The sequence below is a fragment of the Enterobacter sp. MGH 4 genome (assembly GCF_000534735.1).
Classification (GTDB): Bacteria; Pseudomonadota; Gammaproteobacteria; order Enterobacterales; family Enterobacteriaceae; genus Enterobacter; species Enterobacter intestinihominis.
This window is the reverse complement of record NZ_KI973289.1, coordinates 1,841,921-1,899,591: the sequence shown is the minus strand read 5'-3', so window position 1 is coordinate 1,899,591 and position 57,671 is coordinate 1,841,921. Positions and strand designations below refer to the sequence as shown.

Here is a 57,671-nt window from a genome sequence, read left to right as displayed (position 1 = left end):
AGCACCTGGGAAAACCAGACCCACCACCCGGCCCACAGGTTGTGAGAGAAAAAATGCGCGCCGCGCATGACCTGCCCGAAGCCCATCACCAGCCCCATAACAACGCCTGACGCGACAAAGGACCATGCCAGGCGCGGACGTTCACGCCAGAAGGCAAAAAACAGCCCCATCACCATAAACCCGCTGGAGGCGTGGCCGCCGGGAAAGCAGCGTCCCGGTCCGCTGTCTGCCGGAACGGCGCTGAACAGGGGATACGAAACGGACCTGCCGCCATATTCCACCAGATCCCACGGACAGCTGTGGTGGCTTATGCTTTTCAGCACCCCTACTACCAGCGCACCCAGCCCCATCAGAAGCGCGGCCGTTACCAGTCGGGCATTGCGTTTGTAAGCGCCGTAAATCAGCGATGCGGCAGCGATAACAATGGTCACATATTTCGCCAGCCGATGGTTCAGCAGATCCAGCAGCGGGTTTTGCTGTAGCGGAAAATGATGCGTCGCTGCGTCATACCAGAAACCGGTTATCCATCGGTCAAGCGATTCATCGCGCGAAAGCCAGGTAAAAAGCACCGCAAGGGCAATAAGCACGAAAAGTTGATAACCATAAAAGCGGGCAGGCAAACGGTAAAGACGTTTTGTCTTATTTGTCGGTAACTTAGATAATTCTGAAGGGCTGACGGCGTGTGTCATAGTTTCGGTCAATAACGTGAAATAGCACTATCATAGGGAGGGCAACTTAAGGAAACCTTAAACAACAACGATAAGTGCGTTATTTCTGTTTTTTCACGTTAATTTGCTATCTCAGACAGCGGCAATTCATTACACTCATCGCGATTTTTTCATACTAAAGAGATTGCATGATAAACCGTTCTTCTTCCGGTAATCGTCTGGGTCGTCAGGCGTTACTTTTTCCTCTGTGTCTGGTGCTTTACGAATTCTCTACCTACATCGGCAACGACATGATCCAGCCCGGCATGCTGGCTGTGGTTGAGCAGTACAACGCAGGTATTGAGTGGGTGCCGACATCCATGACCGCCTATCTGGCGGGCGGCATGTTTTTACAGTGGCTGTTAGGGCCGCTGTCGGATCGTATTGGCCGCCGTCCGGTGATGCTGACGGGCGTAGTGTGGTTTATCGTCACCTGTCTCGCCACGCTGCTGGCGCAGAGTATTGAGCAGTTCACGCTGCTGCGTTTCCTTCAGGGCGTGAGCCTGTGCTTTATTGGCGCCGTGGGCTATGCCGCTATTCAGGAGTCGTTTGAGGAGGCGGTGTGTATCAAAATTACCGCGCTGATGGCAAACGTGGCGCTGATTGCACCGCTTCTTGGGCCGCTGGTGGGAGCCGCATGGGTTCACGTCGCGCCGTGGGAGGGGATGTTCGTCCTCTTTGCCGCGCTTGCGGCTATCTCTTTCTTTGGCCTGCACCGTGCGATGCCGGAAACCGCCACCCGCCTGGGCGAAAAGCTCTCGCTTAAAGAGCTGGGGCGGGATTATAAGGCGGTGCTGAAAAATGGCCGTTTTGTCGCGGGCGCATTGGCGACGGGCTTTGTCAGCCTGCCGCTGCTGGCGTGGATTGCCCAGTCGCCGGTCATTATCATCAGCGGCGAACAGCTTAGCAGCTATGAGTATGGCCTGTTACAGGTGCCGATTTTTGGCGCGCTGATTATCGGTAACCTGGTGCTGGCGCGTCTGACGTCACGCCGTACCGTGCGTTCGCTGATTATTTTGGGCGGCTGGCCCATAGCGGCAGGGCTGATTATCGCGGCGGTGGCGACCGTAGCCTCGTCTCATGCGTACCTGTGGATGACGGCGGGGCTGAGTGTTTACGCGTTTGGTATCGGCGTGGCGAATGCTGGCCTGGTGCGCCTGACGCTGTTCGCCAGTGAAATGAGTAAAGGCACGGTGTCTGCCGCGATGGGGATGCTGCAAATGCTGATTTTCACTGTCGGTATTGAGGTGAGCAAACATGCCTATGCTTTCGGCGGTAACGGGCTGTTCAGCCTGTTCAACCTCGCAAACGGTGTGCTGTGGGTAGGGCTGATGGTGGTGTTCCTGAAGGACAAACGCGTCGGAAGCGCACTGCAACCGTAATCCTTATTCCCTCTCCCTGCTGGGCGAGCTCGGGACAGTTCCCTCTCCCTGTGGGCTGAGGGATCCCCAGTAATTTGAAAGCAAAAGCGATAACGTTGCCTCAGAATAACTGAGGGCTTTCAGCGATGCCTCGGTCCGGCTGTAAATCGCTGAGGCGTTTCCTGTAGGCCGGGGCGAGGCGCAGGGATGCGCCGAGAGGGCGGGCTTTACAGGGATGTTACCTCCGCCCGTCCCCGATAAGCCGGAAGGAATAAGCCGAAGGCACCGCGAAGCGGCGATTTTCCGCCGGAAGCCCGGGTCGCCAGGGTGGTGGCGACTGAGCCACCCTGGCACGTTCACCGGTCATGTCGTGACAGAGTAGCAAGGAACATAAAGTGAACGGAATGACCACCAGAGCCGTATGTTCCCCCTCACCCCAGCCCTCTCCCTCAAGGGAGAGGGGGCCATCTGTGCAGGCATTATTTTGTGGGGAACCCTCAGCCCTGTGGGAGAGGGTTAGGGTGAAGGCACCAGAGCGCACGGAATCAATTAAACGGCGCCTTCCCCTCCAGCACCATATCAATCACGTCCAGCACCCCTTCGTCATTATTATTTGGCGCTTCATAGCGGGCTACCGCTTTAATATGCGGTCTGGCGTTGGCCATCGCGAAGCCAAACCCAGCCTGGCGCAGCATCTCCACGTCGTTACCGCTGTCGCCAAAGGCCACCACTTCACTGTCCTCAATGCCCCAGCGCGCTTGCAGGATCCGCAGGCCGTTAGCTTTGTGCACGCCAGGGATTATCAGGTCGATACTGCCGTGACCCGTGGTCACCGGCACCATGATGTCGCCAAGCTTCTCATGCAGCAGCGCCTGAATGCGCGGTATTTCGTCGTCAGAGACGTTAAGCCCGAACTTGAAGAAAATATCGTTGAGGTTGTCAAAGCTGCTGACGCTTTCAAGGCGGTGATAGTATTTCGCCGCAATCTCTTTGAAGAGGTCGTTATACGTTTTCAGCGTGTAGGCGCTGTTTTTTCCGCAGGCAATTATCTCAATGCCGGGCACGTCGTTTAACAGGGTGGCGACGGTCAGAAAATGCTCTTTCGACAGTTCGCCGTTAAACACGTCTTCGCCCGCATCCACCACCCAGCCGCCGTTTTCGGCGACGAAGGCGATTTCATGGGCGATCTCGGGGAAAAATGAGATCAACTGGTAGTACTGGTTTCCGCTGGCGACCACAAAACGGATGCCTTGCGCTTTCATGCGCGCGTACTGCGCCAGAAAACGCGCGCGATTATAGGTTTTCGCATCGCTCAGGAAGGAGCCATCCATGTCGACTGCAATCAGTTTAACGCTCATATCCCTTCTCCATTGTCGTTTGTTCTGCTTCCGGTTTTGCCACCGCACGCGCCACCAGGGCGGCAATAATCACTAACCCTAACACCACCAGCATGGCGCTGCGCAACCCGTAGTGCTCACCGAGGAATCCAAGCAACGGTGGCCCCACCAGGAAGGCAAGGTAGCCCGTGGTCGCCACAACGCTCACGCGCGTCGGCGCATCGGGACCGGTATCGCTGGCAGCGGAAATGGTCAGCGGGAAGCCAAGGGAGGCGCCCAGCCCCCACAGGATCACCGACACACCGGCAATCCAGTCCACATCCACAAAGATGATCATCGCGATGCCCAGCCCACCCAGCAGGGCGCTGGCACGGACGACCGCCACGCGGCTGTAGCGGTCGATAAACCAGCCGCCGGTAAAGCGTCCGACGGTCATGCCGAGCGTAAATCCAGCGTAGATCAGCGAGCCGGAGGTGGGGCTAAATCCGTGCCCGTCCACCATCAGCAACGGTAGCCAGTCGTTGGCGGAGCCTTCAGCAAATGCCATCGCCAGCACCACCACGCCAATCAGCATTAGCTGGAAATCACGATAGAAGGGCAACCCTTTTGCCGCAGACTTCTGTTCGTCCGAGGCGTGTTGTCCTGTGCCTGCGGGAATAGCCCTGATGCCGGTGAGGATCGGGATAATACAGACCAGCGCCGCCAGCAAAATGTGCACATTGGCCGCAATGCCCAGCGCCGTCAGCGCCATCCCCACGCCCGCGCCCGCCAGCGTGCCGAGACTGTAAAAGCCATGCATCATGGGCAGCACCGTTTTGTTCATCGCCTGTTCGACGGCGGCCCCCTCGACGTTAATGGCCACTTCAGCCGCACCAAAGCTGCCGCCAAATACCATCAGCCCAAGGGCAAACATCAGCGGCGAGGCGAACCACAGCGCCACGCTCAAAGCGAACATTCCCACCACGGCGCAGCACATGGTGGTACGGATCACCGCGCGCGTGCCAAAGCGCTTCACCAGCCAGGCCGAGCAGAGGATGCCGCTCATCGAGCCAATCGACAGGCCAAACAGCACGATCCCCATCTCCGCCGTCGAGACGGATAGCGTATCGCGGATTGCCGGGGTGCGCGTTGCCCAGGAAGCCATCAGCAGCCCGGGGATGAAGAAGAACATAAACAGCGCCCACATGCGCAGATGCAGGGCTTTGCGAGGAGAAGTTAGCGTCATTGGGATCAGCACCAGAAGTACAACAATAGCGACAACACTAGCAACTTTGTGTACATTTGTACATAAACCGGATGAGGATTTTATGAGCAGACCACCAAACGACCCTAACCGCCGCGAGAAGATACTCCAGGCGACGCTGGACACCATTGCTGAGCACGGTATTCATGCCGTCACGCACCGCAAAATTGCCACCTGCGCAGGCGTACCGCTGGGGTCGATGACCTACTATTTCGACGGGATGGAGTCGCTTCTGGAGGAGGCGTTCACGTGGTTTACGCAGCAGATGTCTCAGCAGTACCGGGATTTCTTCGCGGGGGTGACCGGGCGGGAGAGGGCGTGCGAGGCCATTACCACGCTGATCCACAGTTCCGCTGTGACCACGCCACACAATATGGCGCTGATGTATCAGCTGTACGCTTTTATGCACCGCAGCGCCGCGCTGAAAACGGTGATGCAGGACTGGATGAAGATGAGCCAGACTACGCTTGAGCAGTGGTTTGATCCGGCCACCGCCCGTGCGCTGGATGCGTTTATCGAGGGGATGACGCTGCATTTTGTAACCGACCGGTCGCCGTTAACCCGGGAGGAGATCCGGGCGATAGTGGGACGGATTGCAGGCGAGGATACCGTCTGATAGCGCTCGCCCCGGCCACGCCTGATGTCAGGAGATTTTTTTCCCGCTGGCGTCAACGACGACTTCGCCATCTTCCTTCGTAAATGCCCCTTTTTGCGCGTCCGGAAGGATGTCGAGAACGACTTCAGAAGGGCGGCACAGACGTGTACCCAGCGGCGTCACCACAATCGGACGGTTAATCAGAATGGGGTACAGCAGCATGAAATCGATAAGCTGGTCATCGGTGAAATTTCCCCCGGCAAGGCCCAGTTGCTCATAAGGCTCGACGTTTTTGCGCAGCAGATCGCATACGGAAATCCCCATGTCTGCAATCAGCCTGGTCAATTCATCACGCGACGGTGGGTTCTCAAGATAGAGAATAATTTCGGGTTCCGTACCGTTGTTGCGGATCATCTCCAGCGTATTGCGCGACGTGCCGCAGGCCGGGTTGTGGTAGATAGTGATGTTGCTCATATCTGTTACTCATTACAGTGTGAAGGAGAGACGTAGCGCCAGCGCGGCGAGCGTCACAAACAGAACCGGCAGCGTCATTATGATGCCCGTCCTGAAATAGTAGCCCCAGGTAATGGTCATGTTTTTCTGTGCCAGCACATGAAGCCATAGCAGGGTAGCCAGGCTACCGATGGGGGTGATTTTCGGCCCCAGATCGCAGCCAATCACGTTAGCGTAAATCATCGCCTCCTTAATCAAGCCTGTTGCCGCACTACCCTCAATGGAGAGCGCGCCGATCAATACCGTTGGCATATTGTTCATTATGGATGACAGAAAGGCGGTGATAAATCCGGTTCCCAGCGTAGTGGCCCAGAGTCCATGTCCGGCTAAGCGATCAAGAACGCCTGAAAGAGACTCCGTCAGCCCGGCATTACGCAGGCCATACACCACCAGATACATCCCCAGCGAAAAGATAACGATCTGCCAGGGTGCGCCGCGCAGCACTTTCCCGGTGTTGATGGCGTGCCCGCGTTTCGCAACGGCAAATAAAATCAGCGCGCCAGTTGTTGCGATAGCGCTGACCGGGATACCCAGAGGTTCAAGCACAAAGAAACCGACGAGCAGTAGCAGCAGCACGATCCAGCCCGTTCTGAACGTCGGCAGGTCATGAATGGCCCGTGCGGGCTCGCGGAGTTTTGCCAGGTCATATTCCGGCGGTATATCCTTGCGGAAGAACAGATGCAGCATCACCAGCGTCGCGGCAATTGCGGCGATATCAACCGGGATCATCACCGAGGCGTATTCGCTAAAGCCCAGCTTAAAGAAGTCCGCTGAGACGATGTTGACCAGGTTGGAGACAATCAGCGGCAGGCTGGCGGTATCGGCGATAAATCCCGCCGCCATCACGAACGCCAGCGTGGCCTGCTTGCTGAACCCCAGCGCCAGCAGCATGGCGATAACGATAGGTGTCAGGATCAATGCCGCACCGTCATTGGCGAACAGCGCCGCCACGGCCGCACCCAGCAGCACGATCCAGGTAAACAGCAACCGCCCGCGACCGTTTCCCCAGCGAGCAACGTGCAGCGCCGCCCACTCGAAAAAACCGGACTCATCCAGCAGCAAACTGATAACGATTACCGCGATAAACGTGGCCGTCGCATTCCAGACGATGTTCCAGACCACCGGAATGTCGTTAACGTGGATCACACCGCTCGCCAGCGCCAGCGCGGCGCCAATGGTGGCACTCCAGCCGATACTGAGCCCTTTGGGCTGCCAGATAACCAGTACCAGCGTAAACAGAAAAATAGCCCCTGCCAGAAACATCTTTTACTCCGTTATATCTGTTTTTGTGAATGTGTTGTGGTCAGCACGAGCCCGGGAGGCGGTTTTTCAGCTTCATACGTGTCTCTTCTCGCAGGCAGTTCCAGCTGGTGTCGATAACGGTTGCCGCCCACGCGGGCATATTGGGAGAGAGACGGTAGTAGATCCACTTACCCTCGCGACGGTCGATGGCCAGCCCGGCCTCGCGCAGTAAGGCCATGTGGCGGGAGACTTTCGGCTGCGGCTCGTTGGTAGCGGAGCAGAGATCGCAGACGCACAGCTCGCCCGCTTCACGCAGAAGCATGAGGATGGAGAGGCGCGTTTCGTCGGAGAGGGTTTTGAAGAGCTGAACGGGGTGAAGCATCTGGCGATCCTGCGTGGTTTTTGTCATATACATTAAATCATATATGTTTGTGGCGAGTGAGGGAAGGGCAATAAGGACAAATAAATGTCCTCAGTGAAGTACCATTACGTTGAGCCGTCGTCTTTGAGCCACAGACAGGGCGGGATTAGAAGATTAATGATTCCTGGTTTTGTTGAATATCTTCAATGTTATGAGACAGACGATCGTTGCAGATGTTAACAGAATCAAAATATCAATATTTGTATATGTTTCGTACATTGTCTCCGCATTAATATCACCATAGATAAATCCGCAAATAGCAGTTGCAACGTCGTGGTTAATATAAGCTGTTGGAGGACCCAGCATACGTCCTGCCAGAAAGCTAATTAACACAAACCAGACGGCCTTAAGTAGTCTTGAGCCCCATTTACAGGCAAGGGTAGTGATATCCACCGTCAATAACCTCAATACTATTGCACGCGATATGTGAACGCATACATGGGACCTAAATAAATTCCGGTTTCAGAAGAGCGATTCCGAAATTGGAGTGGTGAGCGAGCTTTATGTAGACTTCTGCCGCTATCCCCGGATGAATCCTTCATTCCTTTTCCTGTCATCAGGTGGATTAATTCGTTCCAACTTATGCCAGCTGCCTGTATCGAAGTTCAAACCCGATCATATCTACGCTCAATCGTTGTTCTTTTAAGATATTGACCAGGCAAAATTTAACCGCGTAAGAAGATCAGCTATACCGCCATGGAAAATAAGGTAGTGTTATAAGTAATTGATAGGGAAGGGTATTAATTTCAGGCAACAAAAAACCCATCAACCTTGAACCAAAAATGGCGGGGTTGATGGGCTCCACAAATTGGGGACATCAAAGAAAAGCAGTGGCACTAATTATGACTGCACCCTGCGTAAAAAGTTCTGCGCGTAACGAAAATTTTTTGCGCCACACGCAAACTTGAGATTTATCCGAGTCCTGGCCAGATAATGATGATCAGCGTACCCGCCAGCGTCAGCAGCACGTTGGCGATTGCGTACGTGCCTGCATAGCCCAGCGCCGGGATATTGCTGCGCGCGGTGTCGCTGATGATCTCCATCGCCGGTGCGCAGGTGCGCGCGCCCATCATCGCGCCGAAGAGCAGGGCGCGGTTCATGCGGAGCACGTAGGCGCCGAACAGGAAGCAGATGACTACCGGTACCAGGCTGACGATAAGTCCGGAAACCAACATTTGCCAGCCGACCGCACCCAGGCCATTGCCAATGCCGCTCCCGGCGCTTAAGCCGACACCCGCCATAAAGACCATCAGACCGAACTCTTTCACCATGTTCAGCGCTCCCTGAGGGATGTAGCCGAAGGTGGGATGGTTCGCTCGCAGGAAGCCCAGCATGATCCCGGCGAACAGCAGACCGGCAGCGTTACCGATGCCGAAGCTAAAGTTACTGAACTGGAAGGTGATCATCCCGATCATCAGGCCAACAATGAAGAAGGCGCAGAAGGCTAACAGGTCCGTCACCTGACTGTGAATCGAGATAAAGCCGATACGGTCGGCAACGGTTTTAACACGTCGGGCATCGCCGCTGACCTGCAACACATCGCCTTTATTAAGCACCACGTTATCGTCGATAGGCATTTCAATCTGGCTGCGGATCACGCGGTTGAGGAAACAGCCGTGGTCGGTCAGCTTCAGCTGCGCCAGACGGCGGCCCACGGCGTTGTGGTTCTTCACCACAATCTCTTCGGTGACGATACGCATGTCCAGCAGGTCGCGGTCAAACACCTCTTTCCCGTTGCGGAAACTCGGATCGAGACGCGCGTGGGCGTCCGGGTAGCCAACCAGAGCGATGTCATCGCCCATCTGGAGTACTGCGTCACCGTCCGGGTTTGCCAGAATGCCGTTACGACGGATACGTTCGATGTAGCAGCCGGTCTGACGGTAAATCCCCAGCTCGCGCAGGTTTTTCCCGTCGGTCCAGGCAACCAGTTCCGGACCGACGCGGTATGCGCGGATCACCGGCAGGTATACTTTACGTTTGGAGTCCGTATCCAGACCACGCTCTCGGGCAATGGTTTGGGCGCTGGTCTGGAGATCCTGATGCTGAAGTTTTGGCAGATAGCGCGCGCCAACAATCAGGCTCACCAGACCAATCAGATAGGTCAGGGCATAGCCCAGGCTCAGGTTATCCAGCGCGGCGGAAAGCTGCGTGCCTGCCATGCCAGAATGACGAAGCGTATCCCCCGCGCCAACAAGCACCGGCGTGGAGGTCATCGAGCCTGCCAGCATACCGGCCGTTAAGCCGATGTCCCAGCCAAACAGTTTGCCCAGCCCTAACGCAATCAGCAGGGCGCTGCCGACCATCACCAGCGCCAGCATCAGATAATTTTTGCCGTCTCGGAAGAAAATGGAAAAAAAGTTCGGACCGGCTTCCACGCCAACGCAGAAAATAAACAGCATGAAACCTAAGTTAAGCGCGTCCGTGTTAATACTGAAATGTTGCTGACCTAATAACAGGGAGACGACTAAAACGCCAATGGAATTACCAAGTTGAACTGAACCCAGGCGCAATTTACCCAGACAAAGGCCCAGTGCCAGTACCACAAATAATAACAGGATGTAATTCCCATTTAACAAGTCTGCGACGTTTATATTCACGGAGGCTAACTTCTTGTTTACCAGTAAGTTGTTGAATGAAAGGACTATTTGGGCTACTGTTTTCAGAGTCAGGGAATCACTTTGCACCTCCCTGCTTCCTGATAAATACCCTAAACACTAGCAGGCGGTTAGTTTAATCGTAATAGCTACCGACAGCCACCTATTATCGCACGACTTGTGTGCGTGTTTTGGCAAGGATTGCCGCAATGCTTTATCTGACTGGGCGTCCACCGGACGAGTTTTGTATTTGATAGAGATAAGTCAGGAGGATAGTTTGAACTTTAAACGAAACTGGGTTGGCGTAATCAGCTGCTTTTTGCTGTTTACGGTCGTTTGCATGTCGCTTGCTTTTAATGTGAAGGGCGCCTTCAGAGCGTCCGGTCATCCCGAGCTGGGCCTGTTGTTCTTCATCCTGCCGGGGGTAGTGGCCAGTTTTCTCTCGCGCAAAGGCGAGGTGGTAATGCCGCTGCTGGGGGCCATCCTTGCGGCGCCCCTCTGCCTGCTTCTGATGCGCGTGCTGTTTCTCTCGTCGAGAAGCGTCTGGCAGGAAGTGGCGTGGCTACTAAGTGGCGTTTTCTGGTGTGCGCTGGGGGCGCTCTGTTTCTTATTTATGCGCAGCCTGCTGCAACAGCGGAAGCATCATAAATAAAAACGCCCTCAGGGTGAGGGCGTCTTAGCATTACTGAGCGGCAAACAGGCCCAGGTGCTCTTTGGCGTACGCTTCGAAATCGGTGCAGCCGCCGATGTGTTTCTGATCGAGGAAGATTTGCGGCACGGTTTCAACCGGTTTACCCACGGTTTTTTCCAGATCGGCTTTGCTGATGCCTTCCGCGTGGATATCCACGTAACGGAAGTTGAAATCATCACGTTCTTCAGTCAGTTTCTCAGCCAGCTCTTTCGCGCGCACACAGTAAGGGCATCCTGGACGACCAAAAATTACTGCAAACATTTCTCTCTCCTCAAAAAACAAGCCTGACGGCGAATAATCCCTATAGTGCACGATAACCTGCCGTCATGGAAAGAAGGTTTCACCTGTCACTTTGATACAGTCAGGCTATGTTTCGCCAATTACATCAGGTGGATCATTGCCTATACTGGCTGCCATACGTTTTACGCAATACAAAGAGAGACAAAATGACGCCAACCATTGACCTGCTTCGTTCCCACCGTTCCATTCGCCATTTCACCGATGAGCCGATCACCCAGGCGCAGCGGGACGCGATCATCGACAGCGCAAGAGGCACCTCCAGCTCCAGCTTTTTGCAGTGCAGCTCCATTATCCGCATCACCGATCCGGCGATGCGTGAACAGCTGGTAACGCTGACGGGCGGACAAAAGCACGTTGCCCAGGCGGCTGAGTTCTGGGTGTTCTGCGCCGATTTTAACCGTCACCTGCAAATCTGTCCTGAGGCGGAGCTGGGGCTGGCGGAACAGCTGCTGCTGGGCGTGGTGGATACGGCATTGATGGCGCAAAACGCGTTCACGGCGGCGGAATCGCTGGGGCTTGGCGGCGTCTATATCGGCGGGCTGCGTAATAACATCGAAAGCGTGACGCAACTGCTGAAGCTGCCGAAACACGTGTTGCCGCTGTTTGGTCTGTGCCTCGGCTGGCCGGCGGATAACCCGGATCTGAAGCCGCGTATTCCTGCTGCGATGCTGGTGCATGAAAACCACTACCAGCCGGTCGATCAGGACGTTCTGCATCAATACGATGAAGAGCTGGCGAACTACTATCTGACGCGCGACAGCAACAACCGCCGCGATACCTGGAGCGACCATATTCGTCGCACCATCATTAAAGAAAACCGCCCGTTCATTCTTGATTACCTGCACAAACAGGGCTGGGCAACGCGATAGTCCCTTCCTCCTGCGCCTCGTGTATGATAGGCAGGCTTTTCCCATGTCTTTAGAGAGGTGCAGGGTGAAAATTGCCATATTGTCCCGGGATGGAACGCTCTATTCATGTAAACGCCTGCGAGAAGCGGCGGCGAAACGCGGACATCAGGTTGAGATCCTCGATCCGATGTCCTGCTATATGAACATCGACCCTGCGGCGTCGTCGATTCATTACAAAGGCCGCAAACTCCCGCATTTTGATGCGGTAATTCCCCGCATTGGCTCCCAGATCACCTATTACGGCACGGCCGCGCTGCGCCAGTTTGAAATGCTGGGAAGCTATCCGCTCAATGAGTCCGTGGCGATCTCACGCGCCCGCGATAAGCTGCGCTCGCTGCAACTGCTGGCGCGCCAGGGGATCGATTTGCCCGTCACCGGGATTGCTCACTCCCCGGACGACACCAGCGATTTAATCGACATGGTGGGCGGTGCGCCGCTGGTCATTAAGCTGGTGGAAGGCACGCAGGGTATTGGGGTGGTACTGGCGGAGACGCGTCAGGCGGCGGAAAGCGTGATTGACGCCTTTCGCGGTCTGAATGCCCATATTCTGGTGCAGGAGTATATTAAAGAGGCCAAAGGGTGCGACATCCGCTGCTTTGTGGTGGGCGATGAAGTGGTGGCCGCCATAGAGCGGCAGGCGAAAGAGGGCGACTTCCGCTCTAACCTGCACCGCGGCGGTATCGCGCGGGTGGCCCTTATCAGCGAGCGCGAGCGCGAGATTGCGGTGAAAGCGGCGCAGACGCTGGGCCTGGACGTGGCGGGGGTCGATCTGCTGCGTGCCGACCGCGGGCCGCTGGTGATGGAAGTTAACGCCTCGCCGGGGCTGGAAGGGGTGGAAAAAACCACAGGCGTCGATATTGCAGGTAAAATGATCGCATGGATTGAACGCCATGCGACGCCGGGATTTTGCCTGAAAACGGGCGGTTAAATGGATCGGCGCGCACTTTTTGCGTAAGCTGGACAACGTTTTTATTTAAGAGGCTGCACAGCGATGGATTTACAGGTCGTACCTACACTGGATACGTTACGTCAATGGCTCGATGATGCCGGTATTACTTTTTTCGAATGCGACTCCTGCCAGGCGCTGCATCTGCCTCACATGCAAAATTTCGATGGTATTTTTGATGCCAAAATCGATCTGATTAACGACGTGATCCTGTTCTCGGCGCTGGCTGAAGTGAAGCCTTCAGCGCTGCTTGCACTGGCATCCGATCTGTCAGCGATTAACGCCAGTTCTTTGACCGTGAAAGCGTTTCTCGACATACAGGATGATAATCTGCCGAAGCTGGTGGTTTGCCAGTCTTTATTCTCCGGCGCGGGGCTCTCCTTCAAACAGTTCGCCTGGTTTATGCGCCTGAGCGAAGAGCAAATTTCCATGGTAATGATGGAAGCCAACGCACATCACCTGCTGTATAGCGCGGAAGATGATGCCGAGAATAATGATGCATCTTCCAATTTTCTCCACTAAGCCTGTCTGACTTTTGCGCAGTCGCTACCAGAGCGGCTGCATAACACCGCTTTTTCTGCTGCTTTTAACCTTTCTTTAAAGAATTTTTCACCTCCTCTCAGGCCGTTTCGGCTTATCACGTAGACATAATCTGCATAAAAAATTGATAAAAGGCGTTTTTTCGTCTGGGCTATAGCCGGAGACACGGGCTACAGTTATTCTTGCGGTGCTTAAAAAAGCGAGCGGAACCTGCCGGGAAGAGGGGTGTATTTTATTTCGGGCAGAGCGACAAACTATGCATGAATATTGCATATCTTCAGGCTGCACAGTTTTGGTTCGTTTGTTAACGAGCTTTCAGAAGGAATAACAATATGATCGCCTTGAATAAAAAATGGTTATCGGGTCTGGTTGCGGGTGCTCTGATGGCCGTCTCTGCCGGCACGCTCGCTGCGGAACAAAAAACGCTGCACGTCTATAACTGGTCTGACTATATTGCGCCGGACACCGTCGCGAATTTTGAAAAAGAGACCGGCATTAAGGTTGTCTACGACGTATTCGATTCCAACGAAGTACTGGAAGGCAAACTGATGGCGGGCAGTACCGGTTTCGACCTGGTGGTGCCCTCTGCAAGCTTCCTGGAGCGTCAGCTGACCGCCGGTGTCTTCCAGCCGCTGGACAAGAACAAGTTATCGAACTGGAAAAATCTTGACCCGGAAGTGCTGAAGCTGGTGGCGAAGCATGATCCGGACAACAAATACGCCATGCCTTACCTGTGGGCGACCACCGGTATTGGCTTTAACGTGGATAAAGTCAAAGCGGCGCTGGGCCCGGACGTCAAGCTGGACAGCTGGGACGTGGTGCTGAAGCCGGAAAACCTCGAGAAGCTGAAAAGCTGCGGCGTCTCTTTCCTCGATGCGCCGGAAGAGATTTTCGCCACCGTGCTTAACTATCTCGGCAAAGATCCAAACAGCAGCAAGGCCGACGACTACACCGGTCCGGCGACCGACCTGCTATTGAAGCTGCGTCCGAATATTCGCTACTTCCACTCCTCTCAGTACATCAACGACCTGGCTAACGGGGATATCTGCGTGGCCATCGGCTGGGCGGGTGACGTCTGGCAGGCAGCGAACCGTGCGAAAGAGGCGAAAAACGGTGTGAATGTTTCCTACTTCATTCCGAAGGAGGGGGCGCTGGCGTTTTTCGACGTCTTCGCGATGCCGGCTGATGCGAAAAACAAAGAGGAAGCGTATCAGTTCCTCAACTACCTGATGCGTCCGGAAGTGATTGCCCACATCAGCGACCACGTCTACTACGCCAACGGTAACAAGGCCTCCGTGCCGCTGGTGAGCGAAGAAATCCGCAATAATCCAGCGATCTACCCGCCAGCCGATGTGTTTGCCAAGCTCTTCACCTTGAAAGTGCAGGAACCGAAAATTGACCGTGTGCGTACCCGCGCGTGGACCAAGGTGAAAAGCGGTAAGTAACGGCGTTTGATATCGTTGCCCGGTGGCGCTGTCGCTTACCGGGCCGACAAATCCCGTAGGCCGGGCAAGCGTTAGCGCCGCCCGGCGATGCGCACCCTGACGGTGCGTTTGCACCAGTGTTGATCTATGCCGGAGAGCACCCCGTGAATGACGCGATCCCCCGCCCGCAGGCGAAAGTCCGTAAAGCGCTGACCCCGCTTCTTGAAATTCGAAACCTCACCAAATCCTTCGACGGCCAGCATGCCGTGGACGATGTCAGCCTGACGATCTACAAAGGTGAAATTTTTGCTTTGCTCGGCGCATCCGGCTGCGGTAAATCGACCCTGCTGCGTATGCTGGCCGGGTTTGAACAACCTACCGCCGGGCAGATCGTGCTGGATGGGGTAGACCTCTCCAGCGTGCCGCCGTACCAGCGGCCCATTAACATGATGTTCCAGTCCTATGCCCTGTTCCCGCACATGACCGTCGAGCAGAACATCGCCTTCGGCCTGAAGCAGGACAAACTGCCGAAAGCCGAAATCACCGCGCGCGTGGCGGAGATGCTGAGCCTGGTGCACATGCAGGAGTTCGCGAAGCGTAAGCCGCATCAGCTTTCCGGCGGCCAGCGTCAGCGCGTGGCGCTGGCAAGAAGTCTGGCCAAACGGCCGAAATTACTCCTGCTCGACGAGCCGATGGGCGCGCTGGATAAAAAGCTGCGCGACCGGATGCAGCTGGAAGTGGTGGATATCCTTGAGCGCGTAGGGGTGACCTGCGTGATGGTGACGCACGACCAGGAAGAGGCGATGACCATGGCCGGGCGCATTGCGATCATGAATCGCGGTAAGTTCGTGCAGATCGGCGAGCCGGAGGAGATTTACGAACACCCGACAACCCGCTACAGTGCGGAGTTCATCGGCTCGGTAAACGTCTTCGAAGGGCTGCTGAAGGAACGCCAGGAAGACGGTCTGGTGATTGAATCGCCGGGGCTGGTGCACCCGCTTAAGGTTGATTCTGATAATTCCGTGGTGGACAACGTGCCGGTTTACGTTGCCCTGCGCCCGGAAAAAATCATGCTTTGCGATGAGCCGCCCGCCGATGGCTATAACTTTGCCGTGGGCGAAGTGGTACACATTGCCTATCTCGGCGATCTGTCGATTTACCATGTCCGCCTGAAAAGCGGGCAGATGCTCAGCGCCCAGTTACAGAACGAACACCGGTATCGCAAGGGACAGCCAACCTGGGGCGACGAAGTGAGCCTGTGCTGGGATGCGGACAGTTGCGTAGTCCTGACGGTATAAGGAGCGGTCATGAGCACACTTGAACCTCCAGCCCGCGTCAAAAAACCGGGCGGTTTCTCGCACTGGCTGGCGCGCGTGCAGATGGCGCATGGCCGCAAGCTGGTCATCGCCATGCCCTATATCTGGCTGATCCTGCTGTTTCTGCTGCCGTTCCTGATCGTCTTTAAGATCAGCCTGGCGGAGATGGCGCGGGCGATCCCACCGTATACCGATCTGTGGGAGTGGGCCGACGGGCAGCTGACGCTGACCTTAAACCTCGGGAATTTCCTGCAACTGACTGAGGATCCGCTCTATTTCGAAGCCTATTTACAGTCGTTACAGGTTGCGGCGATCTCAACGATCTGCTGCTTGTTGATGGGCTACCCGCTGGCGTGGGCAGTGGCGCACAGCAAGCCGTCGACGCGAAATATTTTACTGCTGTTGGTCATTTTACCGTCGTGGACATCGTTCCTGATCCGCGTGTACGCGTGGATGGGGATCCTGAAGAATAACGGCATACTGAATAACTTCCTGCTGTGGCTTGGGGTGATCGACCAGCCGCTGACGATCCTGCATACCAACCTTGCGGTGTATATCGGGATTGTCTATGCCTATCTGCCGTTTATGGTGCTGCCAATCTATACGGCGCTGACGCGAATCGATTACTCGCTGGTGGAAGCTTCGCTGGATCTCGGCGCACGCCCATTGAAGACGTTCTTCAGCGTCATTGTGCCGCTCACAAAAGGCGGGATCATCGCCGGATCGATGCTGGTGTTTATCCCGGCGGTCGGGGAGTTTGTGATCCCCGAACTGCTCGGCGGCCCGGACAGCATCATGATTGGCCGCGTGCTGTGGCAGGAGTTCTTCAATAACCGCGACTGGCCGGTGGCCTCGGCGGTGGCGATTGTCATGTTACTGCTGCTGATCGTGCCGATCATGTGGTTCCACAAACATCAGCAGAAACAGATGGGAGACCACGGATGAACAACTTACCGGTAGTACGCTCCCCGTGGCGAATTCTGATCCTGATTATCGGCTTTACCTTCCTGTACGCGCCGATGCTGATGCTGGTGATCTACTCGTTCAACAGCTCTAAGCTGGTCACCGTCTGGGCGGGCTGGTCGACGCGCTGGTACAGCGAGCTGTTCCACGATGATGCGATGATGAGTGCGGTGGGGCTGAGCCTGACCATTGCGGCGCTGGCGGCGACGATGGCCTGCGTGCTGGGCACGATTGCCGCGCTGGTGATGGTGCGCTTCGGCCGTTTTCGCGGAGCAAATGGTTTTGCGTTTATGATCACCGCCCCGCTGGTGATGCCGGACGTCATCACCGGTCTGTCGCTGCTCCTGCTGTTTGTCGCGCTGGCGCACGCCATCGGCTGGCCAGCGGATCGCGGGATGCTCACCATCTGGCTGGCGCACGTCACCTTCTGTACGGCGTATGTGGCGGTGGTCATCTCCTCGCGGCTGCGCGAGCTGGATCGCTCCATTGAAGAGGCGGCGATGGATCTCGGCGCCACGCCGCTGAAGGTCTTTTTCATCATTACGCTGCCGATGATTATGCCGGCGGTGATCTCCGGCTGGCTGCTGGCGTTCACGCTCTCGCTCGACGATCTGGTTATCGCCAGCTTTGTGTCGGGGCCGGGCGCGACGACGCTGCCGATGCTGGTCTTCTCCAGCGTGCGCATGGGGGTGAATCCGGAGATTAATGCCCTGGCCTCCATCATCCTCGGCGTGGTCGGAATTGTCGGATTTATCGCCTGGTATTTGATGGCGCGCGCGGAAAAGCAGCGCGTGCGCGATATCCAGCGTGCAAGACGCGGCTGAAGGAATTATTATTTCCAGTGATGTGCCGCGTATGACGCGGCACTGTTTTTCAGGGAAGTAAAAACATTGGGATTCTTGCAAAAAACACGTCATTCGCACGCCCGTCCGAACGTCCCTGCGCTGGTGCAGGTGGCGGCGCTCGCCATTATTATGATCCGCTGCCTGGATGTGCTGATGATTATGAACACGCTGGGCCCGCGAGGCATGGGGGAGTTCATTCACCGCAGCGCGCAGACGTGGAATCTGACGCTGGTGTTTCTCAGCAGCCTGATACTGGTGTTTATTGAGATCTACTGTGCGTTCTCGCTGGTAAAGGGGCGCAACTGGGCGCGCTGGGTATATTTTCTTACGCAGATCACCGCCGCCAGCTATCTGTGGGCCGCCTCGCTGGGCTATGGCTATCCGGAGCTATTCAGCATTCCCGGCGGCTCCCGCCGCGAGATTTTCCATTCCTTAGTGATGCAAAAATTGCCGGACATGCTGGTGCTCTGCCTGCTCTATGTTCCCGCCTCCAGTCGGCGGTTCTTCCGCCTGCAATAATGTGTATAATCGCAGCCCTCGTGATTCTTAAGGTTTTCATATGCAGTGCGCACTCTATGACGCCGGACGCTGCCGCTCCTGTCAGTGGATAGAACAGCCGGTCCCTCAACAACTCACCGCCAAAATGGCCGACCTGAAACAGCTGCTGGCAGCACACGCGGTGGGCGAGTGGTGCGCACCCGTCAGCGGGCCGGAGCAGGGCTTTCGTAATAAAGCCAAAATGGTGGTCAGCGGCAGCGTCGAAAAGCCGCTGCTGGGCATGCTGCACCGTGACGGCACGCCCGTCGATCTCACCGGCTGTCCGCTGTATCCCGCCTCGTTTGAGCCGGTGTTTACCGCCCTGAAACCCTTTATCGCCCGCGCGGGGTTAACGCCCTATAACGTTGCCCGCAGGCGCGGCGAGCTTAAGTACCTTCTGCTGACCGAAAGCCAAATCGACGGCGGGATGATGCTGCGCTTTGTGCTGCGTTCGGAAACCAAACTGGAGCAGCTTCGCGCGGTGTTGCCGTGGCTGCAGGAACAGCTTCCGCAGCTCAAGGTCATTACCGCTAATATTCAGCCGGTGCATATGGCGATCATGGAAGGAGAGAAAGAGATTTTCTTCACCGAACAGCATGCGCTGGCGGAGAATTTCAACGGCGTGCCGCTGTGGATCCGTCCGCAAAGCTTCTTCCAGACTAACCCCACCGTCGCCAGCGCGCTGTACGCGACCGCGCGCGACTGGGTGCGTGCGTTACAGGTTCATCACATGTGGGATCTGTTCTGCGGCGTCGGCGGCTTTGGCCTGCACTGTGCCACGCCAGACATGCAGCTCACCGGGATTGAAATTTCTGCGGAGGCCATCGCCTGCGCGAAACAGTCCGCCGCGGAGCTGGGGCTGACGAATCTGCACTTCCAGGCGCTGGACTCGACCCGGTTCGCCACCGGCCAGGGCAACGTGCCGGAGCTGGTGCTGGTGAACCCGCCGCGCCGGGGTATCGGCCAGGCGCTCTGCGACTACCTGAGCCAGATGGCGCCGGAGTACATTGTCTACTCCAGCTGTAACGCGCAGACCATGGCGAAGGATATCGCCAGCCTGCCGGGCTACCGCATTGCGCGCGTTCAGCTCTTTGATATGTTCCCGCACACTGCGCATTACGAAGTGCTGACGTTGCTCGTGAAATCTTAAACAAAATGTGAACTCTTCCCCCGCTCGAAATCAGGTAAGCTTACGTCATAACAAATGATTGAAGGCTTACCCATGAAGCAGATCCTGCTGGTAGAAGACGACCACGATATCGCTGCACTCCTGCGTCTTAACCTGGAAGATGAAGGCTACGCCATTACCCACGAGCCGGACGGGGGAAAGGCGTTACCGCTTCTGGAAAAACAGCCGTGGGACGCGGTGATCCTCGATCTGATGCTGCCGAATGTTGATGGTCTGGAGATTTGCCGCCGTATCCGCCAGATGACCCGCTACCTGCCCATTATCATCATTAGCGCCCGCAGCAGTGAAACTGACCGTATTACCGGCCTGGAAACCGGGGCGGATGATTATCTGGCAAAACCTTTCTCGGTGCAGGAGCTGATTGCCCGCATTAAGGCGCTGTTCCGCCGACAGCAGGCGATGGGCCAGGCGCAGACGGACGGCATTATTCAGGCGCACGGTCTGACTATCGATCCGCTGGCGCGCACCGTGCGTCTTAACGGTCAACACGTCGATCTCACCCCGCGTGAATTTGAACTGCTCTATTTTTTTGCCCGCCATCCCGGAGAGGTCTTTTCACGGCTGGCATTGCTGGAGCAGGTGTGGAGGTATCAGCACGAAGGCTACGAACACACCGTCAACACCCATATTAACCGCCTGCGCATCAAAATAGAGAAAGATGCCGCCGAGCCGGAGATCGTTCGCACCGTCTGGGGCAAAGGCTACAAATTTGCGGAGCAGAATCATGATGCGTCGCTTTAGCCTGAGCCAGCGCCTGACGCTGCTGTTTACGGTGTTACTGCTGCTCTGCGCCACCGTCGCCTGTGCGGTGCAGCTCTACGTTAGCATGCAGTACGGCAATGCGATGGTGCAGCGTCTCTCCGGCGGGCTGGCGCAGCAGATTGCGCAGCGGGAAGCGATTCTGGATTCGCAGGGCAGGGTGGATCGCAGCGCCTTAAAGCCGCTGTTCGACCGGCTGATGACCTTTAATCCGAGCGTCGAGCTGTATGTTGTCTCGCCTGATGGCGATATCCTGGCCGATGCCGCCCCGCCGGGGCACATTCAGCGGCAAAAAATTGACCTCGCGCCGATACAGAATTTCCTGAGCGGGACGGTGATGCCGGTGTTTGGCGACGATCCCCGAAGCCAGAATAAGAAAGTCTTCAGCGCCACCCCGCTGCGACAGGACGGCGAGCTGAAGGGGTATCTGTACATTATTTTGCAGGGGGAGGAGTCCAACGCGCTGGCGGAGATGGCCTGGCACAAAGCGCTCTGGAGTACGGCGCTGTGGTCGATGCTGCTGGTGGCGCTGTTTGGTCTGCTGGCGGGGCTGCTGCTCTGGTACTGGGTGACGCGCCCGGTTAAACAGCTCACGCTGGACGTGGCCGGGCTGGAGCAGGACAGCATCAGCGCGATTAAGCAGCTGGCGGCCCAGCCGCTCGAGCCTGCCGGCCAGGATGAAGTGGCGATCCTGCGCAATACCTTTATCGAGCTGGCGCGCAAAATCACCTCTCAGTGGGATCGGCTGGCCGACAGCGACCGCCAGCGCCGGGAGTTTATCGCCAACATTTCGCACGACTTACGCACCCCGTTGACGTCGCTGCTGGGTTATCTGGAAACGCTGTCGCTGAAATCCGCCACGCTGTCGCCGCAGGAGCATCAGCAGTACCTCGCTACCGCGCTGCGTCAGGGGCAAAAGGTACGCCATCTGTCGCAGCAGCTGTTCGAGCTGGCGCGTCTTGAGCACGGCGGCATCAAGCCCCAGCGCGAGCGTTTTGCCATGGCTGAACTGATTTCCGACGTGGCGCAGAAGTTTGAACTTACCGCCCGCACGCGCGAGGTGAACCTGCGTATTGATGTGCCGGGGCGATTGCCGCTGGTGAACGCCGACGTGTCGATGATCGAGCGCGTGGTCACTAATCTTCTGGATAACGCCATCCGTCATACGCCGAGCGGCGGAGAAATTCGTCTGGCGGTCTGGCAGGAGAATGAACGACTTCAGGTCGAAGTGGCAGACAATGGTACGGGCGTAGATGCCTCGCTGCGCGACGATTTGTTCCAGCGGCCTTCAGCGTTAAATCCTCAGGCGTCGCGGGAGAACCGTGGGGGATTAGGGCTGTTAATCGTGAAGAGAATGCTGGAGCTGCATGGTGGCGGGATCAGGCTGATGGAGTCCGTGAGCGGGGCGCGGTTCAGGTTCTTTGTGCCGCTATGAGAAATTGCCGGGTGGCGCTGCGCTTTCCCGGCCTACAGACCACCCCCGTAGGCCAGACCACCCGGCAAAAAGAGATTACTGCGGGAACCACTGCTCGCTGATTTTCTGGTATGTGCCGTCAGCTTTGATCGCTTTCAGCGCGCCGTTCAGTTTTTCCAGCAGGGCTTTGTTATCCGGACGTACCGCGATGCCGAGGCCGGTACCAAAGTACTGCGGATCGGTCACTTTCTCCGTCGCTGTACCCAGCTGCGGGTTGGTTTTCAGCCACTCATTCACCACCGCGGTGTCGCCAAATACGCCATCGATACGGCCATTTTTCAGGTCGATAATTGCGTTCTGGTAGCTGTCATAGGCCACGGTTTTCACTTCAGGATGCTTGTCCTGGAGATATTTCTGGTGCGTGGTGCCGTTTTCCATGCCGATGCGCTTGCCTTTCAGCTCGTCGAAAGACTTATAAGCCCCTTTCTTCGCAATCACTACCGCAGAGTTCGCGTAGTACGGGTCGGTGAACGCGACCTGCTTGCTGCGCTCTGGGGTGATATCCATGCCGGAGATCACCGCATCGTATTTTTTAAATTTCAGGGACGGGATCAGGCTGTCAAACGCGTGGTTAGTAAAGGTGCAGTCGGCCTGCATCTGCTTGCACAGCGCTTTCGCCAGGTCAATGTCAAAGCCGACGATCTGGTTGCTGGCATCCAGCGATTCAAACGGCGGATAGGTGGCAGAAACGCCAAAATTGATTTTATCTGCGGCGGATGCGCCTGCGGCGAAGGTTGCGAGTAATGCGGCCAGAACTAACTTTTTCATTGTAATGCTCCCGTCTGTCTTATTTATGCGCCGTGTCTGCGGCCTGGATATACAATGCCATTTACTGAATTTATATGCAATAAAAATGATTAAATATTACATTTATTGCAAAAAAAAGCGGATAACCCATCAGGTTACCCGCTCAATGAATACCGTTTTATGCAATGGCGTGATTAATTCCTGCGCTCAAACGCCAGCGCCTTACGCTCGATAAGACGCATCATCAGCGTCAGCAGACCGTTGACCACCAGATAGACCAGACCCGCCGCACCGAACACCATCACGTCGTAGGTACGTCCGTACAGCAGCTGCCCGTGGCCCATCACTTCCATCAGGGTGATGGTGTAGGCCAGAGAGGTGCTTTTGAACACCAGAACGACTTCGTTGGAATAGGAAGAGAGCGCACGCTTAAAGGCGTATGGCAGCAGGATCGCCAGCGTGTCCTTCTTGCTCATGCCCAGCGCACCGCAGGACTGCCACTGGCCTTCTGGGATCGCGCGGATCGCGCCGTAAAACAGCTGCGTGGTATAGGCCGCGCTGTTCAGTGAGAGAGCTATCAGGGCGCAGAGCCATGGCTCAGAGAGCAAATGCCAGATAACCGGATATTCCTGTAACGACGGGAACTGCCCTGGACCGTAGTAAATCAGGAAGATCTGCACCAGCAGCGGCGTACCGGTAAAGAGCGTAATGTAGCCACGGACAATCCACACCAGCACCGGCGTTTTCAGCGTCAGGACGATGGTGAAGAACAGCGCCAGGATCAGCGCTACGATGATAGACGCAACGGTCAGCGTCAGGCTGGTGTGCAGCCCTTTCATCAGTTCGGGTAAATAATCCAGCATCAGCCTGGTCTCCGTTCAAAACGCGTTGCGCGCAGATCAATACGCTTCAGAACGTACTGGCTCAGCAACGTGATTACCAGGTAGATAGCCGCCGCGACGATGTACCAGGTAAATGGCTCCTGCGTACGGGTGGCGATACTTTTGGTTTGCAGCATCAAATCGTTCACGCTGATCAGGCTCACCAGCGCGGTATCTTTCAACAGTACCAGCCACTGGTTGCCCAGCCCTGGCAGGGCATGACGCCACATCTGCGGCATCACCAGGCGGAAGAAGATCGCCGCTTTCGACAGGCCCAGCGCCTGACCGGATTCCCACTGTCCCTGCGGTACCGCTTTCAGCGCGCCGCGCAGCGTTTGTGACGCATAGGCCGAATAGAGCAGGGAGAGCGCAATTACGCCGCACAGGAACGGACTGACGTCGAAGTTCTCAATCTGCATTTGCACCGGGATCTGCGCAAAGCCGAGATTAATCGTAAAGCCGTCCGACAGCGTTAACAGCAGCTGTGAGGAGCCGAAATAGATAAACAGGACCACCAGAATTTCCGGCAGTCCACGCAGCACAGTCACCAGCGCTGAACCGAGCCATGCGACAGGGCGCCACTTAACGGACTCCCACACCGCAAAGAACATCGCCAGTACGAGGCCGATAATCAGTGCACAAACGGCAAGGCCGACGGTCATCCCGGCGGCGCTTGCTAAAGGAAAAATTTCATTCATCAGGAATTACTTCTGGAACCATTTTTTGTAGATGGTTTCGTAGGTGCCGTCTTTCTTCACTTTTTCCAGCGCAGCGTTGAATTTCTGCTGCAGCTCGGTGTTGCCCTGACGTACGGCAATACCCAGACCTGTACCGAAGTAGTCTTTATCTGTCACCTTGTCACCCACGGCGGCCAGCTTGTCGTTCGCTTTCAGCCATTCAGTCACGACAGCCGTGTCCCCGAACACCGCATCGATACGGCCGTTTTGCAGGTCCAGCTTCGCATTCTGGTAGCTGTCATACGGCACGGTGGTGATTTCCGGGTGCTTATCCATGATGAATTTCTGGTGCGTGGTGCCGTTCTGCACGCCGACTTTCTTGCCTTTCAGCAGGTCAACGGAGGCGTATTTACCTTTCTGACCAATGAACAGCGCCGAGTTGTCGTAGTAAGGGGTGGTGAACAGAACCTGCTTTTCACGCTCCGGAGTGATGTCCATACCGGCCATCACGGCGTCGATACGGCGGAACTTCAGGCTTGGGATCAGGCTGTCGAACGCCTGGTTGCTGAAGGTACAGGTCGCGTCGATCTCTTTACATAGGGCATTTGCCAGGTCCACGTCGAAGCCAACAATCTTGTTGTTCGCATCAATGGATTCAAACGGAGGGTAGGACGCTTCAGTGGCGAAACGGATGGTCTGGGCTGCGGTAGCGGAAAGGCTGACGCTAGCAAGCAGCGCGGCAATCAATACTTTTTTCATTATAATTTCCCTAACACATCAGTGTGATAAGTAGTTTTTGAAGGCATCGGTTTGCGGTTTGGTGAAGCAGCTCGCATCACCTTGCTCAACGATATACCCGTTTTCCATGTAGACCACGCGGCTGGCGGTTTTGCGCGCCACTTCCACCTCGTGGGTCACGATGACCTGGGTAATGTTGGTTTCCGCCAGTTCACGAATGATACTCACGATCTGGGCAGTAATTTCCGGGTCCAGCGCTGCGGTTGGTTCGTCGAACAGCAGCACCGCTGGCTCCATCATCAGCGCACGGGCGATCGCCACACGCTGTTGCTGACCACCAGAGAGATGCAGAGGATAACGGTCGCTGTACGGTTTCAGACGCAGACGTTCCAGCAGCTTTTCAGCACGCGCCATCGCCTGATCTTTGCTTAAGCCAAGCACGCGGCACGGGGCTTCAATCAGGTTTTGCACCACCGTCAGATGCGGCCAGAGATTATATTGCTGGAAAACCATGCCCACGTTTTGACGCAGTTCACGAATCGCTTTATCAGAAGGGGTTTTCGCGAAGTCAAAATGGTTACCGGCGATGGCCAGCGTTCCCGAACGGGGCATTTCAAGCAGATTTAAAACACGCAGAAGGGAGCTTTTTCCCGCGCCGCTTGGGCCGAGCAAAACCAGCGTTTCGCCCTCCGGGCAGCTCAGCGTAATGTCGAACAGCGCCTGGTGTGCGCCGTAGAAGCAGTTAATGCCGTTTAGTTTAATACTCATCGGGGCAGTCTTTACTCATCCAGGCAATCTATAGCAATTGAGGCCGCAGATAGTACCGTTGACAGAATAGTTATGCAATATTTCTGCGTTAAAAGTTAAATATAACCCGTATTTCCTCTTAAACATAGCACAAAATAGCGACGGGAAAGGGGGGCGAGAATAAATGTCGGCATTCCGCATGAAATGCCGGACATTTTACGGGGTTAACGTTTATTTATCGTATGCGTTAGCGGTTCTCAATCGACTGGCGAAGGGTGCCCGCCGGAGCATGAACGCTGCCGCCAATGTAGCGCACATCATCTATTGCCCAGCACTGGCCTTCACGGATCATCAGCACCTCATCCTGCCAGGTTTGCGTCCCCTGGGTTAGCTTCACGCGCAGAGGAATATTCCGTGCGTCGGTATTCGGAATGGTGGACGCGCTGGCGACGTCGGCGCTGTCCGGCAGCGTGGCGCGGCTGGAGAACGGATCGGATGAAAGCAGCGCGTTTTGCTGCGGATCGCGCGAGGCGTCATTAAGCAGTTTCGCCAGATTATCGCTCAGGTACGGGCGCAGGGCGGTGAGGTCATTACCGCGATGCTGAATGCGGTAATCATAGAACTGTTGCGCCACGGCGTCCGGGCCGCCCTCAATGCAGGGGCCGCTGCGGGAACCGATATCCTTAAAGGCTGGCGTGACCGGCGTAGTGCAGGCGCTGAGCACCAGCGCGCAGGGCACTAAAAGCGTTAAAGCAGAGTAGCGCATGTTGATTTCCTTATTTATTAACTATCCTTTCAATCATAGCGTAACGAACCGATAATGCAGTTGCTAACGCATTGAACGCTAAAGACGGAGAGGAAGTATGCAATTTTCAACAACACCAACCCTGGAAGGTCAACCCATTACCGAGTACTGCGGCGTGGTCACCGGTGAGGCGATTCTGGGTGCCAACATCTTCCGGGACTTCTTTGCCGGCATTCGGGATATCGTCGGCGGGCGCTCCGGTGCCTACGAGAAAGAACTGCGTAAAGCGCGTGACATTGCGTTTAAGGAGCTGGGCGAGCAGGCCAAAGCGCTGGGCGCGGATGCGGTGGTGGGCATTGATATCGACTACGAAACGGTCGGGAAAGATGCCAGCATGCTGATGGTGAGCGTAAGCGGCACGGCGGTGAAAACCCGTCGATGAAGCGTTCGCTCTCAACCCTCCTGCTGGCATTGTTGCTGGCAGGATGCGCCTCGGAAGAGGGCATTGTTGATAAAGGCGCGTACGAACTTGATACGCGCCATCAGGCGCAGGCGGCCTACCCGCGCATAAAGGTGCTGGTGATCCATTACACCGCCGATGATTTCGACACCTCGCTTGCGACCTTAACCGATAAAAACGTCAGCTCTCACTATCTCATCCCCGCAAAGCCCCCAGCTCCGCAGGGCAAACCGCGTATCTGGCAGCTGGTGCCGGAGAGCGAGCTGGCCTGGCATGCAGGTATTAGCTTTTGGCGTGGGACCAACCGCATAAATGATACCTCCGTCGGCATTGAGCTGGAAAACCGCGGCTGGCGGAAAACCGATGGTGTGAAAACCTTTACCCCCTTCGAACCGGGGCAAATTGCGGCGCTAATCCCGCTTGCCAGAGACATCATCGCCCGCTACGACATTAAACCGCAGAACGTTGTGGCCCATTCGGATATCGCCCCGCAGCGTAAAGACGACCCTGGCCCGCTGTTTCCGTGGCGCGAGCTGGCGCAGCAGGGCATCGGAGCCTGGCCTGAACCGGCGCGGGTAAATTTTTATATCAACGGGCGACCGCATTATCAGCAGGTTGATACCGCAGCACTGCTCGATCTGCTGGCGCGCTACGGTTACGAGGTGCCAGAAAACAGCACGCCTGCACAGCAAAAACGCATCATCATGGTGTTCCAGATGCATTTCCGTCCGCAGTTATGGAATGGCGTAGCGGATGTTGAAACCATGGCGATTGCCGAAGCACTTTTAGAGAAATACGGGCAGGGGTAAACCTTTGGCTTACCCCCAAATGAGTATATTTCCGCAAGTTTCTATTAGATTAATCCTAAGTACAATCTCATTTCATTTTTAGTTAATTGACTTAAAATTATTCGGATTTAAGATGGACACATAGCACGCTAATCAATTTAGCGAATAAAAAACTTTACTCTTTTTTTTATTCTTGAGTTTTTCATCAGGAAAATATTTATGGTTCGGTATGAATGCCGTTGCCATGTTTTTTTAAAATCACATCTTAAAACGGGTATAACAATGTTAAGCATCTATGGAAAAAAATTACGTCCGCAACATGAAATGGAAAAGATTATTTCTGCAACCTCATGCGTTGAAGAAAGAACGTTAAAAAAATGGCAGAAGATTTCCACTGCTGATTCCGGTTTAATTCATATTATTGTCAGCGGCGAAGTCGAATTTCGACGTGACTCTGACGAACTGTGCTTGTTCACCGTTACCGGGCAATGCATTTTCGGCCTGTCGTCGATGTATTACAACGCCACCCATATATACGGCCTTGTTCGGTCGAATACGGTTGTTCGCTCGATCAAGAAAGAGGTCTTCGCCCAGCTGATGACCGAGAAAAACCTGTGGCCTGAGCTGACAAAAGTGCTTTCCTGGTACATATGCCTGATGAGCAAGCGCGATGATATTCTGGTCGCTCGCAGCGCATATTCTGTTGTTCGCGAATTTTTATATGAGATCAACGACCTGATTGTACAGCATCAGCGTGATATTAACGTTTATGATTACATTCAGGAATACACTAACCTGGCACGTAGCACCATTATTAAAATCCTCTCCGATCTGAAAAAAGGTCAATATATTGTGGTGGAAAAAGGTCGACTGCTTAACCTCACCGCACTGCCTGAAAAATATTAATGCCTACTCCCGCCGGTCTCCTTTATCACTGAAAGGGGAACGGCTGTTTTCACTGTTTTTAACACTTGCTTGTGAATTATCCTGCGTTTCGTCAACCGGCGGTGCGGGAATTTTTCCTTGAGAATAATCCTGCTCCTGCTCTTTTAATGCCTGTTTAAATAATTCCGTTAATGATGACTCTTCACTGCTCGTGCTGGCGGGGGCGGTATCGTGCTCATGCGCCTCAGTTCCGGGTAGGGTATCCCGCGAGGGGTCTTGCGGCACCGCGCCGTCGGGCGCCTGCTGCCAGTCGGCATCATCACTGATGATCGGCAGATTCGGCATCGGTGGAACATCAACAGGCACTGGCGTAGCTTTAGGCTGCGGATGTGGGAACGGTTTACTCACATACACGTAGTGCATCTCCGAAAGCTGGGTTTCCGGTTTGGCAACGCTGGCGTTGACTGGTTCAGGCGCCGGGTGGCGCATGTTCCAGTAGACATGCATATACAGGCCGACAACCAGCATGGCGCAAAGGCCGACCATCCATAATGCTGTTTTGCCGAAAACGTTTTTCAGGCTGGGGAGGCGGTACGAAAACCAGACCGCTTCCCCGGTTGTATAGCTGCGCTGGGCCGCAAGGCAGATGGTCGACATTAGGCTTTCTTCTCCTGCATTTTTGCGTCCGGGGTAGTGCGGGTGGCCTGAATCAGTACGCTCGGCGTGCTGTTAGTTACGCGCATCAGCTGCATCAGCGTTTCTTCGCCGGGGATGCCATCCACGTGCAGATGCATTTTTTGCTGAAACTCACGGGTGCGTTTCATCATCTCTGCGGTCCAGATCCGGGCATGTGTTTCGGGCTGGTTCAGCGCGATGCTTAACTGCTGATCGAGCCAGGCCATGTCTTTGCTGTCGCTGGCCGCGCCGATCGCGTCTTTTCCTTCCGGTGTCAGGCGGTGCAACTGGGTGAAGTTGCCGGTCGCATGCCGGTTAAACCAGCTGCGGCTCACCTGCCAGGTCCGGTTATTCATTAACAGGTCAATTGATGTATCTCCGACCCTGGCGACCACCGCATAGTTAAGGTGACCGCTGGTTTTCAGTTCACTGACCCACGGATACCCTTCCTGCGCCAGCGTCTCCGGCGACGCGTTCCCCTGTTTACACATCAGGTTCACTTTAGCGGCATTCTGGCACAGCGCATCTTCGGCCGAGGCGTCATATCCCCACATCAGATAGAGCTGGTGCATCGCATCCGGCTGATTAACCATTTCATTGTCGATAACCGGCACCACGGGCGCCTCCGTTTTTCGCGTCGGCTGTTTCCAACTGACGGGGACCGGCAGCTGGATGGGAAGATGCCCGCTGATGGACGAGGTTAAATACCAGCCGCAGGCGGCAAACAGCACCGATGCGAACAGCCCCACGGTTGCCAGACGCTTACCGTGTTTTTTCGCGGGCAGGATCTCTCCCGCCGCCAGGCGTAAATGACGCGGGCTGACCTGCGACGCGCGTTCCGTCCAGGCAGCGAGCATTGACAGGTGCGCCAGTTCGTTAAGTTTGCTGATGTTGCCTTTGGTCAACGTGTGCATTTTGCGCACGCGGGCCGGCGTTAACGGCGAATTTTCACAGCCGTGTTCTTCGCATTGCGCCTGCACATAGCCCAGGAATTCGCGGCAGGTCAGGGGGCGCAGGACATGACGAGTGTGTGTATATTCGCGCAGTTCAGGTTGCTTAAGCAGGATTTCCTGATCCGCAGTGCCCGTCAGCACCACGGAGAGCCGGAAGTTCAGCTCCTGGGCTTGCGTGAGCAGCGTACCCAGGACTTCACGGGAGCTCTCTTTCATGGCTTCGGCGTGTGAAATCACCAGCACTCTGGTTTTCGCTTTTCCCTCGTGCCACTGGCGCAGGATGGCATCTACCGCCTGCAGGCGATTCTTGCTCTCTTTCGTTACCGGATTGAGCTTGTACAGCAGGCTACTGGCACTCAGTTTGGGAAACGCATTGATAACAAGGACGTTACTGTGGCGGGTTTTTAGCGCATCGCTGAAGTGACCCAGAAGCGGGGCGTCGTCGCAAAAGAGCCCGATAATTCCCGCCTGCTGGGTTTTCTCTTTCAACAGGTTGAACACATCCTGATGATAAGGCACCAGAAAATCCCCGGATAAACGGGCGATCGATCTGAATGGCGGATTTTTAAAATTAAAGTGGCTCTGATACATAACGACTTACCGTCTCTGATTAGGAATAGCAACAGCATCAGAAAGTAAGGTAACGCCCCTGAACGGTCAATTTGCAAACAGGGTAAAAATATCCTGCTGGCAGCGTCTAACATTTGGATTTTATACGGTCAATATTTTTCTTTATGAAAGTTAGCGGCGAAGTCAGTGGTCGCATTTGCATCAGCTTATTACTATTTTCATCCATATTGGCGCAGTATGACGCTGCTTATTTTTGCTTTGCTATAGGCCGGATAAAAAATGAGGTTCTCATTTCTTTCACGGTGGATAACGCCTTGTATTATGTTTGTGCTGCTGATCTTTTGCGGCCAGCAAGGGTATCTCACCTTTAAAGATTATAAAAAAGTTATGAATAAGTTGGCTAATGCCGATCAACAGCCGCTGAAAAAAACGCGCGAAGAGAAATCCTTTTCGCTTTTTACGGCAGCCGTGCGTCAGGAAATCTTACCGGGTGCGGTGAAAGCCCCGCTGGCAGCTGAAATCGAAGGTATTGTGAACAGCGATGACGCCTGGCTCTCCTTTGCTGTCATCAAAACGCCAGGCGGTCAGAGAAGCTACCGTGAGGGTGAACCTCTCTCTGGATTTAACGACGCATTTATTCAGGAAATAAACAAAGATAATGTGGTGGTTAATTATGAAGGTACTACGCAGATTCTGGCATTAAATAAACCGGACTATTTTAAGGGTGGCGTGGATAGCGGCCCGGTAACGAAATCGACAAAAGATGTTGGCGCAGAGAGTGTGCATCTTGATGATTATCTGGTGTTAAAACCCATAATTGAAAAGGGCCGACTGGAAGGCTACAGGATAAACCCAAGGAATGCCTCCGCCTTTTACAGCCAGTCAGGTCTGGTAAAAGGCGATGTGGCGGTTCAGGTTAACTCTGTCGATATGACCGATGAAGCAAAAGCGAAAAGCATTATTGCCAACTGGTCAAAAATGAAAGAAGCGGAGGTCATCGTACGACGTCACGCTCACCTTGAAAATATTCGGATTAATGTTCTAAACAATTAAAAAGTGTGCAGACATGAAAAAAATTCCCTGGGCGTGCGTGGCGCTGACCGCATTGTCGTTATATTCCAGTTCGCTGCTTGCAGCTAACTTTAGCGCGAGTTTTAAAAATACTGATATTCGCGAGTTTATCGATACGGTAGGCCGCAATCTCAATAAAACCATTCTGGTCGATCCGTCCGTCCAGGGAACCGTCTCGGTCCGAACCTACAACGTGCTGACGGAAGATGAGTACTATCAATTCTTTCTGAGCGTGCTGGATCTCTACGGCCTGTCGGTGATCCCGATGGACAACGGCATGGTCAAAGTGGTGCGCTCAAGCGTGGCGCGTACCGCCGGTGCGCCGCTGGCAGACAGCAAAAATCCGGGCAAAGGTGACGAGATCATCACCCGCGTGGTGCGCATGGAAAACGTGCCTGTTCGCGAGCTGGCCCCGCTGCTGCGTCAGCTCAACGATGCCACCGGTATCGGGAACGTGGTCCACTTTGAGCCGTCCAACGTCCTGCTGTTAACCGGTAAAGCCTCGGTGGTGAACCGGCTGGTGGATCTGGTGCAGCGCGTCGATAAAGACGGCATCCAGCGTCGCGAAATCATCCCGCTGCGCTTTGCGTCCGCCAAAGAACTCTCGGAGATGTTGAATAACCTCAACAATGAAGAACAGAAAGGGCAGAACGCGCCGCAGCTGGCGACTAAAGTCGTCGCGGATGACGAAACCAACAGCCTGGTGATCAGCGGCGCGGAAGATGCGCGGGCGCGCACCCGTTCCCTTATTCATCAGCTGGATCGTGAGCAGAATAACGAGGGCAATACCCGCGTCTTCTACCTCAAGTATGCCAGCGCCACCAAAGTGGTGCCGGTTCTCACCGGGATTGGTGAGCAGCTGAAAGACAAGCCGAGTGCGGCCAAAGCGAAATCCGCGAGCGCCTCAACCGATCTGAATATTACCGCCGACGAGTCAACCAACTCCCTGGTGATCACCGCACAGCCTAACGTGATGAACTCCCTCGAGAAAGTGATCGACAAGCTGGATATTCGCCGTCCGCAGGTGCTGGTGGAAGCGATCATTGCCGAAGTGCAGGACGGTAACGGCCTGGATCTTGGCGTGCAGTGGACCAGCAAGCACGGCGGGGTGCAGTTTGGCTCCACCGGCCTGCCAATCAGCCAGATTAAAAATGGCACCATGAAAGGGGCAAGTTTCACTGGCCTTGCGACCGGCTTCTTTAACGGTGACTTCGGTGCGCTGGTGACCGCGCTTTCCACCGACGGCAAAAATGACATCCTCTCAACGCCAAGCGTGGTCACGCTGGATAACAAAGAAGCGTCGTTCAACGTCGGTCAGGATGTGCCGGTGCTTTCCGGTTCGCAAACCACCAGCGGCGACAACGTCTTTAACTCGGTTGAGCGTAAAACCGTTGGGACCAAGCTGAAGATTGTGCCGCAGATTAACGATGGCGACATGATCCATCTGAAGATTGAGCAGGAAGTGTCGAGTGTCGACAACAGCGCGACGGAAGACTCCAGCCTCGGCCCAACCTTCAACACGCGCACGATTAATAACGAAGTGATGGTCCACAGTGGTCAGACGGTGGTGCTCGGCGGTCTGATGGAAAATGTGACCAAACAGTCCGTGTCCAAAGTGCCCCTGCTCGGCGATATCCCGCTGGTCGGTCAGCTGTTCCGCTACACCTCGCAGGATACTTCCAAACGCAACCTGATGGTGTTTATTCATACCACCGTCCTGCGTGACGACGACAACTACAGCGCGGCCTCGAAAGAGAAATATGACCAGATCCGGGTGCGCCAGATGCAGCGAGTGGAGGAGAAAAAGCTCGGTATTGTTGAGCCGACTGACAACGCCGTCCTGCCCGCGTTTCCCTCTGCAAGCACTGGCGCCGCACCGGTGAAAACCAGCGCCACGCGCAATCCGTTTAAAGAATAGCGCGGAGGGGTAACGTGGACGAACTGAGTAAAACACTGTGTAGCAGCAACTACGCAAAAGATAACGGCGTTCTGTTTTACAACAATGATGTCTATATCCGGGACGACACTCCTGCGCATGCTCTGCTGGAGGTGCGCCGGGTGCTGGGCCGTGCTTTCATCCCCGTCACTGTGACGCCGGAAGCGTTTGACGAGATGCTGGCCAAAATCTGGCAGCAGAGCAGCGGCGTGTCGCAGCAACTGGTGGACGACATGGACGCGGATATCGATCTGATGGCCTTAACCGAGGAGATCCCGGATAACGAAGATCTGCTCGATAACGACGAAAACTCACCGGTGATCCGCCTGATCAACGCCATTCTCGGCGAGGCGGTGAAGGACGGCGCGTCGGATATTCATATCGAAACCTTCGAGCGCACGCTGAGCATCCGCTTCCGCGTTGACGGCGTGCTGCGCCCGGTGTTGCAACCGGCGCGTAAGCTCGCGCCGCTGCTGGTGTCGCGTATTAAGGTGATGTCGAAACTCGACATCGCCGAGAAACGTCTCCCCCAGGATGGACGTATCTCCCTGCGCATCGGCCGCAAGGCCATCGATGTGCGTGTGTCGACCATTCCGTCTCAGTACGGCGAGCGCGTGGTCATGCGCCTGCTCGATAAAAGCAATCTCAAGCCCGACATCAACAAGCTTGGGCTGATTGATGAAGAGCTGGAGAAGCTGAAAGGGCTGATTGACCGCCCGCACGGGATCATCCTCGTTACCGGCCCGACGGGTTCCGGTAAAAGTACCACGCTGTACGCCATTCTTTCGGCGCTGAACGGTCACGAGCGCAACATTCTGACCGTGGAAGATCCGATCGAATACGAGCTGGAAGGCGTGGGGCAGACGCAGGTTAACCCGCGCGTGGACATGACCTTTGCCCGCGGGCTGCGCGCGATTCTGCGTCAGGACCCGGACGTGGTGATGATCGGGGAAATTCGCGACGGTGAAACCGCCCAGATCGCGGTGCAGGCGTCGCTGACCGGTCACCTGGTGATGTCGACGCTGCACACCAACAGTGCCGCAGGGGCGATAACCCGTCTGCGGGATATGGGGCTGGAGTCGTTTTTAATCGGTTCATCGCTGCTCGGTGTCATTGCCCAGCGTCTGGTGCGTCGGCTGTGTACGCACTGCCGGACCACCAGTCCGCTGGATGCCAATGAAAAAGCGTTGTTCAGCTTTATGGACGCGCCACCAAAAGCGATTTATCGCGCGGTGGGGTGTGAACACTGCCGTCAGAGCGGCTATCAGGGCCGCGCCGGTATTCATGAGTTTCTGGTGGTGGACAGTACCATGCGCCGCGCCATCCATGAAGATAAGGACGAAATGTCCATCGAAACGCAGCTCTTTAAGCAGGCCTACAGCCTGCGTGAAAACGGGCTGCTGAAAGTGATCGGCGGCGTGACGTCTCTGGAAGAAGTCATGCGCGTCACCGCCGAGCGTGGGGGGGATGCGTAATGGCTTTCTACGCCTGGACGGCGACGAGTGCCGCGGGAAAAACCCAGCGCGGGACGTTACAGGCCGAGGGACAGAAGCAGGTTCGCCAGTGGCTTCGCGAGCAAAAGCTGATGCCCGTGAGTATCACCGAAACCCGCGAAACGGCGACAGGCGGGAAAGCGAAAACCGGGGCGAAGCTCTCTACCCCGGTGCTGTCGATGTTTACCCGTCAGCTTTCGACGCTGGTGAACGCCGCGCTGCCGCTGGAAAGTGCGCTGAAGGCAATCTCTAAGCAGACGGAAGACAAAAAGCTGGCGGCGATGGTGATGGAGATCCGCGAGAAGGTGGTCGAGGGGCATACGCTGTTCGACGCCTTTAGCCAGTTTCCACGCACCTTCGACAAACTCTACTGCACGCTGGTGATGGCCGGTGAGAAGACCGGCCATCTGGGCGACGTGCTGGAGAAGCTGGCGGAGTACAACGAACAGCGCCAGAAGATGAAAAGCAAGCTGACGCAGGCGATGGTCTACCCGATTACCCTCACCGTGGTCGCTATCGCGGTGATCGGCATTCTGCTGGTGGCGGTGGTGCCGCAGGTGATTGAGCAGTTTACCCACATGAAACAGCAACTGCCGATCACCACCCGGACGCTGATTGCGGTAAGTGATTTCCTGCAAGCCTGGGGTATCTATATTGTCGGCAGCCTGGCGGGGGCGTTCGTCGGCTTCAAAACCTGGGTGCGAAACGTGAAAAACCGTTTTCGCTGGCACAGCTGGCTGGTGAACGGCTCGCCGATTAAAAAGCTGGTGTGCGCCATCAACAGCGCCCGCTATATCCGTACCCTGAGCATTTTGCAGGCCAGCAGCGTGCCGCTGCTGGAGGGAATGTATATCGCGATGGACGGTATTGAAAATCTCTATGCCCGTCAGGTGCTTGAGCAGGCCGCCGATACCGTACGTCAGGGGGCGTCGCTGTATGCGGCGCTGGAACAGGCGAAATTATTCCCGCCAACCATGCTGTATATGATTGCCTCCGGTGAAGAGAGCGGGGAATTAGGTAATTTAATGGATCGCGCTGCAGAAAATCAGGAATCGGCATTACAGCATCGAATTACATTAACGCTGTCGGTATTTGAACCGGCGCTGGTGGTATCCATGGCGACGATTGTTTTATTCATCGTTCTTTCAATATTACAACCGCTTCTGCAACTTAATAATATGGTAGGTTAAATCATGGCTCTAAAACGTAAAAACCTGGCTCGCCAGGCGGGCTTCACATTGCTCGAATTAATGGTGGTGATTGTTATTCTTGGCGTTCTGGCGAGTATGGTAGTGCCAAACTTAATGGGTAATAAAGAAAAAGCGGATACGCAAAAGGCGACCAGCGATATTGTCGCGCTCGAAGGCTCGCTGGATATGTATAAGCTGGACAACCACCGCTACCCGACCACAGAGCAGGGTTTGCAGGCGCTGGTGACGAAGCCGGAAATCGCACCAATCCCGAACGGCTATCGCGCGGATGGCTATATTCGCCGCCTGCCGCAGGATCCATGGGGCAGCGATTATATTCTGGTCAGCCCAGGTGAACACGGTGCGGTGGACATTTTCTCTGCGGGTCCGGACGGCGAAGCGAATACTGCCGATGACATTACCAACTGGTCTCTGGATAAGAACGAGAAGTAATGAAAAATCAACGCGGCTTTACGTTGCTGGAAATTATTCTGGCGCTGGTGATATTTGCCAGCTGCGCCATGATGGTGGTGTCCACCATTCCTTCGCGCAGCGGCGCGGATATATTTGGCCAGCAATTAAAAGCGCTCGTTGATTATGGTTCAGACCGTGCGGTGATGGACGGAAATATTGTCGGGCTGGTGATCGCCACCGATAAATATCAGCTGGTGACGATCGCGGATAAAAATGGCGAGCGTCACTGGGTGCCATTATCTGCCGGACGTATTACCACCAAAGGTGATTTTCCGGAAGAGATGCACGTGTCGCTCTCGCCGCAGCGCCTGGCCGCGACGGTGGCGTCCGAGCCACAGGTGATCTTTTTACCGGACGGTGAAATCAGCCGCTTTACGCTGACGCTGCAAAGTTACGACAAACAGCACCATTTCCGCGTGGTGTCGCAGGGTGCGGCGCCGGTATCGGTAGAAAACGATGGCTAACGACAACACAAAGCAAAAGGGGATGACGCTGCTGGAGGTGATGGTCGCGCTGGTGATTTTCTCCACCGCCGCGCTGGCGCTAATGAACTCGGTCTCCCTGAACGTGCGTTTTACCCATGGCTTGGCCGATACCTTGCAGGCCAGTTGGGTGGCGGAAAATCAGCTGGCGGAAGCGCAGCTCACCAAAACCGACTTCCCGGATGCTGAGCAGCAGGGGACGGAAATCATGGGCGGGCGCAGCTGGAACTGGCGTAAGCAGCGGGTGAAAACCGCCGACAACGGCTGGGCGAACTCCATTCGCGTCTATGCGGAAGGCGATGAGAGCCAGCCGGTTATTTCCCTGCACATCATTCCGCCGGGAGAGAGCAAGTGAAGAAAACGCGACGCCAGCGCGGATTTACCCTGCTGGAGATCATGATTGCGCTGACTATTTTCGCGGTAATCAGCACCCTGGCCTGGCAAATTCTGGACGGCGCGATGCGTACCAGCTCGGCCACCGATGCCAGCGCCGCTAAGCTCAACCAGCTTCAGCGCGGCTGGAGTCTGATGGAGCGCGATTTTTTCCAGCTACAGGCGCGAGCGCCGCGTAATGAGCCAGATCTGTTCCGTCAGGAGGGCGATGCCCTTGAACTGACCACCCTGAATGGCGTGAGCGGAACGGTCCAGCTGGAGCGCGTGCGCTGGCGGCTGGAAGAGGGGCGTTTGTACCGCGACGTCTGGCAGGTCATTGACGGCCCGGTGGACGTTAAGCCTGACGAAGTGCCGATTGTCAGCGGCGTAAAAGCATTGCAGTGGCGGTTTTATCGTCAGGGCTGGCAGACAGCCTGGCACGACGCCGCCCATCTGCCGGACGGCGTGGAGGTCACGTTGACGATGGAAAACGGGGATACCTGGCGCTGGGTGTTCACCACGCCAGGGGATATGCCGGAGGTGGCCGCTGCCGCTGCCCCAGAGAAAGCCGCCGACGCGCCTGCGACGACTCCGGACGCAGCCCCTGCGCCTTCGCCGGAGACCAGACCATGAACCGAATCCGTCAACAAAAGGGCGTCGCCCTGCTGGTGGTGCTGATTTTGCTGGTGATGATGTCGGCGCTGGCCGCCAAAATCAGCCAGCAGTTCTGCCGTAATTTGCAGAAAACGCATTATCAGATAAGCCAGCAGCAGCTGCGCTGGGCGATGCAGGCCCAGGAAAAAGTGGTGAAGGACAGGTTACAGACCGATGCCAGCGGCGAGAGCAAGCCGCTGGCGCTGGACGGCGACTGGCATCAGCCGCTGGAGACGCAGGGAGAAGACTACACGGTCGTGAGCCAGGTGGAAGACGCTCAGGACTGCTTTAACGTCAATAACCTGTTGACCGCCGACGTCGCGCCCCAGGGGCAAAGCGCTCCCGCTGTGGCGGAAAAACCGCGTAAAGAGCGGATTGTTGAACAACTCCTGACGGAAAGCGGGCTCAGTCCGGGCACGGCGGAGGCGGTCTATTTCCAGCTGGTGGATTATCTCGATGGTGACAGCACCACGGCGAAAGAGGGTGCCGAAAGCGATGCGTGGGCTGGCATCGTGCCCGCCCGGCAACCGGCAAACCAGATGATGCGCAGCATCGCGGAGATCAAACTGCTGCCAGCGTTCCCGGTTACGGCATATCCGAAGGTGAGCAAGCTGTTATGCGCGCTGCCGGACGCCGCCAGCAAGGTGGACGTTAACACCCTGCAACCGGAACAGGCCGCTGTGCTGGCGGCCATGTTTCCGGGAAAATTCACGCAGGATGACGCGGTTCGTCTGCTGGATACACGTCCGGAATCGGGCTGGGAAAATATGGACGCGTTCAGCAAAGCGCTGGAGCAGACCTTCCCGCAGTTAAAAGACGATCTCCCGCAGGTGGCAGATCAATTTTCTATAAACAGCCGGTACTTCCGCGTGAATTACAGCGGCAATACCGATGAATTAACGCTTCGCGTGGTCAGCCAGCTTCAGATGAATAACGAAGCCGGTGAGATCGTGACGTGGCAGCGTCGTTACCGAATGATTGAATAAGAAAAGTAGAACGTTATGAAACAGGTACTTTTTGTTCGCCCCGACAGCCGCGAGGGCGGGAAAATAATGTGCTGTGAGTCCGGCAGCGAGCGCGTCGAGGTGCTCGACAGCCTGGAGATGCTGGCCGAACACCCGCTGGCTACACGCGTTTGTCTCCTGCTGCCCGCCAGCGACATGATTTTCCGCCATTTCACGCTGCCGAAAAAGGTGGCTTCTCAGGCGATGGCCTTCTCGTGGATGGCGGAAGAGACGCTGATTGGCGACGTGGACAACCTCCACTGGACAGTGCTCTACAAAAAAGGCGCTGACGTCGACGCCGTTGCCATTGACGCCGACCGCCTGCGTGCGGCATTGACCCGCTGTCACGAGGCCGGATTAAACGTGATTCAGGCCCTGCCTGATGCCTGGCTGCTGCCCGTGGCGGCAGGGGGCAGCACGCTGGTCGCACAGGATAAAGGCTACTGGCTGCGTTTATCTCCCCACGTGGCGGGTGAAATGGAGGGAACCCTGCTGCCGCTGTTGATGCAGAAAGCCGGAGACGGGGAAGTGTGTTGCTACGGCGACGCGCCTGCGGACGTTCACGTTGACGTACAGCATGCCTGGCAGCATCCGCTGGTGCTGATCCAGCCGCAGTGGAAAACCTGTCGTGTGAATCTGCTTCACGGTGAATTCAGCCTTAAGGCCGGTCATGGCCAGGCCGCAAAAAGCATGAAAGCAGCGATGATAGCGGCGGGCCTGCTGTCCGTTGGTCTGCTGCTGGGGCCGCGCATTGCGATGGCCTGGATGCTGGTGCAGCAGGAAAATCGGGTTCAGCAGGAGATCGTTCAGGTTTATCAGCACCATTTCCCCAGCATGCGCCAGCAGACCAATATCAAATATCACTTTGGCCAAAGCCTGAAAAAACAGAGCAAGGGGTTCTTTCTTCAGCTTGAGGAGCTGGAGAAAGCCCGGCAGTCAGTCCCTGCGATGGAGATCGATCTGCTGGAATACGATGCGCAGCAAAACACCCTGACGCTGAGCGTTAGCGCGCAAAGCCAGCCCGCGTTGCAGGCGTTTGTGAACCAGACCAGTGAGAATTTTGATTTTACCTTACAACCTGTTTCAACAACCGAACCGTATACCGCCATGATCGCAGGGAAACATAAATGAAAGAGCGAATCGCGCAGCTGAAATCACGCTATCAGAATTACAGCGCTCGGGAAAAAATCATTTTAAAAATATGTGCCGTTGCCATTGTGGGGGCTGCGGTGTATTACACAGGAGTAATTCCCCTGGATAATATGATCCAAAATAGTAAATCGACGCTTAAAAGACAAAAAGAGACGCTCAACTGGATGCGCAGTGAAATTGATAAAAATCATCTTCAGGTCCAGTTAGTTAAAACGAATAATCCGCGTACGGTGGTCGAGAACAGCGCTCATGAAATTAATCTTTCACTGACGGATGTGCGCCAGGAGGGGCAAACTTTATCGTTCGTGGTGAATCGGGTAAATGTATATGAATTAAAAAGCTGGCTGCGTGAAATTAATCAGACCTCCGGCGTGACATTGCAAAAAATAAACCTCACGCCGGTTGACCACCTCAGCGATGTGAAAGCACAGGTGCAGCTTACCTGGTCAAAAAGCGCATGAATACCTTCACGCTGATGCGGGAGGCCTGTCCGCTCGGTTTCCCGATGATGAGTGCTATCTTGGGCGGGATTATGGGCAGTTTTCTTGGCGTTGTTGCCGAGCGCGTACCGGGAATGGTGATGGATGAGGAGGGGAGCGGCAATCTGCTCTTTCCTGCCTCGCACTGCCCGGTGTGTCAGCACACGCTTGCTGCATGGGAAAATATCCCGCTGCTCAGTTGGCTGTTATTACGGGGGCGCTGTCACCAGTGCGGCAGCGCGATCCCGCTGCGACTCTTTTTGGTGGAACTGTTCTCCGCGCTGTTTTTTGGCATCACGGCCTGGTGCATGCCGGACGTTCAGGCGCTGTTCTCTTTGTGGTTACTGGCGGCTTTTTTACTGCCGCTGGCCATGATCGACTGGCAGCATCAGTTGTTGCCGGACTGCCTGACCCAGCCGCTGCTGTGGGCGGGGTTAGTGCTCCATGCTATTGACCACACATTGCCGCTACGTGATGCGCTGTTTGGCGCGGTGGCGGGCTATCTGTCGCTCTGGCTGCTCTACTGGGCTTTTCGTCTGATCGCCGGACGAGAAGGGCTGGGTTACCGGGATTTTAAGCTACTGGCGGCGCTGGGCGCCTGGTGCGGCTGGCAGGCATTACCCTCCATTGAGCTGGCGGCAGCGTTAAGCGGTATTGTCGGTTATTTCGCCGTCAATAATTTAAATAAAAATAACCTCACTATTTCTTTTGGTCCTTACCTCGCCTTTTCTGGAATCGTGGTGTTTATTAGTCAGCAGTTTGCTTTCACATTTTAAATATACTGGTCAAGGTTTTTTATAAATCTTTTTGATGCTGGGAGAGAAGGACGACTCTTTACGCTCGGTGTATCGTAGGAGATATAAGCTACACGGGATTTGGCTTGTATCTTTTTATGGAGGAATACAGCGCAGCAACAATTTTTTGTTCACGGCACTCACGTTGGTTAAATACGCATTACGCGAAACGCATCCATGATCTCACGGAAGGCATGGGTTATTACGTTATAAATAAATTTATCAGGAAATAAAAATGAAATTTATGAAACCAAAATATCTGGCGCTCTTTATTGCGGCGGCCACCAGCTCCGCATTTGCAGCTGCGCCGGGTACGCCTTCTATTACATCGGGCAATGATAAATTTGCGCTGGTAGAAGTGGATCAGGCGGCACAGGATTACAACAACCTCATCAAAGTGCATAAAGAGGGTGTTGATGTAAAAGTGGAATGGAACGTCTGGAGCGGTGACGCCCCAACGTCTGCAAAAGTGCTGCTGGACGGCAAGACCGTCTGGACCGGCGCGGGCAGCGCGGCGGGTTCTGCGACCTTCAAAGTCAAAAAAGGGGGCCGCTATCAGGAACAGGTCGAACTGTGTAACGACAGCGGCTGTACCAAAAGCGCAAGCAAACTGATTATCGTGGCGGATACCGACGGAAGCCATTTGCTGCCGCTGAATTCGCCGCTGCTGGAAAATAACAAAGCTTTCGCTCAGCATACCGATAAAGTCGTCGGTGCCTATTTCCCTGAGTGGGGCGTTTACGATCGAAACTTCTCTGCGGATAAGATCCCGGTCGCGAACATTAACCACCTGCTGTACGGCTTTATTCCAATTTGCGGTGGCGACGGTATTAACGACAGCGCCAAATCTTCAGGTGCACTGGAATCCCTGAAACGCGCCTGTGCTGGCCGTCAGGACTACACCGTGGCCATTCACGATCCATGGGCTGCGTTGCAGAAACCGCAGAAAGGCGTAAGCAACTGGGACGATCCCTACAAAGGTAACTATGGGCAGCTGATGGCGATGAAAAAAGCCCATCCTGACCTGAAAATTCTGCCATCCATTGGTGGCTGGACCCTGTCCGATCCGTTCTATCAGATGGATAACAAAGTACTGCGTGACCGTTTCGTGGCGTCGGTAAAAGACTTCCTGACCACCTGGAAAGTGTTTGACGGCGTGGATATTGACTGGGAATTCCCGGGCGGCGGCGGTGAAAACGCCAAACTCGGCAATCCTCAGACCGATAAAGCCACCTACACCGCGCTGATGCACGACCTGCGTCAGATGCTGAATGAACTGTCTGCGGAAACCGGTCGTACCTACGAGCTGACTACTGCAATCGGTGCCGGTAAAGATAAGATCGAAGACGTGGACTATAACACCACGCAGCAGTACCTCGACCATATCTTCCTGATGAGCTACGACTTCTACGGTGCCTGGAGCAATACCGATCTGGGCCACCAGACCGCCCTGTACGGTGCTTCCTGGAAACCAGACACTAACTACACCACCGATAATGCGGTGAAAGCGATGCTGGAGCAGGGCGTTAAGCCAGGCAAGATCGTGGTAGGCGCAGGTATGTATGGCCGCGGCTGGACCGGCGTTCATGGTTATACCGGCGATAATCCATTTACCGGCACCGCAACCGGACCAATTAAAGGGACATGGGAAAACGGTATCGTTGACTATCGTCAAATCGTCAACCAGATGCTGGGCAAACCGGGCTGGGAATACAAATATGACGAAGCGGCTGAAGCGCCGTACGTGTTCAACAAGTCCACCGGTGAGCTGGTGACGTACGATAACGCCCGTTCCGTTATGGCGAAAGGCAAATACGTACTGAACAAAAACCTGGGCGGACTGTTCGCATGGTCTATCGAGTCTGATAACGGCGATATCCTGAACGCCATGAACGAAAGCCTGCTGGGCGGAAGTTCCATCCCGGATCTGCCTGTTGAGACTAACCATGCGCCAGTGGCTTCAGCTGCCGATCAAAATGTCACCGGTCCTGCAACCGTGACCCTGGATGGCTCTGCTTCCAGCGACCAGGACGACGATGCGCTGACCTATAAATGGACGCAGGTTTCAGGCCCTTCTGTGACCATCGCTAATAGCACCAAAGCAAAAGCCAGCTTTAGCGTTCCGGCTGTGACAAGCGACCAGAACCTGGTCTTCCGTTTGACCGTAACCGACGCTAAAGGGCTGAGCAATGCTGTTGACGTCCAGGTTGTGAATAAAGCGCCTAAAGCCAACCAGGCGCCGGTAATCAATGCTATGGAAGCCGTTACCGTTCAGTCCGGTGAAGCAATTTCTCTGCACGCACAGGCATCCGATCCTGATGGTGACGCGCTGACCTACAGCTGGAGCGTACCGGCTGATATGAACGCGACCGGCACTGATTCGGCCAACGTTCGCATCACTGCGCCAGAAGTGCACAATACTTCTTCCTACACCCTGAGCGTTATTGTGACGGACGGTAAAACCAGCGTGCAGTCTGACGTGCAGGTGACGGTGGAGCCTAAGCCGGCTGACGAGGTAACGCCTCCTGCCGATGACGTCACACCACCGGCTGACGACGTAACCCCTCCAGCAGACGACGTAACCCCGCCAGCTGATGATACCACCGGCAGCTGCGACGCACCTGTCGATGCCAACGCCAGCAAATACGCTGCGTGGGACGCGAGCAAAATCTATAACAACGGCGATACCGTAAGCTTCGACCACCTCGTGTGGAAAGCGAAATACTGGACTCAGGGCAATCAGCCTGGCTTCGGTATGGACGCGTGGGAGCTGGTAAGCAACGTGAAGATGAACTGGCGTTCTGACCTGGTCTACAACGGCGGCGACACCACCACCTATGAAGGTAACGTTTACCGTGCGAAATGGTGGACCCGTGGCGATAACCCAGCAAATAGCGACGTATGGGTAAAAGAAGGCGCATCAACAGATTGCAAATAATCTAACCCATTAATTACTCCCCCCTTCTGAGGGGGAGTAATTAGAAATTCATTTACAGGATGTTTCTAAGGAGAAATAACCAATAAAGTCAGCAGGTAAAAATGAAAAAGCTCATTTTGTTGTTATTAATAATAAGCCAGGGCGCTCTGGCAAACTGTTGGGATAAAGCGGCGCGTTATTATCATGTCGACCCTTATTTACTCTACGCGATAGCGAATGTGGAATCCGGTATGAATCCGTACGCGGTTGGGAAAAACCGCGATGGCACGCGGGATGTCGGGCTGATGCAAATCAACAGCTCGCATTTTACCGCGCTGGAAAGCAGAGGCATCGATGAGTATCGCTTAATGACCGAGCCGTGTACCTCCATCATGGTGGGTGCCTCCATTCTCTCCGGAATGATAAGAGTTTATGGCTATAACTGGGAAGCGGTAGGCGCTTATAACGCCGGGTTGAAGAAAGAGAATTATCCGCAGCGGATGAAATATGCCCATAAGGTCTGGGCTAAATATCAGCAATTAAAATTAGCAGCACGTGATTAACGTTTTTTATTTTTGAAGAATTCCTGAAGGTGTTCTTCGAAAAGTGAAAACAGCTGAATGTGGTTTATGTATTAACGGAATAATACCTAAGCCGGGATATTAACATTTAATTTGAAACGAACAGGAAAACTGAAATGAACAAAAGGACGTTACTGAGTGTACTTGTTGCTGGTGCTTGCGTTGCACCTTTTATGGCGCAGGCCGCCTCTTTGCAGGCGACCACCGGCGAGCCGTACACCATGAAAGCCAGCGATCTGGCGAAGAAAGAGCATGAGCTCACTAACTTCCCGCTGATGGCCTCCGTTAAAGAGACTATTCAGACCCTGGACAACGCGCAGGTCGAACTGATTGAGCCAGGCCGCGCGGCGAACCCGGACAACGTCAAACGCGTTGAAGGGATTGTGAAAGCCAGCGACTGGGAATATCTCTTCCCGCTGCGTGCACAGGCTTATACCTACAGCAACTTCCTGAAAGCCGTGGGTAAATTCCCGGCGCTGTGTAAGACCTACAACGACGGTCGTGACAGCGACGCTATCTGCCGCAAAGAGCTGGCGACCATGTTTGCCCACTTTGCCCAGGAAACCGGCGGCCACGAAAGCTGGCGTCCGGAAGCCGAATGGCGTCAGGCGCTGGTCCACGTGCGTGAAATGGGCTGGAGCGAAGGGCAGAAGGGCGGCTATAACGGCGAATGTAATCCGGACGTCTGGCAGGGACAGACCTGGCCTTGCGGTAAAGACAAAGACGGCGATTTCCTGAGCTATTTCGGACGCGGTGCGAAACAGTTGTCCTACAACTACAACTACGGTCCATTCTCTGAAGCGATGTACGGCGACGTGCGTACCCTGCTCGATAAACCTGAGCTGGTGGCGGACACCTGGCTGAACCTGGCCAGTGCTATCTTCTTCTTCGCCTATCCACAGCCGCCAAAACCAAGCATGTTGCAGGTGATCGACGGTACATGGCAGCCGAACGATCACGATAAAGCCAACGGCCTGGTCCCGGGCTTCGGTGTAACAACCCAGATCATCAACGGCGGCGTTGAGTGCGGCGGCCCGACTGAAATTGCGCAGTCTCAGAACCGTATCAAGTATTACAAAGAATTTGCGAACTACCTGAAAGTCCCTGTTCCGGCGAACGAAGTGTTGGGTTGCGCCAACATGAAGCAGTTTGACGAAGGTGGCGCAGGCGCCCTGAAGATTTACTGGGAACAGGACTGGGGATGGAGCGCGGATACCCCGGACGGCAAGACTTACTCTTGCCAGCTGGTGGGTTATCAGACACCGTTCAGCGCGTTCAAAGAGGGCGACTACAGCAAGTGCGTGCAGAAGTTCTATAACGTGAATATCGTGAATGACGACGGTTCCTCGGTGACGCCGGACGAAACCCCGGTCACGCCAACGCCAACACCTTCTGAAGATGTTACGCCGGCCCCAACGCCAGCGCCAGTTCCGGATGAAACTCCGGTTGAACCTGTCGCGGTGAACCACGCGCCGGTTGCGCAGATTGCGGGCCCAATCGGTGCCGTAGAAGCGGGCGCGCAGGTTTCTCTGAGCGCGGAAGGCTCTACCGACGCAGACGGCAACAAGCTGACCTACACCTGGCGTTCTCAGGATGGCCAGACCGTGACCGGCGAAGATAAAGCGGTGGTGACCTTTAAGGCGCCTGAGTCTACAACGGCGCAGCAGTATGAAGTGAGCCTGACCGTCAGCGATGGCGAGCTGAGCAGCACCACGTCTTACCTGCTGAACGTGAAAGCGAAAGCGACAACGCCATCCGGAGAAGATACGTCTTACCCGGCATGGAGCGCGAACAGCAAGTACAACGCCGGTGATATCGTGAATAACCACGGTAAATTGTTCCAGTGCAAACCGTTCCCGTACAGCGGCTGGTGTAACAGTGCGCCGACGTACTATGAGCCGGGTGCAGGCCTGGCTTGGGCTGAAGCCTGGACGGCTCTGTAAAAGCAAACGGCAACCCTCGGGTTGCCGTTTTAATGTTTGCACCCTCTACCTGAGGGAGAGAGCCGGGGTGAGGGCATCAGTCCGCACTCTCTGTTTTTTGCCGGGTGGCGCTGCGCTTACCCGGCCTACATGAGGCTGGAACGCTTACCGGTGTAACTTCCCGTGATCCCGCAACCACGCCGCCGTACGCACTATCCCTTCATCGAGCGAGATAATCGGTTTATACCCCAGCTCGTTCTCCGCCCGAGAAATATCCAGCGTAAAATCGAAGTTGAGCTTCGACACACCGTAATGCGTCAGCGCAGGCTCTTTCGCCGATTTACTGCCAAAGCGCTCCATGCTGCGGGCAATCATGTCCAGCATCGGGTAGGGAACGGAACGGATCCGGCAGTCGATTTTTAACTCATCAATCAGCCTTTGCACAATGCTGCGCAGGGTACAGGGTTCGCCGTTGGTGATGTTATAGGCGCGGCCCGACACCAGCTTATCGCACTCCGGCTGGCTCGCCAGCCACATGGCGTGAACGGCATTTTCGTAATAGGTCATGTCTACCAGCGCATCGCCGCCGCGCGGTAACAGCACGCTGCCGTAATGGTGCATCATCTGGGCCAGTCGCGGGATAAAGACTTTGTCGTGCGGCCCAAACAGGCTCTGTGGTCGCAGCACGGTAAAGCGGGTGTGCGGATTTGACTGGGCCAGCAGGTCGATCACCTCTTCGCCAGCCGCTTTACTGCGGGCAAATTCACAGGCAAAGCGCGCAGGGCGGAAATCTTCCTGAATATCACGATGATGGTGATAATCAAAATAGAGCGACGGGGAAGAGATATGAATAAAGTTACGCACGCCCCAGGCGACGGCCCATTCGCCCAGACGGCGCGTGGCGCGCACGTTGGCGAGATCGAAGGCTTCCTGGGTACCCCACGGGGAGGTAAAACTGGAGCAGTGCCACAGCGTATCGATACCGGCGAGCATCACCTTGGCCTGAGAGGAGACCAGCTCCGTCAGGTCGGCATGGACAAACTCAGCGCCCATTTTTTGCAAGAGCTTGCCCATCGCCTCGTTGCGACCGGTGGCCCTCACGCTGATGCCTTTGTTGCGCAGAAATTCGACCGCATTTCGGCCTAAGCCGCTGGTCGCCCCGGTAACCAGTACCTTCATAACAATCCACTGTGTTGAAAAGAATTTCGTGCGCATTCTTTCGTGAATTACGATGTGTTGCAATGGGAAAGGTGAAAGAAAAAGGGTTTTATTTAATTACTTTCCCGCTTTTCTTCTGCCAGTTGCGCAATCCGTTTCGCCATTCCGCGGAAGATAAACAGGTGTGCCGGGATCATCAGCAGCCAGTAGAACAGCCCGGGCATTCCGTGCGGGTGCCACCACGCCCGAACGTCCAGCTCGCGGTGATCGCCTTTGTCTTTAAGGGTGAAGCAGAGCCGCCCCAGCCCCGGTGCCTTCATGCCAAACAGCAGCGCCAGCTGTTTTTCCGGCTCAACGATGATCACCTTCCAGCTGTCGACCGTATCGCCCACGTTCAGATACGGGGCGGCAGGACGGCCTTTTGCCAGCCGGTGACCCACCAGCAGATCCAGCGCGCCGCGCGTTTGCCAGAGGATATTGCCGAAGAAATAGCGCTCTTTGCCGCCGATCTGGTTCACAACGTCCCACAGCGCTGAGAGGCTGGCAGTGGTTTTTACCGTACAGCCCGCCTGTTTTGGGTAATAGCCGTACTCGGGCCGCCAGCGGGCAAACGCCTGCGCGTCGTAGCCCCAGTCACTGGAGTTCACCAGCTTCTCTTCTTCTTTCAGCGTATTGCGTACGGCATCGTCGAAGGGGATCAATTCCTGAGGGATCAAGGCACGCAGTTCACGATCGTCCGCCAGCAGATCGTGTTTCAGTCCCTGTATAAGCGCTTTGGCAGTCGTCGGCGGCACGGAGGTGATCACATTCAAAAACCACACCGAAATCCAGCGGGTCGGGAAGGGGACGGGCACCAGCCAGCGGCGGCGGCCACTCACCCGCATAAAATGTTCGAACTGCGCCTGATAGCTCAACACTTCCGGGCCAGCCGCCTCCAGCACACGATGCGCCGCCGCCGGATGATCCAGCAATGCCACCAGATAGTGGAGTAAATTCTCCAGCGCAATGGGCGTGGTGCGCGAGCGTACCCAGCGCGGCGGTGTCAGCACAGGCAGGTTGTAGACCATATCGCGCATCACTTCGAACGCGGCGGAACCCGCGCCGACGATGATCCCTGCCCGCAGTTCGGTAACGGGGATACGGGCGCTTCGCAATGTCTCTGCCGTCAGTTGCCGGGCGCGCAGATGGTCTGACTGCTCGTTCTCAGGCGCCTGAAGCGAGCTTAGAAAGATCACCTGCTTTACCGGCGTTTGCAGCAGCGTATCACGTACGTTCATCGCCACCTGACGCTCGTGGGCGATAAAATCGCCGCCTTTGCCCATGCTGTGAACAAGGTAGTAAAGCGTATCGACCCCTTCCAGCAGCGCAGGAAGCGCTTTCGGCCAGTTAAGGTCAACGTTGTGACACGTCACGCCAGGCAAATGTAGCTTTTGCAGGCGTTCCGTGTTGCGTGCCACTGCCAGCACCTGGTGCCCCTGCTGGCTTAACGCAGTGGTCAGATGCTGACCGATATACCCGCTGGCACCGAGCACCAGAATACGTTGCGGCACGGTATGCTCCTTAACGCTGTAAAAACGCCTGCCAGTGTTTCACCACCTCGGTCAACTGCTCGCGGTTAACGTCAAGATGCATCACCAGTCGCACGACCGGGGAGGCGTTGATCAGCACGCCTCGGGCTTTCATAAATTCGCCCAGCGCGGCAGCATGCTCATTGCCGACGCGGACAAACAGCATGTTGGTGTCATGACGCATGACATCAGCGCCGATTTCACGCAGCTGCGCTGCCATCCACGCCGCATTGTCGTGATCGTCTTTCAGGCGTGACACGTTATTTTTCAGAGCGTACAGTCCGGCAGCCGCCAGAATACCCGCCTGACGCATCCCGCCGCCGGTCATTTTGCGCCAGCGGTTGGCGCGTCTGATGTAGTCTGCACTGCCAACCAGCAGGGAACCTACCGGCGTGCCCAGCCCTTTTGAGAGGCAAATGGTGAACGAGTCGCAATATTGGGTGATCTCTTTCAGCTCGCAGCCGTACTCCACCACGGCGTTGAAGATACGTGCGCCGTCAACGTGCAGGCCGAGCTTGCGCTCGCGGGTAAAATCCCATGCCGCTTTCAGGTATTCGCGCGGCAGGACTTTACCGTTATGGGTGTTTTCGAGGCTCAGCAGTTTAGTGCGGGCGAAGTGAATATCATCGGCTTTGATTTTTGCCGCGACTTTGTCCAGCGGCAGCGTACCATCCGGCGCGGCATCGATCGGCTGCGGCTGAATGCTGCCAAGCACCGCCGCGCCGCCGGCTTCGTACAGGTAGTTATGCGCCCCCTGGCCGACGATATACTCTTCGCCGCGCTCGCAGTGGCTCAGCAGCGCCACCAGGTTAGCCTGCGTGCCGGTGGGCAGGAACAGGGCAGCCTCTTTACCGCTCAGCTCGGCCGCATAGCGCTGGAGTTCGTTGACCGTCGGGTCATCGCCGTAGACGTCGTCCCCGACCGGGGCGGCCATCATCTCTTCGAGCATGGCGCGGCCCGGACGGGTAACGGTATCACTACGTAAATCAATCATTTCACATCCCTTTCATTTAAGAGGTCTTGTGAAATGTTTTACCTGAGCCAGTTGGTTTTTGCCAGTTCGATCACTTCGTCACCGCGCCCGCTGATGATGGCGCGCAGCATGTAGAGGCTAAAACCTTTAGCCTGTTCCAGCTTGATTTGAGGCGGGATTGCCAGCTCTTCTTTGGCGACCACCACATCCACCAGCACCGGGCCGTCGATGGAGAAGGCACGTTGCAGGGCTTCGTCCACCTCTGAGGCTTTCTCCACCCGAATACCGGTGATACCGCAGGCTTCGGCGATGCGGGCGAAGTTGGTGTCGTGCAGCTCGGTGCCGTCCGTGAGGTAGCCTCCGGCCTTCATCTCCATCGCCACAAAGCCCAGCACGCTGTTGTTAAAGACCACGATTTTCAGCGGAAGCTTCATCTGCGCCACCGACAGGAAATCCCCCATCAGCATACTGAACCCGCCGTCGCCGCACATCGCCACCACCTGACGTTCCGGTGCCGTCGCTTTTGCGCCCAGCGCCTGCGGCATGGCGTTGGCCATTGAGCCATGGTTGAACGAGCCAAGCAGGCGTCGTTTGCCGTTCATTTTCAGATAGCGCGCGGCCCAGACGGTGGGCGTACCCACGTCGCAGGTGAAGATGGCATCGTCGTCGGCGAAGTGGCTGATCTGCTGCGCCAGATACTGCGGGTGGATCGCTTTTTCGCTCGGTTTGGCGAGATCGTCCAGCCCCTTACGCGCATCGCGATAGTCGCTCAGGGCTTTATCGAGGAATTTGCGGTCCGTTTTTTCTTCCAGCAGCGGCAGGAGGGCGGCGAGGGTGGATTTAATATCGCCGATAAGCGCCATATCCACCTTGCTGTGCGCGCCGATGCTACCGGGATTAATGTCGATCTGGATAATTTTCGCATCCGTCGGGTAGAACGCGCGGTACGGGAACTGGGTGCCGAGCAGGATCAGCGTATCGGCGTTCATCATGGTATGGAAGCCGCTGGAAAAACCGATCAGCCCGGTCATGCCCACATCGTACGGGTTATCGTATTCAACGTGCTCTTTCCCGCGCAGGGCGTGCACAACTGGCGCCTTCAGCTTAGCGGCAAATTCCACCAGCTCTTTATGCGCGCCAGCACAGCCGCTGCCGCACATCAGGGCGATATTGCTGGAGTATCGCAGCAGTTGCGCCAGCTTTTTAAGCTCTTCATCCGCAGGGGTAATGGTTGGCTGTGGCGCAGAGTACCAGTGGGTGGTGGCGGTTTCAGGTGCGGCCTTCAGCGCCACGTCCCCCGGCAGCACAACCACCGAAACCCCGCGATTCAGGATCGCCTTACGCATGGCTATCGCCAGCACCTGTGGGATCTGCTCCGGCGACGAGACCAGCTCGCAGTAGTGGCTGCATTCACGGAACAGCTCCTGAGGATGCGTCTCCTGAAAATAGCCGCTGCCGATTTCGGATGACGGAATATGTGCGGCAATCGCCAGCACCGGAACATGGTTGCGGTGACAGTCGAAAAGACCGTTGATAAGGTGCAGGTTTCCCGGTCCGCAGGAACCTGCACAGACGGCGAGTTCGCCCGTGAGCTGCGCTTCGGCACCCGCGGCAAAGGCGGCGACCTCTTCATGGCGGGTGGGCATCCATTCAATGGTCTTCATCTTGTTGAGGCTGTCGCTGAGTCCGTTCAGCGAATCGCCGGTGACGCCCCAGATACGCTTTACGCCAGCCTGTTCCAGGGTTTTCGCTATGTATGCAGCCACGGTTTGTTTCATGGTGGTCCTTCTCCTTTATGTGATATCGCTTACAAGCTTAGAAGAAAGTCACTGTATTGGCTGCCTGGTATTCCATACGCACAGGCAGTAGGCACAACGTAAGCCGGGTAAACGCAGTGTCACCCGGCAAAAAGCCCGGTGGCGCTAACGCTTACCGGGCCTACGAAGAGCCAACATGTACAAAGTAGGCCGGGTAAACGCAGTGCCACCCGGCAACAAATGGGGGCACTGCGCCAGATTATGCCAGCACCAGGTCTCCCTGCGGATGGCATGAACACGCCAACACGTAACCCTCTGCAATTTCCGCATCGGTCAGCGTCATGGTGCTGGTGACGGTGTATTCACCGGAAACCACCTTCGTCTTACAGCAGCCGCACACACCCGCGCGACAGGCTGCCGCTACCGGCACGTTATTGCTTTCGAGCGCTTCAAGCAGCGTGGTGCCCACGCGACCAAAGAAGGTCTGCGCCGGTTGCAGCTTCGTGAACTTCATCCCGCTGGTCGCCGCTGCCGCTACAGGCGTGAAGAACTGCTCTTTAAAGAAGCGGGTCACGCCGAGCGCTTTCACTTCTTTCTCCACGATCTCCATGTACGGCGCCGGGCCGCAGGTCATCACGGTACGATCCGCAATGTCCGGCACGCTTTGCAACATTTCGTGGCTCAGACGCCCCGCGACAAAACCGTGCGTCGCGTTGTGCTCAGCCACCAGGGTCACCGGATAATTTCGCCATTCCTCGGCAAAAATCACATCTTCCGGGGAACGCACGCTAAAGATCACCTGCACGTCGGCCTGAGGACGGTATTTCGCCAGCCAGCGGCGCATCGACATAATCGGCGTTACGCCACAGCCTGCCGCCAGAAGCAGGAATTTGTCTTCCTTCTTGTCGTCACAGGTGAACTCGCCCTGCGCGTCAGACAGCCAGATGTAATCCCCGCGCTTCACGTCACGGGTCAGCCACCGGGAGCCTGCGCCGTCATCAATACGACGGACGGTGAGCGTTATGTATTCGCTCACGCCCGGCGTGGAGGAGATCGTGTAGGCGCGCAGGGTATCCGCCGAATTACGCACACTCACTAGCGCATACTGACCTGCGCGGTACGGGTAGTAGTCATGGCACAGCAGCGACAGTGTCCACACATCCGGCGTCTCCTGTTGGATGTGATGAACCTGCATCCGCCACGGACATTGTGAGGTTGGCATGGTCATGAGTTACTCCTTACGCGCTCAGCAGTTGCTTCATATCATCTTCAACGTTGGTCACGGAACGCAGACCAAATTTCTCGTTCAGGATGGCCAGCAGGTCCGGCGTCAGGAAGCCTGGCGCGGTCGGCCCGGTGACGATGTTGGTCACGCCGAGAGAGAGCAGGGTCAACAGAATAACGATCGCTTTCTGCTCGAACCAGGAGAGCACCAGCGACAGCGGCAGATCGTTCACGCCGCAGCCCAGTTTCTCTGCCAGCGTGACCGCCAGAATGATGGCTGAATACGCATCGTTACACTGACCAGCATCCACCAGGCGTGGCAGACCTTCGATGTTGCCGAAGTCCAGCTTGTTGAAACGGTATTTACCGCAGGCCAGGGTCAGGATCAGACAGTCTTCCGGAACGCGGGTGGCGAAATCGGTGAAATAGTTACGTTCCCCGCGCGCGCCGTCACAGCCGCCGATCAGGAAGATGTGACGCAGTTTTTCACGGCTGACGAGGTCAATCAGGGAATCCGCCGCACCCAGCAGGGTTTCACGGCCAAAACCGACGGTGATGAGGTGCGGAATTTCGCTGTACGGGAAGCCTGCCATCTGCTGCGCCTGTGCGATAACCGGACCGAAATCATCGCCTTCAAGGTGGCTCACGCCCGGCCAGCCGACGATGCTGCGGGTCCAGATACGGTCGTCATACGCGCCCACGGTAGGGTCGATGATGCAGTTAGAGGTCATGACGATTGGGCCAGGGAAGCGGGCGAACTCCACCTGCTGGTTCTGCCAGCCGCTGCCGTAGTTACCGATCAGATGCTTAAATTTACGCAGTTCCGGGTAGCCGTGCGCGGGGAGCATTTCGCCGTGGGTATAAACGTTAACGCCGGTGCCTTCGGTCTGCTTCAGCAGGTTGTAGAGATCTTTCAGGTCATGGCCGGAGATCAGGATGCATTTACCTTCGGTCGCTTTGACGTTGACCTGCGTCGGCGTTGGGTGGCCGTAGGTGCTGGTTTCACCGGCATCCAGAATGCTCATCACTTTGAAGTTCATCTGGCCGATTTCCATCGAGCATTCCAGCAGGGCGTTCATGTCGGAAGGCCAGGTGCCCAGCCATGCCATGATTTTGTGGTACTGGGCATAAATGTCGTTGTCGTACTGGCCGAGTACGTGCGCGTGCTCCATATACGCCGCAGCACCTTTCAGACCGTACAGGCACAGCAGGCGCAGGCCGAGGATGTTCTCGCCAATCGCCGCTTTGTCTTTATTGGGAGTAAATTCGGCGGCCTGACGCTGTAGCTCGCCCAGGTCGTCGCTCACCAGCTGTAGTTCCGCCATCGGGTTGTCCACGCGGGCGCTGGCGTCGGCATTCAGGCATTGCGCTTTCAGGGCTTCACGCAGGGCAATCGCTTCGCGGGCATAGCCCACAATGCGTGGAGAATCGAAGTTAACGTTAGTCAGCGTGGAGAAAAATGCGCGCGGCGCAAAGCTGTCGACATAGTGATCGACAAGGCTATATTCACGGGCCTTGAAGGCCCAGGCGGATAAGCCTTGCAGCGCCGCAATCAGCAGGTCCTGGAGATCGGATGTTTCTGCGGTTTTGCCGCACATACCCTGCGCGTAAGAGCAGCCGTTGCCTGCCGGGGTACGGATGGTTTGTTCACATTGCACACAAAACATAATCACACCTGTTAAAGTTATATTTGAGATACATGTTTAAGGTTATGCCTGTGCCACAACGGAGAAAAGTGCTTTCTTATACTAAGTGGAGGGTTATTGATTTAGCGCAATTTTGGCGGCAGGTTCACTACCGCCAAAGCAGTATCAGGCTGAGAAGAACGCCATCAGAATGGGGACCAGCAGGCTCAGAATAAAGCCGTGTACAATAGCGGCAGGAACCATCTCCAGACCTCCCGAGCGCTGTAACACCGGCAGGGTAAAGTCCATTGAGGTGGCCCCGCACAGGCCCAGCGCGGTAGAGCGGCTGCGGCGTACCAGGCCGGGGATCAGCATGATGGCTATCAGCTCGCGCGCCAGATCGTTAAAGAAGGCGGCGCTGCCGATCACCGGACCAAACGATTCGGTCAGCAGAATACCGGAGAGCGAATACCAGCCAAAACCGGATGCCATCGCCAGGCTGGTTTTCAGCGGAAGATCGAGAATAAAGGCGTTAATCACTCCCCCCGCCATTGAGCTGGCCACAACGATAACGGCAACCATCATGCCCCGGCGGTTAAGGACAATTTGTTTCAGCGTCATGCCATTATTTCGCAACTGAATACCGATCAGGAAGAGCAGGAAAATCAGCGTATATTCGCTGGCTTCCGTAGCGTGCTGTAAAAAAGCCCATCCGGTTAGCCCCAGTAAAAAACCGAGCACCACCACGCCGCACAGCTTTAATGATTCCAGCGCCATCGCAATTCGGGAGGGAAGCTTTTCCTGATGGTGGTGATTTTTCCAGGGAATAGTGCGTTCCAGCCAGAACAGCGCGGCAATATTGCACAGCAGAATAACCACTACCGTAACCGCAGAATAATGCAGGATGGAAAGCAAGTTCGTCGCCAGATTATCCAGGAAGGCCAGGCTGATCCCCATAAAGAACAGAATGACGTAAACAATCCAGCTGAGAAAACGATTAATAAGCTTTAAGGCCGATTCATGACGCAGCGGAATAAGGTAGCCCACAATCAGGGGCAGAAGAATGATGAGGAGTCCTGAGAACATGAACAGCCGGTCCTTTTGAGTATCATTTAAGCGCCAGAGACACTACCCAATAAAGGCTGTGAGGTAAAGCTACAAAAAAAGCCGGGTGGCGGCTACGCCTTACCCGGCCTACAAAGTGCACACTCACGTAGGTCGGGTAAGCTTTAGCGCCACCCGACATTACAGGCCGCACTTAATTAATCGCGTTTTTCCAGCAGGGTGCGATACAGCACGCCGCCCAGAATACCGCCAATAATTGGCATCACCCAGAACAGCCACAGCTGTTCAAGCGCCCAGCCGCCCTGGAAAATAGCCACCGCGGTGCTGCGTGCCGGGTTAACGGAGGTATTGGTCACCGGGATGGAGATCAGGTGGATAAGCGTCAGCGCCAGACCAATAGCAATGGGGGCAAAGCCCGCAGGCGCGTATTTGTCCGTTGCGCCGTGGATCACCAACAGGAAACCTGCGGTGAGCACAATTTCAATCACGATAGCAGACAGCATTGAGTAGCCGCCTGGAGAGTGTTCGCCGAAGCCGTTTGACGCAAATCCGCTGGCCGCGGCGTCAAACCCGGCTTTCCCGCTGGCAATGACGTACAACACCGCCGCGGCAATAATACCGCCAATAACCTGGGCAATAATATAGCCAATAATATCTTTCGCCGGGAAACGTCCGCCCGCCCATAAACCTAACGTGACGGCCGGGTTGAAATGACCGCCGGAAATATGCCCCACGGCGAATGCCATGGTTAATACGGTTAAACCGAATGCCAGCGCGACGCCGACAAATCCAATACCTAATTCCGGAAATGCGGCTGCCAGTACTGCGCTACCGCAGCCACCAAACACCAGCCAGAATGTACCAAAGCATTCTGCCGCTAATTTTCTGAACATAACCACCTCAATAATAAACGTCCGCGCCCATTCCTGCGCGCGGGTTATATCGCCATAAAGGGATGACGACTCAAAGAGCCAGTATTTTGAAACCATCAACATCCCTTCGCCACTCA

The 57,671-nt window shown here is 55.7% G+C and carries 56 protein-coding genes (1 of these 56 cut by a window edge); 32 read left to right on the top strand and 24 right to left on the bottom strand.

Annotation, left to right across the window (positions count from 1 at the left end; all coding sequences use genetic code 11):
- On the bottom strand, positions 1-689 hold the 5' portion of the coding sequence (locus L350_RS13410; protein ID WP_032624581.1) for a phosphatase PAP2 family protein. It extends 40 nt beyond the left edge of the window; the window shows 689 of its 729 coding nt (coding positions 1-689); the start codon lies at positions 687-689; its stop codon lies beyond the left edge, outside the window.
- 167 nt (positions 690-856) lie between these two features.
- Between L350_RS13410 and L350_RS13415 the strand changes: the two genes are divergently transcribed.
- Positions 857-2,089: an MFS transporter gene (locus L350_RS13415; RefSeq protein ID WP_022647557.1), complete on the top strand. Its 1,233-nt coding sequence runs from the start codon at positions 857-859 to the stop codon at positions 2,087-2,089.
- 524 nt (positions 2,090-2,613) lie between these two features.
- On the opposite strand, the gene L350_RS13420 is transcribed toward L350_RS13415, so the two are convergent.
- Positions 2,614-3,426, bottom strand: coding sequence for a Cof-type HAD-IIB family hydrolase (locus L350_RS13420; RefSeq protein WP_022647558.1), 813 nt, complete (start codon positions 3,424-3,426; stop codon positions 2,614-2,616).
- Positions 3,416-4,630: an MFS transporter gene (locus tag L350_RS13425; RefSeq protein WP_023299676.1), complete on the bottom strand. Its 1,215-nt coding sequence runs from the start codon at positions 4,628-4,630 to the stop codon at positions 3,416-3,418. The genes L350_RS13420 and L350_RS13425 overlap by 11 nt, the downstream gene beginning before the upstream one ends.
- Positions 4,631-4,712: 82 nt before the next feature.
- Here L350_RS13425 and L350_RS13430 point away from each other — a divergent pair, with 82 nt between their 5' ends.
- A complete protein-coding gene (locus tag L350_RS13430; RefSeq protein WP_032624580.1) occupies positions 4,713-5,264 on the top strand; it encodes a TetR/AcrR family transcriptional regulator in 552 nt (183 codons plus the stop codon).
- Between the two features lie 27 nt (positions 5,265-5,291).
- Here L350_RS13430 and arsC read toward each other — a convergent pair whose 3' ends face one another.
- The 4 genes from arsC to L350_RS13455 form a co-directional block, all read right to left on the bottom strand.
- Positions 5,292-5,717, bottom strand: a complete 426-nt coding sequence (gene arsC / locus L350_RS13435) for a glutaredoxin-dependent arsenate reductase (RefSeq protein ID WP_032624578.1) — start codon at positions 5,715-5,717, stop codon at positions 5,292-5,294.
- 12 nt (positions 5,718-5,729) lie between these two features.
- Positions 5,730-7,019, bottom strand: a complete 1,290-nt coding sequence (locus L350_RS13440) for an arsenic transporter (RefSeq protein WP_032624577.1) — start codon at positions 7,017-7,019, stop codon at positions 5,730-5,732.
- A gap of 40 nt (positions 7,020-7,059) precedes the next feature.
- A complete protein-coding gene (locus L350_RS13445) occupies positions 7,060-7,380 on the bottom strand; it encodes a metalloregulator ArsR/SmtB family transcription factor (protein ID WP_032624576.1) in 321 nt (106 codons plus the stop codon).
- 950 nt (positions 7,381-8,330) lie between these two features.
- Positions 8,331-10,016, bottom strand: coding sequence for an aspartate:alanine antiporter (locus L350_RS13455; RefSeq protein ID WP_001024855.1), 1,686 nt, complete (start codon positions 10,014-10,016; stop codon positions 8,331-8,333).
- A gap of 274 nt (positions 10,017-10,290) precedes the next feature.
- On the opposite strand from L350_RS13455, the gene L350_RS13460 reads away from it, so the two are divergent.
- On the top strand, positions 10,291-10,665 hold the full coding sequence (locus L350_RS13460; RefSeq protein WP_023299682.1) for an inner membrane protein YbjM: 375 nt from the start codon (positions 10,291-10,293) through the stop codon (positions 10,663-10,665).
- Positions 10,666-10,695: 30 nt separating this feature from the next.
- Here L350_RS13460 and L350_RS13465 read toward each other — a convergent pair whose 3' ends face one another.
- Positions 10,696-10,965, bottom strand: a complete 270-nt coding sequence (locus L350_RS13465; protein WP_014169305.1) for a GrxA family glutaredoxin — start codon at positions 10,963-10,965, stop codon at positions 10,696-10,698.
- 185 nt (positions 10,966-11,150) lie between these two features.
- On the opposite strand from L350_RS13465, the gene nfsA reads away from it, so the two are divergent.
- The 11 genes from nfsA (at position 11,151) to L350_RS13520 (ending at position 21,866) form a co-directional block, all read left to right on the top strand.
- Complete coding sequence (gene nfsA / locus L350_RS13470; RefSeq protein ID WP_023299683.1) at positions 11,151-11,873, top strand: nitroreductase NfsA; 723 nt, start codon at positions 11,151-11,153, stop codon at positions 11,871-11,873.
- Between the two features lie 64 nt (positions 11,874-11,937).
- Positions 11,938-12,840, top strand: a complete 903-nt coding sequence (rimK, locus tag L350_RS13475; RefSeq protein WP_032621711.1) for a 30S ribosomal protein S6--L-glutamate ligase — start codon at positions 11,938-11,940, stop codon at positions 12,838-12,840.
- 63 nt (positions 12,841-12,903) lie between these two features.
- On the top strand, positions 12,904-13,380 hold the full coding sequence (locus tag L350_RS13480; RefSeq protein ID WP_022647571.1) for a YbjN domain-containing protein: 477 nt from the start codon (positions 12,904-12,906) through the stop codon (positions 13,378-13,380).
- Between the two features lie 350 nt (positions 13,381-13,730).
- Positions 13,731-14,843: a spermidine/putrescine ABC transporter substrate-binding protein PotF gene (gene potF / locus L350_RS13485; protein WP_022647572.1), complete on the top strand. Its 1,113-nt coding sequence runs from the start codon at positions 13,731-13,733 to the stop codon at positions 14,841-14,843.
- A 143-nt stretch (positions 14,844-14,986) separates the two neighbouring features.
- Positions 14,987-16,120 carry a putrescine ABC transporter ATP-binding subunit PotG gene (gene potG, locus L350_RS13490; protein WP_006809449.1) on the top strand — a complete coding sequence of 378 codons (1,134 nt, stop codon included), beginning with the start codon at positions 14,987-14,989 and terminating at the stop codon, positions 16,118-16,120.
- A gap of 9 nt (positions 16,121-16,129) precedes the next feature.
- A complete protein-coding gene (gene potH, locus L350_RS13495; protein WP_022647573.1) occupies positions 16,130-17,083 on the top strand; it encodes a putrescine ABC transporter permease PotH in 954 nt (317 codons plus the stop codon).
- Positions 17,080-17,925, top strand: a complete 846-nt coding sequence (gene potI, locus L350_RS13500) for a putrescine ABC transporter permease PotI (RefSeq protein ID WP_022647574.1) — start codon at positions 17,080-17,082, stop codon at positions 17,923-17,925. Before potH ends, potI begins: the two co-directional genes overlap by 4 nt.
- A 42-nt stretch (positions 17,926-17,967) precedes the next feature.
- A complete protein-coding gene (locus L350_RS13505; RefSeq protein ID WP_115504200.1) occupies positions 17,968-18,465 on the top strand; it encodes a YbjO family protein in 498 nt (165 codons plus the stop codon).
- Positions 18,466-18,505: 40 nt separating this feature from the next.
- Positions 18,506-19,633: a 23S rRNA (uracil(747)-C(5))-methyltransferase RlmC gene (rlmC, locus tag L350_RS13510; RefSeq protein ID WP_032624572.1), complete on the top strand. Its 1,128-nt coding sequence runs from the start codon at positions 18,506-18,508 to the stop codon at positions 19,631-19,633.
- Positions 19,634-19,705: 72 nt separating this feature from the next.
- A complete protein-coding gene (locus L350_RS13515) occupies positions 19,706-20,413 on the top strand; it encodes a response regulator transcription factor (RefSeq protein WP_032624571.1) in 708 nt (235 codons plus the stop codon).
- Positions 20,397-21,866 (top strand): sensor histidine kinase, encoded by a 1,470-nt coding sequence (locus L350_RS13520; protein ID WP_032624570.1) that lies wholly within the window; start codon positions 20,397-20,399, stop codon positions 21,864-21,866. Before L350_RS13515 ends, L350_RS13520 begins: the two co-directional genes overlap by 17 nt.
- A gap of 75 nt (positions 21,867-21,941) precedes the next feature.
- On the opposite strand, the gene artJ is transcribed toward L350_RS13520, so the two are convergent.
- The 6 genes from artJ to L350_RS13550 form a co-directional block, all read right to left on the bottom strand.
- A complete protein-coding gene (gene artJ, locus L350_RS13525) occupies positions 21,942-22,673 on the bottom strand; it encodes an arginine ABC transporter substrate-binding protein ArtJ (RefSeq protein ID WP_015571008.1) in 732 nt (243 codons plus the stop codon).
- Between the two features lie 173 nt (positions 22,674-22,846).
- Positions 22,847-23,515 carry an arginine ABC transporter permease ArtM gene (gene artM, locus L350_RS13530; RefSeq protein ID WP_022647579.1) on the bottom strand — a complete coding sequence of 223 codons (669 nt, stop codon included), beginning with the start codon at positions 23,513-23,515 and terminating at the stop codon, positions 22,847-22,849.
- On the bottom strand, positions 23,515-24,231 hold the full coding sequence (gene artQ / locus L350_RS13535) for an arginine ABC transporter permease ArtQ (protein WP_003858367.1): 717 nt from the start codon (positions 24,229-24,231) through the stop codon (positions 23,515-23,517). Before artQ ends, artM begins: the two co-directional genes overlap by 1 nt.
- 6 nt (positions 24,232-24,237) lie before the next feature.
- Positions 24,238-24,969 carry an arginine ABC transporter substrate-binding protein ArtI gene (gene artI, locus L350_RS13540; RefSeq protein WP_006174322.1) on the bottom strand — a complete coding sequence of 244 codons (732 nt, stop codon included), beginning with the start codon at positions 24,967-24,969 and terminating at the stop codon, positions 24,238-24,240.
- Between the two features lie 18 nt (positions 24,970-24,987).
- A complete protein-coding gene (artP, locus tag L350_RS13545) occupies positions 24,988-25,716 on the bottom strand; it encodes an arginine ABC transporter ATP-binding protein ArtP (protein WP_032624569.1) in 729 nt (242 codons plus the stop codon).
- Positions 25,717-25,942: 226 nt separating this feature from the next.
- Positions 25,943-26,461: a lipoprotein gene (locus tag L350_RS13550; RefSeq protein WP_022647580.1), complete on the bottom strand. Its 519-nt coding sequence runs from the start codon at positions 26,459-26,461 to the stop codon at positions 25,943-25,945.
- A gap of 97 nt (positions 26,462-26,558) precedes the next feature.
- On the opposite strand from L350_RS13550, the gene L350_RS13555 reads away from it, so the two are divergent.
- The 3 genes from L350_RS13555 (at position 26,559) to L350_RS13565 (ending at position 28,594) form a co-directional block, all read left to right on the top strand.
- Positions 26,559-26,882, top strand: coding sequence for a heavy metal-binding domain-containing protein (locus tag L350_RS13555; protein WP_003858361.1), 324 nt, complete (start codon positions 26,559-26,561; stop codon positions 26,880-26,882).
- Positions 26,879-27,709, top strand: coding sequence for an N-acetylmuramoyl-L-alanine amidase (locus L350_RS13560; protein WP_023305777.1), 831 nt, complete (start codon positions 26,879-26,881; stop codon positions 27,707-27,709). Before L350_RS13555 ends, L350_RS13560 begins: the two co-directional genes overlap by 4 nt.
- Positions 27,710-27,970: 261 nt before the next feature.
- Positions 27,971-28,594: a helix-turn-helix domain-containing protein gene (locus tag L350_RS13565; RefSeq protein ID WP_032624567.1), complete on the top strand. Its 624-nt coding sequence runs from the start codon at positions 27,971-27,973 to the stop codon at positions 28,592-28,594.
- A gap of 3 nt (positions 28,595-28,597) precedes the next feature.
- Here the strand turns inward: L350_RS13565 and L350_RS13570 are convergent, their stop codons facing one another.
- Complete coding sequence (locus L350_RS13570) at positions 28,598-29,230, bottom strand: hypothetical protein (RefSeq protein ID WP_050595066.1); 633 nt, start codon at positions 29,228-29,230, stop codon at positions 28,598-28,600.
- Positions 29,230-30,792 (bottom strand): ExeA family protein, encoded by a 1,563-nt coding sequence (locus tag L350_RS13575; protein ID WP_032624566.1) that lies wholly within the window; start codon positions 30,790-30,792, stop codon positions 29,230-29,232. The genes L350_RS13570 and L350_RS13575 overlap by 1 nt, the downstream gene beginning before the upstream one ends.
- A gap of 300 nt (positions 30,793-31,092) precedes the next feature.
- Here L350_RS13575 and gspC point away from each other — a divergent pair, with 300 nt between their 5' ends.
- The 15 genes from gspC (at position 31,093) to L350_RS13650 (ending at position 47,313) form a co-directional block, all read left to right on the top strand.
- Entirely contained in the window at positions 31,093-31,824 is a 732-nt protein-coding gene (gene gspC, locus L350_RS13580) for a type II secretion system protein GspC (protein WP_032624565.1), read from the top strand.
- Between the two features lie 13 nt (positions 31,825-31,837).
- A complete protein-coding gene (gene gspD / locus L350_RS13585; RefSeq protein WP_032624564.1) occupies positions 31,838-33,760 on the top strand; it encodes a type II secretion system secretin GspD in 1,923 nt (640 codons plus the stop codon).
- Between the two features lie 14 nt (positions 33,761-33,774).
- Complete coding sequence (gspE, locus tag L350_RS13590; RefSeq protein ID WP_023299694.1) at positions 33,775-35,253, top strand: type II secretion system ATPase GspE; 1,479 nt, start codon at positions 33,775-33,777, stop codon at positions 35,251-35,253.
- Positions 35,253-36,461 (top strand): type II secretion system inner membrane protein GspF, encoded by a 1,209-nt coding sequence (gene gspF, locus L350_RS13595; protein WP_032624561.1) that lies wholly within the window; start codon positions 35,253-35,255, stop codon positions 36,459-36,461. The genes gspE and gspF overlap by 1 nt, the downstream gene beginning before the upstream one ends.
- Before the next feature lie 3 nt (positions 36,462-36,464).
- Positions 36,465-36,914: a type II secretion system major pseudopilin GspG gene (gene gspG, locus L350_RS13600; protein WP_023299696.1), complete on the top strand. Its 450-nt coding sequence runs from the start codon at positions 36,465-36,467 to the stop codon at positions 36,912-36,914.
- The gene (gene gspH, locus L350_RS13605; RefSeq protein ID WP_023299697.1) at positions 36,914-37,399 is read left to right on the top strand and encodes a type II secretion system minor pseudopilin GspH; all 486 of its coding nucleotides are present in this window, start codon (positions 36,914-36,916) and stop codon (positions 37,397-37,399) included. Before gspG ends, gspH begins: the two co-directional genes overlap by 1 nt.
- Positions 37,392-37,772 carry a type II secretion system minor pseudopilin GspI gene (gene gspI / locus L350_RS13610; protein WP_022647591.1) on the top strand — a complete coding sequence of 127 codons (381 nt, stop codon included), beginning with the start codon at positions 37,392-37,394 and terminating at the stop codon, positions 37,770-37,772. Before gspH ends, gspI begins: the two co-directional genes overlap by 8 nt.
- Positions 37,769-38,422, top strand: a complete 654-nt coding sequence (gene gspJ, locus L350_RS13615; protein WP_032624559.1) for a type II secretion system minor pseudopilin GspJ — start codon at positions 37,769-37,771, stop codon at positions 38,420-38,422. The genes gspI and gspJ overlap by 4 nt, the downstream gene beginning before the upstream one ends.
- Complete coding sequence (gspK, locus tag L350_RS13620; protein WP_023305786.1) at positions 38,419-39,429, top strand: type II secretion system minor pseudopilin GspK; 1,011 nt, start codon at positions 38,419-38,421, stop codon at positions 39,427-39,429. The genes gspJ and gspK overlap by 4 nt, the downstream gene beginning before the upstream one ends.
- A gap of 15 nt (positions 39,430-39,444) precedes the next feature.
- Complete coding sequence (gene gspL / locus L350_RS13625; protein WP_023299701.1) at positions 39,445-40,578, top strand: type II secretion system protein GspL; 1,134 nt, start codon at positions 39,445-39,447, stop codon at positions 40,576-40,578.
- Positions 40,575-41,060: a type II secretion system protein GspM gene (gene gspM / locus L350_RS13630; RefSeq protein ID WP_022647595.1), complete on the top strand. Its 486-nt coding sequence runs from the start codon at positions 40,575-40,577 to the stop codon at positions 41,058-41,060. The genes gspL and gspM overlap by 4 nt, the downstream gene beginning before the upstream one ends.
- A complete protein-coding gene (locus tag L350_RS13635) occupies positions 41,057-41,854 on the top strand; it encodes a prepilin peptidase (RefSeq protein ID WP_032624557.1) in 798 nt (265 codons plus the stop codon). The genes gspM and L350_RS13635 overlap by 4 nt, the downstream gene beginning before the upstream one ends.
- 253 nt (positions 41,855-42,107) lie before the next feature.
- Positions 42,108-44,810 carry a glycosyl hydrolase family 18 protein gene (locus L350_RS13640; RefSeq protein WP_032624556.1) on the top strand — a complete coding sequence of 901 codons (2,703 nt, stop codon included), beginning with the start codon at positions 42,108-42,110 and terminating at the stop codon, positions 44,808-44,810.
- A 101-nt stretch (positions 44,811-44,911) separates the two neighbouring features.
- On the top strand, positions 44,912-45,352 hold the full coding sequence (gene iagB / locus L350_RS13645; RefSeq protein ID WP_023299704.1) for a type III secretion system invasion protein IagB: 441 nt from the start codon (positions 44,912-44,914) through the stop codon (positions 45,350-45,352).
- A 134-nt stretch (positions 45,353-45,486) separates the two neighbouring features.
- Positions 45,487-47,313, top strand: coding sequence for a chitinase (locus L350_RS13650; protein ID WP_032624555.1), 1,827 nt, complete (start codon positions 45,487-45,489; stop codon positions 47,311-47,313).
- A 144-nt stretch (positions 47,314-47,457) separates the two neighbouring features.
- Here L350_RS13650 and L350_RS13655 read toward each other — a convergent pair whose 3' ends face one another.
- The 8 genes from L350_RS13655 to aqpZ form a co-directional block, all read right to left on the bottom strand.
- On the bottom strand, positions 47,458-48,471 hold the full coding sequence (locus L350_RS13655; RefSeq protein WP_022647600.1) for an NAD-dependent epimerase/dehydratase family protein: 1,014 nt from the start codon (positions 48,469-48,471) through the stop codon (positions 47,458-47,460).
- A 92-nt stretch (positions 48,472-48,563) separates the two neighbouring features.
- Entirely contained in the window at positions 48,564-50,000 is a 1,437-nt protein-coding gene (locus L350_RS13660) for an SDR family oxidoreductase (protein ID WP_032624553.1), read from the bottom strand.
- Positions 50,001-50,010: 10 nt separating this feature from the next.
- A complete protein-coding gene (gene ltaE / locus L350_RS13665; RefSeq protein WP_032624552.1) occupies positions 50,011-51,012 on the bottom strand; it encodes a low-specificity L-threonine aldolase in 1,002 nt (333 codons plus the stop codon).
- A 38-nt stretch (positions 51,013-51,050) separates the two neighbouring features.
- Complete coding sequence (gene poxB, locus L350_RS13670; protein WP_022647603.1) at positions 51,051-52,769, bottom strand: ubiquinone-dependent pyruvate dehydrogenase; 1,719 nt, start codon at positions 52,767-52,769, stop codon at positions 51,051-51,053.
- A gap of 238 nt (positions 52,770-53,007) precedes the next feature.
- Complete coding sequence (gene hcr, locus L350_RS13675) at positions 53,008-53,976, bottom strand: NADH oxidoreductase (protein ID WP_032624550.1); 969 nt, start codon at positions 53,974-53,976, stop codon at positions 53,008-53,010.
- 10 nt (positions 53,977-53,986) lie between these two features.
- Positions 53,987-55,639 (bottom strand): hydroxylamine reductase, encoded by a 1,653-nt coding sequence (gene hcp, locus L350_RS13680; protein ID WP_032624549.1) that lies wholly within the window; start codon positions 55,637-55,639, stop codon positions 53,987-53,989.
- A 144-nt stretch (positions 55,640-55,783) separates the two neighbouring features.
- Positions 55,784-56,683: a LysO family transporter gene (locus L350_RS13685; RefSeq protein WP_022647606.1), complete on the bottom strand. Its 900-nt coding sequence runs from the start codon at positions 56,681-56,683 to the stop codon at positions 55,784-55,786.
- A gap of 176 nt (positions 56,684-56,859) precedes the next feature.
- On the bottom strand, positions 56,860-57,555 hold the full coding sequence (gene aqpZ, locus L350_RS13690; RefSeq protein WP_026080729.1) for an aquaporin Z: 696 nt from the start codon (positions 57,553-57,555) through the stop codon (positions 56,860-56,862).
- Positions 57,556-57,671 lie beyond the last annotated feature (116 nt).

Coding starts and splice junctions, on each gene's coding strand:
- L350_RS13415 (WP_022647557.1), top strand. CDS start 857: ATGATAAACCGTTCTTCTTCCGGTAATCGTCTGGGTCGTCAGGCGTTA.
- L350_RS13420 (WP_022647558.1), bottom strand. CDS start 3,426: ATGAGCGTTAAACTGATTGCAGTCGACATGGATGGCTCCTTCCTGAGC.
- L350_RS13425 (WP_023299676.1), bottom strand. CDS start 4,630: ATGACGCTAACTTCTCCTCGCAAAGCCCTGCATCTGCGCATGTGGGCG.
- L350_RS13430 (WP_032624580.1), top strand. CDS start 4,713: ATGAGCAGACCACCAAACGACCCTAACCGCCGCGAGAAGATACTCCAG.
- arsC (WP_032624578.1), bottom strand. CDS start 5,717: ATGAGCAACATCACTATCTACCACAACCCGGCCTGCGGCACGTCGCGC.
- L350_RS13440 (WP_032624577.1), bottom strand. CDS start 7,019: ATGTTTCTGGCAGGGGCTATTTTTCTGTTTACGCTGGTACTGGTTATC.
- L350_RS13445 (WP_032624576.1), bottom strand. CDS start 7,380: ATGCTTCACCCCGTTCAGCTCTTCAAAACCCTCTCCGACGAAACGCGC.
- L350_RS13465 (WP_014169305.1), bottom strand. CDS start 10,965: ATGTTTGCAGTAATTTTTGGTCGTCCAGGATGCCCTTACTGTGTGCGC.
- nfsA (WP_023299683.1), top strand. CDS start 11,151: ATGACGCCAACCATTGACCTGCTTCGTTCCCACCGTTCCATTCGCCAT.
- L350_RS13480 (WP_022647571.1), top strand. CDS start 12,904: ATGGATTTACAGGTCGTACCTACACTGGATACGTTACGTCAATGGCTC.
- potF (WP_022647572.1), top strand. CDS start 13,731: ATGATCGCCTTGAATAAAAAATGGTTATCGGGTCTGGTTGCGGGTGCT.
- potH (WP_022647573.1), top strand. CDS start 16,130: ATGAGCACACTTGAACCTCCAGCCCGCGTCAAAAAACCGGGCGGTTTC.
- potI (WP_022647574.1), top strand. CDS start 17,080: ATGAACAACTTACCGGTAGTACGCTCCCCGTGGCGAATTCTGATCCTG.
- rlmC (WP_032624572.1), top strand. CDS start 18,506: ATGCAGTGCGCACTCTATGACGCCGGACGCTGCCGCTCCTGTCAGTGG.
- L350_RS13515 (WP_032624571.1), top strand. CDS start 19,706: ATGAAGCAGATCCTGCTGGTAGAAGACGACCACGATATCGCTGCACTC.
- L350_RS13520 (WP_032624570.1), top strand. CDS start 20,397: ATGATGCGTCGCTTTAGCCTGAGCCAGCGCCTGACGCTGCTGTTTACG.
- artJ (WP_015571008.1), bottom strand. CDS start 22,673: ATGAAAAAGTTAGTTCTGGCCGCATTACTCGCAACCTTCGCCGCAGGC.
- artM (WP_022647579.1), bottom strand. CDS start 23,515: ATGCTGGATTATTTACCCGAACTGATGAAAGGGCTGCACACCAGCCTG.
- artQ (WP_003858367.1), bottom strand. CDS start 24,231: ATGAATGAAATTTTTCCTTTAGCAAGCGCCGCCGGGATGACCGTCGGC.
- artI (WP_006174322.1), bottom strand. CDS start 24,969: ATGAAAAAAGTATTGATTGCCGCGCTGCTTGCTAGCGTCAGCCTTTCC.
- artP (WP_032624569.1), bottom strand. CDS start 25,716: ATGAGTATTAAACTAAACGGCATTAACTGCTTCTACGGCGCACACCAG.
- L350_RS13550 (WP_022647580.1), bottom strand. CDS start 26,461: ATGCGCTACTCTGCTTTAACGCTTTTAGTGCCCTGCGCGCTGGTGCTC.
- L350_RS13555 (WP_003858361.1), top strand. CDS start 26,559: ATGCAATTTTCAACAACACCAACCCTGGAAGGTCAACCCATTACCGAG.
- L350_RS13560 (WP_023305777.1), top strand. CDS start 26,879: ATGAAGCGTTCGCTCTCAACCCTCCTGCTGGCATTGTTGCTGGCAGGA.
- L350_RS13565 (WP_032624567.1), top strand. CDS start 27,971: ATGTTAAGCATCTATGGAAAAAAATTACGTCCGCAACATGAAATGGAA.
- L350_RS13570 (WP_050595066.1), bottom strand. CDS start 29,230: ATGTCGACCATCTGCCTTGCGGCCCAGCGCAGCTATACAACCGGGGAA.
- L350_RS13575 (WP_032624566.1), bottom strand. CDS start 30,792: ATGTATCAGAGCCACTTTAATTTTAAAAATCCGCCATTCAGATCGATC.
- gspC (WP_032624565.1), top strand. CDS start 31,093: ATGTTTGTGCTGCTGATCTTTTGCGGCCAGCAAGGGTATCTCACCTTT.
- gspD (WP_032624564.1), top strand. CDS start 31,838: ATGAAAAAAATTCCCTGGGCGTGCGTGGCGCTGACCGCATTGTCGTTA.
- gspF (WP_032624561.1), top strand. CDS start 35,253: ATGGCTTTCTACGCCTGGACGGCGACGAGTGCCGCGGGAAAAACCCAG.
- gspG (WP_023299696.1), top strand. CDS start 36,465: ATGGCTCTAAAACGTAAAAACCTGGCTCGCCAGGCGGGCTTCACATTG.
- gspH (WP_023299697.1), top strand. CDS start 36,914: ATGAAAAATCAACGCGGCTTTACGTTGCTGGAAATTATTCTGGCGCTG.
- gspI (WP_022647591.1), top strand. CDS start 37,392: ATGGCTAACGACAACACAAAGCAAAAGGGGATGACGCTGCTGGAGGTG.
- gspK (WP_023305786.1), top strand. CDS start 38,419: ATGAACCGAATCCGTCAACAAAAGGGCGTCGCCCTGCTGGTGGTGCTG.
- gspL (WP_023299701.1), top strand. CDS start 39,445: ATGAAACAGGTACTTTTTGTTCGCCCCGACAGCCGCGAGGGCGGGAAA.
- gspM (WP_022647595.1), top strand. CDS start 40,575: ATGAAAGAGCGAATCGCGCAGCTGAAATCACGCTATCAGAATTACAGC.
- L350_RS13635 (WP_032624557.1), top strand. CDS start 41,057: ATGAATACCTTCACGCTGATGCGGGAGGCCTGTCCGCTCGGTTTCCCG.
- L350_RS13640 (WP_032624556.1), top strand. CDS start 42,108: ATGAAATTTATGAAACCAAAATATCTGGCGCTCTTTATTGCGGCGGCC.
- iagB (WP_023299704.1), top strand. CDS start 44,912: ATGAAAAAGCTCATTTTGTTGTTATTAATAATAAGCCAGGGCGCTCTG.
- L350_RS13650 (WP_032624555.1), top strand. CDS start 45,487: ATGAACAAAAGGACGTTACTGAGTGTACTTGTTGCTGGTGCTTGCGTT.
- L350_RS13655 (WP_022647600.1), bottom strand. CDS start 48,471: ATGAAGGTACTGGTTACCGGGGCGACCAGCGGCTTAGGCCGAAATGCG.
- ltaE (WP_032624552.1), bottom strand. CDS start 51,012: ATGATTGATTTACGTAGTGATACCGTTACCCGTCCGGGCCGCGCCATG.
- poxB (WP_022647603.1), bottom strand. CDS start 52,769: ATGAAACAAACCGTGGCTGCATACATAGCGAAAACCCTGGAACAGGCT.
- hcr (WP_032624550.1), bottom strand. CDS start 53,976: ATGACCATGCCAACCTCACAATGTCCGTGGCGGATGCAGGTTCATCAC.
- hcp (WP_032624549.1), bottom strand. CDS start 55,639: ATGTTTTGTGTGCAATGTGAACAAACCATCCGTACCCCGGCAGGCAAC.
- L350_RS13685 (WP_022647606.1), bottom strand. CDS start 56,683: ATGTTCTCAGGACTCCTCATCATTCTTCTGCCCCTGATTGTGGGCTAC.
- aqpZ (WP_026080729.1), bottom strand. CDS start 57,555: ATGTTCAGAAAATTAGCGGCAGAATGCTTTGGTACATTCTGGCTGGTG.